This is a genomic window from Pseudoduganella sp. R-32 (genome assembly GCF_049913245.1).
Classification (GTDB): domain Bacteria; phylum Pseudomonadota; class Gammaproteobacteria; order Burkholderiales; family Burkholderiaceae_D; genus Rugamonas.
In genome coordinates, this window is sequence record NZ_CP183987.1 from 6,332,609 (window position 1) to 6,386,939 (window position 54,331).

A 54,331-nucleotide genomic window follows, 5' to 3' on the forward strand; every position below is an offset into this window, starting at 1 on the left:
CCGTCGGCAACGCCATCGCCACCGCCGTCGTGGCGAAGTGGGAAGGCGCGCTCGGCGAAGAAGAACAAGCGGACGAACACAGCTACATTCGCGCCGCATAAGAACAACAACCTCAGGAGAACACCAATGAAATACACTGCCACCACCCTGCTGGCCCTGGCCTGCTGCAGCGCGCACGCGCAACCTTCCGTCCAAGTCTATGGCGTTGCCGATGCCGGCATCGTGCTCGAACGCGGCGGCGCCGCCGGCAACACCTCCAATGTGAGCAGCGGCATCGCCTCCGGCTCGCGCATTGGATTCAAGGGCACCGAAGACCTGGGCAATGGCCTGTCGGCCGGCTTCGTCATCGAGAGCGGCTTCGCCATGGATACCGGCGCTTCCGGCCAGGGCGGCCTGACTTTCGGCCGCCAGTCCTACGTCTCGCTGGCCAGCCCGCTGGGCACCATCAGCGCCGGCCGCCAGTACTCGCCGTACTACAAGGCCTTGCGCGACATCGCCGATCCTTTCGCAGACGGCCTGGCCGGCCAAGCTGCCAACCTGATGGTACCGAACCGCCGCATGGACAACTCGCTGCGCTACGCCTCGCCCAAGCTGGCCGGCTTCTCGACCGAGCTGGCTTACAGCGCGGGCGAAGTGGCCGACGACAATACCCGCAAGCGCGCGCTGAGCGGCGCCCTGAATTACGACGAAGGCCCGCTGGCGCTGTCGCTGTCGCACTTCCGCCGCGAGAGCGCCAGCGCCGGCCTGCATGCCTATAACACCCTGCTGGCGGCGCGCTATAAGGTCGGCAACTACCAGCTGCACGCGGGCTATGCCTTCAACCGGGGCATGGGCACCGTGGGCGGCGGCGGCAGCAGCACGCTGTCGAACGGCACCAGCAGCCCAACGGGCACCGTGACCAGCGCCACCAGCGTCATCACCGCCGGCACCATCGGCGTTCCCGGCGCATCCAGCCGCGACGTGGTGCTGGGCCTGTGCGCCACCTTCGGCCCGCACAGCTTTGCCGGCTCGGTCGTGCAGCACATGGACCGCAGCGCGGCCAACCAGGATGCGCGCCAATACGGCATCGCCTACCTGTACGGCCTGTCCAAGCGTACCGACCTGTACGCCGCCTACGGCCGCATCAATGGCCACAACGGCGCCCCTTTCACCGTCGGCAACGCCACCGACGACGGCAAGGGCCAGCGCGCCTTTAACCTGGGGTTGCGCCATCAACTGTAACTGAGGTTTGCTATAGTTGGCTGTAATGCCAGTCCAGCCCAACATCACCGCAATGCCCCAGGCGCAACCGCGTCCGACGCAACACGTCCGTACTTTGCTGGGCCTGGTGCTGCTGGCAGGCCTGGCCCTGCCCTACCTGGCCTACTGGTGGGCCGACAGCGCAACGACCGAGCGCCTGCGTGAAGCGGGCGCGCAAAGGCTGGAGGTGTATGCCACCAGCCTGGAAAACCTGCTCGACAAGTACGACCTGATCCCGCGCATGCTGGAGCTGGACAAGGACGTGGTCCAGCTGCTGGAACATCCCGGCGACGAGGATGTGCGCAACAGTGTCAACGAATACCTGGAAGGCTTGAACAAGAAGGCCGAGTCCAGCAATATCTACATCGTCAACCTGCAGGGCCGCACCCAGGCCGCCAGCAACTGGCGCCAGAAGGACAGCTTCATCGGCGACGACGTCAATTTCCGGCCCTACATCCGCAATGCCCTGCGCGGCCGCCCTGGCGGCTTCTACGGGGTCGGCACCACCAGCCTGGAGCCGGGCTATTTCTACGCCCACGGCATCTACAAGGACGGCCGCATGCTGGGCGTGGCGGCCATCAAGGTCAGCATCGAGAACCAGCAGCGCAGCTGGACGCAGGGCAGCGACAAGGTGGCCCTGGTGGACCCGAATGGCGTAATCTTCCTCAGCTCGGACCCGGAGTGGAAGTTCAAGGCCCTGCGGCCCCTGTCGGCAAACGTACGCGCCGAACTCGAACAGACGCGCCAGTATTTCGCGCAAGCGCTGCCGCCGCTGACGCTGAAGCATGACGAAGCGCTGGCCAATGGCGACCGCCTGCTCGTGATCCGCAACAGCAATGCACCGGGTGCAGCGTCGACGCCCCTGATGCTGGCGCAGACACGCTCCCTGGCGCCGCGCGACTGGACCTTCATCTACATGTCCGACCTGAACGCGGCGCGCGGCAATGCCAGCCTCGCCTTCCTGTTCGCGCTGCTGGCCTATGGCTTCCTCATCCTGCTGTTCCTGTACTGGCGCCAGCGCCTGCGCGCCAAGGAAGAGCTGGAACGCATGGTGGCCGAGCGTACCGCCAGCCTGGCGCGCATGACGCAGGACTTGAGCAAGGAAGTCGATGTGCGGCGCCAGGCCGAGCAGCAGCTGCAGATCACGCAGAACGAGCTGTTCCAGGCGGGCAAGCTGGCGGTGCTGGGGCAGATGTCGGCCAGCATCACGCACGAGCTGAACCAGCCGCTGACCGCGCTGCGCACTATGTCCGACAACGCCGTGCTGCTGTTTGAGCGCGGCCGCATGGACGATGTGCGCAACAACCTGAAAACCATTTCGCAGGTGGTGGCACGCATGGGCACCATCACCGGCAAGCTGAAGGGCTTCGCCCGCAAGTCGAATGCGGAACTGGGCCCGGTGTCGATCCATACCTCGATTTCGAACGCCCTGGTGCTGGTGGAGCGCCGCATCCAGCTCGACAAGGTCACCTTCCAGCTGCGCATCGACAAGGCCGATATCTATGCGCTGTGCGACAGCAACCGGCTGGAACAGGTGCTGCTCAACCTGATGACCAATGCCCTGGATTCGATGGCCGGCTGCGCGGTGCGCGAGCTGGTGCTGGAGGTGAGCAGCAAGCCAGGCCGGGTCCTGATCCGCGTGGCCGACAGCGGCCCGGGTCTCAGCGACGAAGCGCGCGAGCGGCTGTTCGAGCCGTTCTACACCTCCAAGCCGCAAGGCGAAGGCCTGGGACTGGGGCTGGCAATTTCAGAACAAATCATCCGCGATTTCGGCGGAAGCTTAAGAGCGGAACAGGCCAGTACCGGCGCCTGCTTCGTGATCGAATTAAAAGAAGCGCAGGAGACGTAATGAACAACATACAAGTGCTACTGGTCGAAGATGACCCGACCGTACGCGCTGGCAGTGAACAGGCACTGGAGCTGGCCGATTTCTCGGTGAGCAGCTTCGAAAGCGCCGAACCGGCAGCCCAGCTGCTGCAAGCGAACAGCCCGGTGGTACTGGTGAGCGATGTACGCCTGCCCGGCATGAGCGGGCTGGAATTGCTGGAAGCGGCGCGCGCCATCGACCCCGAACTGCCGGTCATCCTGGTCACCGGCCATGGCGACATTTCGATGGCGGTGCAAGCCATGCACGACGGCGCTTACGACTTCCTGGAAAAGCCCTACTCTTCGGAGCAACTGGCCGACGTGGTACGCCGCGCCGTCGACAAGCGGCGCCTGCAGCTGGAAGTTCGCGCGCTGCGCCAGAAGCTCGAGCATAGCGAAGGCATCGAGGCCTGCTTGCTGGGCAATACGCCCGCCATGCAAGCCTTGCGCCAGGTGATCCTGGACGTCGCCGGACAGCCGGCCGATGTGCTGATCTATGGCGAAACCGGCACCGGCAAGGAACTGGTGGCACGTTGCCTGCACCAGTTCAGCGAGCGCGGCAGGCATCACTACGTGCCGGTCAACTGCGGCGCCATCCCCGAGACGATTTTCGAGAGCGAACTGTTCGGCCACGAGCAAGGCGCCTTCACCGGCGCTGCCAAGCGCCAGGTCGGCAAGATCGAGCACGCCGACCACGGCACGCTGTTCCTGGACGAAATTGAAAGCCTGCCGCTGGCGATGCAGGTCAAGCTGCTGCGCGTGCTGCAGGAGCGCTCGATCCAGCGCCTGGGATCGAACGCCCCGGTAGCGCTGGATATACGTGTCATTGCCGCCTCAAAAGAAGACCTGAAGGAGTTTTCCGACCAGGGCAAGTTCCGCAGCGACCTGTATTACCGCCTGAACCTGATCGTGCTGCACATCCCGCCGCTGCGCGAGCGCCGCGAAGACATTCCGCTGTTGTTCGAGCATTTCATGATGGATGCGGCAGCACGTTACAAGCGTCCCTGCCCGGTCGTACCGCCCGCGCAGATGCAGCAGCTGATGGCGCAGGACTGGCCCGGCAATGTGCGCGAGCTGCGCAATGCGGCCGATCGTTTCGTGCTGGGGTTGTCGGCCTCGACGGAGAGCGCAGCGCCTGCTTCGCTGGCGGACCAGGTCGGCGCTTTCGAGCGCATGCTGATCGAGCAGGCGCTGCGCGCGGCCGGCGGCAACGTCGCCACCGCCTGTACCTCGCTGAGCCTGCCGAAACAGACCATGTACCACAAGATGCAGAAGTACGGCCTGGCGGCCGAGGACTACCGCTGAGTTATTTGACGTCCACCAGCTCGACGTCGAAGATCAGGGCCGAGTTGGCAGGAATGCCCGGCATGGAGCGCGAGCCATAAGCCAGTTCCGCCGGGATGATCAGGGTGCGCTTGCCGCCCACCTTCATGCCGACGATGCCCTGGTCCCAGCCCTTGATCACTTTGCCGGTGCCCAGCTTGAAGTCCAGCGGCTCGCCGCGCGGGATCGAGCTGTCGAACTGGCGGCCGCGCTGGTTCTTGGCCAGCGGACGATACAGCCAGCCGGTGTAGTGCATGAAAACGGTGTTGCCGACATTGGCTTCGGCGCCCTTGCCGATCTTGTGATCGGTGACGATCAGTTGCTCTGCGGCTGGACCCGGCTGGGCCGAACCCGGCACGACCGGTCCTGGCTGGGCCGACGCCGCGGCTTCGGCTTGCGCCGCTGGTGCGGCCGTCGCGGCTGGCTGCGCCGGGGCAGGTTCTTGGGTAGGCTGCTGTGCCTGCGCCAGGCCGGCGGCGCACAGGAATGCGAACAGGATCGAAGTGCGTTTCATGTATATTCGTTAAGTGGTTTTAAAGCGGCTGCCATGATAGCAAAACAAGCTGTGCACAAATTGTTTTTTGCGCTCTGGCCGGACGAGGATGTTCGCCAGGCTTTGCTGCGCCTGCAACAGCCGGTGCACGGGAGGCTGATTCCGCCCGAAAAACTGCACCTGACCATGGCATTTCTTGGCCAGCAGCCGGCGGAAGCCTTGCCTGTCTTGCTCGACATCCTGCATGCAACGCATGTGCCGCCGTTGCAGTTGACCGTTGATTGTTATGGCTACTTCAAGCGGCCGCAAATTGCCTGGGCGGGGATGAGTGCTGTGCCTGCCGGGCTGCTGGCCGCACAGGGGGAACTGATGGCGCGGCTGGAGGCGGCGGGGTTCAGCGCCGCGACGCATGGGGAATTCAAGCCGCATATCACGCTGGCGCGCGAGGCGAAGGAGGCTCCTGCGGATTTCAGCGGGGTGCCGGTGGCGTGGGATGTGCGGGGACTGGCGCTGGTGGAGTCGATGCCGGATGGGCGGTATTTGCCGTTCGCCCAAAACCGGTAAACCGATGTCTGACCCGCAGGGTCAGACACCGGGCTGCTGCGGCCGCGAGTCAGGTGTCTGACCCTGCGGGTCAGACACCGGTTTACCGGTTTCAGCCTGCTCAGCCAACTTGCGCAGCAAATGCCCCGCCGCCACCATCCCAAACGTCGCGGTCACAACCATCGCCGAGCCAAAGCCAGCGCAATTAATGCCCGTCAGTCCCGGCTTCGCCGCCTTCTCATCGCCATCGACAGTGCAAGCCTCCCCCGTCTCAGGAAACTTCAAAGGCTCCATCGAAAACACCGCATCGACCCCCAGCTTGTTCTTGGAATTCGGCGGATAGTTGTACTGGCTGCGCAAACGCCGCCGCACCTTCTTCAGCAAGGGCTCCTGCTCAGTCTTGGACAAATCGCGCACCTCGATCCGGGTCGGATCGGTCTGTCCTCCCGCACTGCCAATCACGATCAGCGGAATCTGCTTGCTGCGGCAATAGTGAATCAGCGCCGTTTTCGATTTGGCCGAATCAATTGCATCCACGACATAGTCGAATTGCTGCGCCCCCACCATCTCATCCAGGTTATCCGGCGTGATGAAATCCTCCACCTGCACCACTTCGCAGAATGGATTGATCTGGGCAATGCGCTCCGCCAGCGCGGTGATCTTGGCCATCCCGATCGTACCGGACAAGGCCTGGATCTGGCGATTGATATTCGACTCGGCCACATTGTCGAGGTCAATCAGGGTCAGCTTGCCAATGGCAGAGCGCGCCAGCGCCTCCACAATCCACGAGCCCACGCCGCCCACGCCAATGACGCAGACATGTGCGCCACGGAAACGTGCGAGCGCTTTTTCGCCATACAAGCGGGCGATGCCGCCAAAACGGCGGTCAAAATCGATATCTTCCAGAACTGGATCAACTATTTGCGGGGAATTCATCCCGTCATTTTACCGGACCCGGGCTACAATGTTTTCTCTTGCCAAGTTCACCAGACCTGCACCATGAGTAACTCCTTGATCGATACCGCCCCCGGCTATGAGCAGCCGATCGCTGTCCTGAAACACTGCCACGACAAGATCCGCAAGCAATTGCAAACCTTGCAAAACCTGCTGAGCCACCTGCCGCAGCACGGCGCCGATGCCGCCGCCCAGCAGGCCGCCCAGGCCGTGCAAAAGTACTTCAACAAGGCTGCCCACCTGCACCACGCCGACGAGGAAAACGACCTCTTTCCCCTGTTGACGGCGGCGGCGCAAGGCGACGATTCGGCCCTGCTGGCCGAGCTGGGCCCGCAGATCCTCGCTCAGCACAAGCAGATGGACCAGGACTGGGCTATACTCGATTCGCAACTTGATAAGATTGCCAACGGTTCCAGCGCAGCCTTGAATGCCGCCGACGTAGAACGCTTCGTGCAAGCCTATACCTCGCATATGGAAACCGAAGAGGCGCACATCGCGCCCATGGCCAAACGGATACTCAGTCCCGCCCAGATGACCATCCTGGGCGAGGCCATGCAGCAGCGCCGCGGCATCCTGCCGGCGGCCATCGCCGGCGGAATCGCCCTGGCGGACCTGCGCATGGATTATGGCCGCGCCAGCCTGTCGGAAGCCGACACCCTGGCCGACCCGATTGCGCAGTTTGCCAAGTGGTTCAATGAAGCCATGAAGGCGCAGGTGAACGAGCCCAACGCCATGAGCGTGGCCACGGTCGGCAAGAATGGCCGCCCGAGTTCGCGCATCGTGCTGATCAAGCAATACGATGAGCGCGGCTTCACCTGGTACACCAATTACCAGAGCCAGAAAGGCCAGCAGCTCGCGGAGAATCCGCACGCGGCAATCCTGTTCTTCTGGCCCGAGCTTGAACGCCAGGTCAGGATCGAAGGCCGGGTCGAGAAAACCTCCGCCGAAGAGAGCGACAAGTACTTTTACAGCCGCCCGGTGAAGAGCCAGCTGGGGGCCATTGCTTCCCAGCAGAGCCGGCCGATCGCCAGCCGCGAAGCAATGGAAGAGAGTTATGCCGCCGTCGAGGCGGCCAGCGGCGGGCAGCCGCATCGGCCCGAGCACTGGGGCGGTTACCGCCTGGTCCCGGACCGCGTCGAGTTCTGGCAAGGGCGCGCCTCGCGCTTCCACGACAGGATAGTCTATGACTTGCAGGACGGTAGCTGGAAAAAGGAACGCATCCAGCCCTGATCCGTCCTTTCACAGGGAAGGGGCAGGCGCATGTTTGTACAAAACCGCATCAACAGCTGGATCAGCAGCATTGCCCCGCAAGTCGCCCTGCCCCTGAGGATCGAGCTGTGGAATGGCCGCAGCTTCGACTTCTCGCAAGAAGCGCCGCGCGTGACGATCCGCGTCCCCAGCCCAGCCGCGGCGCGCTACCTGCTCAAGCCCTCGCTCTCCAGCCTGGGCACCGCCTATGTCGAAGGCGCCATCGAAGTGACCGGACGCGCCGTCGACATGATCAAGGTGGTCAACGCCCTCGCCCGCAGCTCGCTGAATGACAGCAGCAGCCTGGCTCGCATCGCGCGCAGCTTCCACCACAACCGCAAGGGCGATGCGGAAGCGATCCGCTACCACTACGACGTCTCCAACGAGTTCTACCAGCAGTTCCTCGATCCGAACATGGTGTATTCCTGCGCCTACTTCGAAAATGGCGACGAGGACCTGGCTACCGCGCAGATCAAGAAGATCGACCATATCCTGGCCAAGATCCGCCTGCAGCCGGGACAGACGCTGCTCGATATCGGATGCGGCTGGGGCGCACTGGTGATCCGCGCCGCCCAGAAGTACGGCGCGCGCTGCACCGGCATCACGCTGAGCGAAAACCAGCATGCGCTGGCGCAGGAGCGTGTGCGCGCCGCCGGGCTGTCGGACCTGGTCGAGATTCGCTTGCAGGACTATCGCGACGTGCAAGGCAGCTTCGACCGCATCACCAGCGTCGGCATGTTCGAGCACGTGGGCATCAAACACCTTGTGGAGTACTTCGGGATTATCAACAGGCTGCTGGCCGACGATGGGCTGGTAATGAACCACGGGATTACGTCGACCGATCCGGATAACGGCGAGACACCGTATGGCGGAGGCGAGTTCATCGAGAAGTATGTCTTCCCGCACGGCGAGTTGGCCCACATCGGCCAAGTGCTGAAAGCCATGCAGCAAGGCCAGCTCGAGGCCTACGACGTGGAAAACCTGCGTCGCCACTACGCCCGCACCTGCGCCATCTGGACCGAGAACTTTGAAGAACACGAGGAGAAGGTGCGCGAACTGGCGGGCGACAAGCGCTTCCGCATCTGGCACGTCTACCTCGCCGGCTGCGCCTATGCCTTCGACCAGGACTGGATCAGTCTTTACCAGATCGTGTGCGGCAAGGCGGGGCGGCATCCTTCTTCGTTTCCCTGGTCGCGGCGTTACATCTACGACGACCACTGATCCCGGCTGGCCGGTTGCACTCGGTTGGCTGGCCAGGTTCCCCTGTAACTCGTTCAATTCCTGCTCTTTGGCCTTTCCGCGATAAACTACCGCCGTTTGTGCAAACTAATCGCAGCATTTTCACAAGTGTACCGGCACAAGAAGTTGCGTCTTACGCTATTAGACGTCATGATTGTAATTTTGAACATGCCAGTATGACGTCTTATGCACGTTGTTAGGTTTATCTGTACGCGCCCATGGCAAGGCACTGGAAAGAAAAACCAGATCCGAGCAAGCACCGCGACTTTATGCGGGATTCACTTCGACGCCTACGGCGCGCCTGCATTAACGCGTTAAGCCGGCACTAAACTTTATGGACATCCAAGAAGAACTTCGCAAGTCGGTAGCGTTGGCAGTTCGTCGATCAGCCGCGACGCTAAAGACAGATGGCCCGCTATTTGGATTCGCACTTGCGACCGATGACGATGTAAGAACTCTTTACCATGTCGCGTGTACCGTCGACTGGGTTCGGGAAAATGAGCTGTCCTACCCTGACATTGGTTTCATCTTTGTCGAGTGGCCTGATTCCGCGCACGATGATCTTTTCTCTCCCATAAGTTCACGCTTGGCTACCCTATCCAATCAAACATCCATCGAACATGCCGCTTGGTCTTCCGCTAGAGATCAAAGATTCAATGCATTGGTACTGGCCCTGAAGGACTGTCGGGACGCAGGAATATTTGATGAGGAAACACTACTGGTTGTGGGCAGCACCGATCCAAGCGAACACCTTCAGGCTCTTGAGATGCGGGCAGCAAAGTTACTCAATAGATCCAAAATCATTAGCGAGTATGCGAGAGCAATTGGGTCGCCCATGGGGTCAACTTAACAATGCATTCAAGCCGACGCCCTGCCTCCACGCTGCGCGCTTCGGCTGCCAGTTACTAGCGAGATACGCAATCACTTATGGATACTCCTTACATTTGCCCCCGCTGTCGCTCGAACCAGTTTGGAGCATTCGTGCAAGGTGGCAGCTATTTCACTCGTTGTTTGAATTGCGGTGATGGTGGGCCAGTGACTAGTTGGCTCGCGTTGTCCGCTCGGCTTACCAGTGAAATACGCGCCGTAGTGGTGGATGAAAATCTCAACGAAATTGAGGTGTTGGGCCAAGCTGCGGGACCGCAAATCAGTAAGGTAATTTCGGAAGCTGCCTACCAAGGGAAGCTGGTCCGTCTAATGAAACCGATGTGACGCAAGTGCCCGCCCCACCCGGCCCAACTGAAGATCCTTGGCGTCACGCCGCAACCTTCCGATCACAGCCTCAACATTCCATTGCCATGACAGCGTGCTAGAATTTTCCGCCAAATCGCAGCATAAGGCCTTGTTTCGGGAGAGTGATCGTGTTGTTGGAAATTGCCTTTGGTGACGCCTATGGCGCAGGTTTCGAATTCTGCAGCCGCGAGAAGATTGAGCGCCACAATAATCTGGCTTCCTATGTGTCCCACGAGTGCGGGATGGCGCCTGGCCGTTATACCGACGATACGCAAATGAGCATGGCAGTTGCGGAAGTCCTGCTGGCATCCACTGACTGGACCAGCGATGCTTTCGCCGACGCGTTTGTTCGCTGTTATAAGCGCGATCCCAGAATGGGTTACGCCAAAGGCCTGCAAAGCTTGCTGGACGACTGTGGCAGCGGCATCGAATTGCGGAAAAAGATCCATCCAAATAGTGCCCGCAATGGCGCTGCAATGCGTTCGGTCCCATTGGGGCTTATCCCAGACAAGCATCTGCTATTGGCGACAGCTCGCGAACAAGCTGTGGTCACTCACGATACGCCAGACGGTATTCTGTCATCACAAGTTGTGGCATTGATGGCGCATCATCTGGTGCATGGACGCGCCACCCTCGAGGACTTGCCACGCATGATCCGAACCGATACTGGGTTCGAGTTGAGAACAGATTGGGCCGGCAACGTCGAATGCGACGCCATCCAGACAGTGCATGCTATGAGTACCGCATTGCTCAGGAACAGGCGCATGTCCGACTTGATGCGCGACTGCGTGAATTTTGGTGGCGACGTCGATAGCGTGGCAGCCATTGCCATGGGGTTGGCATCGCTGACTGAGGAATATACGCCTGATGTTCCATCGCAATTGCGACTTGGCTTGGAATCCGGGAAGTATGGTTCAAATTTTTTGGCACAGCTGGATACGACTTTGGCTGCCCATTTCTCGCGATGAACTCCACCGCTCACCACATATCGCCACACGTCCAAGCCTTAAGCGCCGAACATGCGGCGCAATATCGCGCGCTTGTGTTGCACGGCTATGAGCAAGAGCCGGATGCTTTCACGGCTACGCCGGAAGAACGCGCTGGCTTGCCCTTGTCCTGGTGGGAGCAGCGCATCGGCGGCCCCGGCCAGGACATCATTGCTTTTGGCGCGTTCAACGATGCACAACTGATCGGCGTGGTGGCTGTGGAATTCTCAGTCCGGCCGAAGACCCGCCACAAGGCTCACTTGATTGGCATGTACGTGGAAAAGGTATGGCGCGGCAAGGGCCTCGGCCGCCAATTGGTGGATATCGCGCTCAACCAGGCCAGGCAGCGGCCTGGCGTGGCAGTCGTGACGCTGACCGCCACCGAGGGCAACGCCCCCGCCATCGCCCTCTATGAGGCAGCAGGCTTCCGCAGCTTCGGGATCGAGCCGATGGCAATACGAACCGCGATGGGATTTCGGGCAAAAGTTCACATGTGGCTCGCGCTATAGCGTTTACACTATCGGTTTCATGTAAACAATCAATTAGATCAATCAATACTCTTGCTTTAGCCTAAGGTTTCCCTGACAACAACAAGGAGAAACCGTGATGAGCAATCGCAAACTCGCCGTGCTGGCCATGCTGGCAGGCCTTCTTCCACTCTTCGAACCGCAGCTCGCCTACGCCGCCGACAAGGTAGCCGGCGGGCAGAACTGGTGGCCCGAGAAACTGGACCTCCAACCGCTACGCCAGCATTCCCCCGAATCCAATCCCTACGGCGCAAACTTCAACTACGCCAAAGAATTCCAGAGCCTCGACCTGAAGGCAGTCAAAAAAGACATCAACGCAGCCCTGACCAATTCCCAGCCCTGGTGGCCGGCAGACTACGGCAACTACGGTCCATTCTTCATCCGCATGGCATGGCACAGCGCCGGCACCTATCGCGTAGGCGATGGCCGCGGCGGTGCGGCCAGCGGCCAGCAGCGCTTCGAACCGCTGAATAGCTGGCCCGACAACGTCAGCCTGGACAAGGCGCGCCGCTTGCTGTGGCCAGTCAAACAGAAATACGGCCGCAAGATTTCCTGGGCCGACCTGATGGTCCTGGCCGGCAATGTGGCGATGGAAAACATGGGCTTCAAGACCATCGGTTTTGCCGGTGGGCGCACCGATGCCTGGGAAGCCGACAAGGTATTCTGGGGCGCCGAAAACAAATGGCTGGGCGCCGACCGCTTCAGCGGCAAGCGTGAGCTGAAAGGCGCGCTGGCCGCCACCCAGATGGGCCTGATCTACGTGAATCCTGAAGGCCCCGAAGGCAAGCCTGATCCGATCGCCGCCGCAGCCGATATTCGCCAGGCTTTCGGCCGCATGGCCATGGACGACGAGGAGATCGTCGCCCTGATCGCCGGCGGCCACACCTTCGGCAAGGCGCATGGCGCGCACAAGCCCGAAGAATGCGTGGGCGCAGATCCTGCTGGCGCCGCGCTGGAGCAGCAAGGGTTAGGCTGGCAGAACAAATGCGGCAAGGGTAATGCCGAGGATTCGGTGACCAGCGGACTGGAAGGCTCCTGGACCTCGAACCCTATTGCATTCACCACGCAATACCTGGACAACCTGTTTGCCTTCGACTGGGTGCAAAGCAAGAGCCCCGCCGGCGCCACGCAGTGGGTGCCAAGCACGCCGGATGCAGCGAACCTGACGCCGGATGCACACATCGCCGGCAAGCGCCACGCCCCGATCATGTTCACCACCGACTTGTCGCTGAAGGAAGACCCCGAGTTCCGCAAGATCGCCAAACGCTTCCAGCAAGATCCGAAGCTGTTTGCCGACGCCTTCGCCCGGGCATGGTTCAAGCTGACCCACCGCGACATGGGCCCAAGCGCCCGCTACATTGGCGCCGACGTACCGAAGCAGGCTTTCCTGTGGCAAGACCCGATTCCCGCGCCAAGCTATGCCGCCATCGGCAGCCAGGATGCGGCACAGCTGAAGGAGAAAATCCTGTCGTCCGGCCTGAGCACGCAGGATCTGGTCAAGACGGCGTGGGCCGCCGCTGCCAGCTACCGCGGCAGCGACAAGCGGGGCGGCATCAACAGCGCCCGCATCCGTCTCGCGCCGCAGAAGGATTGGGCGGTGAACGAACCTGAGCAACTGGCCAAGGTGCTGGCCAAGCTTGAAACCATCCAGGCCGATTTCAACAAGGCCCAGAAAGGCGGCAAGAAAGTCTCGCTGGCCGACCTGATTGTCCTCGGTGGCAATGCGGCAATCGAGAAGGCAGCGAAAGCGGGCGGCCATGCCGTGCAAGTCCCGTTCAAGCCGGGCCGCGCCGACGTGACCCAGGCGCAGACCGATGTCAAATCCTTCGCCGTGCTGGAGCCGAAAGCCGATGGCTTCCGCAACTACTATGACAGCGAGAGCAAGCTGTCGCCCGCAGAAGCACTGGTAGAAAAAGCCAACCTGCTCAACCTGACGGTGCCTGAAATGACGGTGCTGATAGGCGGCCTGCGCGCCCTCGATGCAAACTATGGCCACTCGGCCAATGGAGTGCTGACCAGCAAGCCGGGTACCCTGAACAACGACTTCTTCGTCAACCTGCTGGCCATGGACACCAAATGGAACAAGGCGCCCGGCGTGGACGGCCTGTACGAGGGCCGCGACCGCAGTAGCGGTGAACTGAAATGGAAGGCGACACCGGTGGACCTGGTGTTCGGTTCGAATTCGGAACTGCGCGCTGTGGCCGAAGTCTATGCTGCAAACGATAGTCGTGAAAAATTCGTCAGGGACTTCGTGGCCGCCTGGAACAAGGTCATGAACCTGGACCGCTTCGATTAAAGACCGCAGCCCTGTGGGGAGTGATTGAACAGAGCTCCCCGCAGGCATCCTCCGCCTGCTTACTGGCCTGCCGAACAGCACGCCGGAAACGCCGAGGTGACCAGTGCATAAGCGGCATGCTACCATTTGCAAAAAAGTTAATTTGAGCGTGAATCAATGTTCTGGAACCGCAACAAGAAACCCAAAGCCACTCCCGCCGAACCCAGGGAGCATCACTACGTCTTTGCCCACATCCTGGTGAGAGAAGTTTGCTCACAAGATCCGTTGCGCTTTTTTGCTTTGGTCGCTTCGCCCGAGCAGGAACATTTCGTCGGATGGCTGTGGGAAATGACTGCGAAGCAGGTTGGCAGGCCAATCACCGACTTCGACGCGCGTCAGTTGGCAGTAAGCACCTTCCGGATTCAGGATTCGCCAACCGTTCTGCTGAAGATGCCGGCTCCAATAGCGGCGGCAGAGGCCCACATGGTTGCAGTTGTCCTCACCGACTTCCCCAAAGACGAGGCGTCGGAAAGCAAAGGAGGCTTCCGCTATTTCACCCTTGAGCACGGCGTGAACCTGGACGACTCGACCAGGACCGTCTTCTGCGAATGGGATAATGAAGGCCACAAGAACTTTGGCGATGGACCTTCGCCAACCGTTGAAGCCTTCGCAGCTGCTATTGAAGCGAGACTTTGATCCTTGAGCAAGCGCTGGATAGGCTTCGGCTCTAGCGGAATGTACCGCGCAATTGAACTTCAACACGGGACGGAGCCCTCAGCCAATCTCGATGCCTACTGCGCGCTGAAGCCGTGATGAGCAACGCGTTATCTGAAAGATCAACATGAAGATGTATATTCTTGTTCGAGACGACATTCCGCTTGGCTTTGCCATGGTGGCAGTTGCGCACGCATCACTCGCGGGCTATCTGAAGTTTCAAGACTCTCCCGAAGTGAAGGAGTGGCTTTCTGGTCCGTTCTTCAAGGCCGTCTGCAAAGCCAATCCAAAGGAGTTCGAGAACGCCAAGCTCGTTCCGGACCACGTTGTCCTCACCGAATCTGCCCTTGGCAACCAGGAAGTCGCCATCGTTTTCAAGCCGCGCTCTGAATGGCCAAAGATGTTCAAGTTCCTGCGACTCTACCGTGCTTGACCCCTGCAGACCAAACGACGAGGCACGCACAATCGCCGTGCCACCACTGGAAAGCCCGACTTGAGAGAAGTAAAGCGAGGGCAGTTGTTGCTGCTGACGATATTTCTAATGTTGAACGGCCTCGACATCGTGCTGCTGCTTGGCCAGCTTTTTCACGGCAACGTTCAGCGCGCGTTACCTGTTTCGATCCGCTTAACGCTAACGCTTGTCTTGCTGTCCTATCTTTACAGGGGCTTCGTGAGGGCGCGCGTGGTTACCGGCGTGCTGCTTCTTGTCGCGACAATCTACGGCGCCGTTGCAGCGGCTTCGCTGCAGTCATGGGTCTTGTGGGCACTGCTTGCCTCGCATAGTTTCTCGCTGTATGTTGTATGCCTCTCGCCTTCAGTTCGAAAGTTCTTCGCAGCACAAAAAGCACAACGCACTCACATTCCGCAGGAAGTCCCTGCCAATGGCAATGAACGAAATTTACATCAGTACTGACGTCGAAACCGACGGACCGATTCCTGGCCCCCACTCGATGCTCAGCTTCGGATCCGCTGCATACACTGCGGATAAGAAACTCGTATCGACCTTCTCCGCCAACCTTGAGACATTGGAGGGCGCGGCGCCACACCCAGAAACCGCAAAATGGTGGGCAACGCAGCCGGACGCATGGGCGGCCTGCAGAAAGGACCTGCAGCCTCCAATGACTGCAATGCTCGCCTACGTGGAGTGGATTAAAGGGCTCAAGGGCAAGCCGGTATTCGTGGCATATCCGGCAGGCTTCGATTTTCTCTTTGTCTACTGGTACCTCATGCGTTTCGTCGGCGAAAGTCCTTTCAGCCATTCGGCCCTGGACATGAAGACTTATGCGATGGCGGTCCTCAAGACCGGATATCGCGAGAGCACAAAACGCAACATGCCAAAGGAATGGTTTGACAAGCTGCCGCACACACACGTGGCATTGGACGACGCAATTGAGCAAGGAGCGCTGTTCTGTAATATGTTGAAGTCCAACCTGCGCCAATCACGATAGTGCACGGCGGCTTACAAAAGCTCATGCTTTCCGCTAACTACACATCCGAAAATATCTGCCGCGCGCTTGGGCTGGGCGGCTTTGCGAACGATTGGCAACTTGCTGAATCCGATGAGTGCGTTCGCGTCCTATTAAAGCCATCCTTCCACCGAGAGGTCTGCATTTCTGTGCTGAGCAAGGCAGGAAACGTGTCGGTCTCCGTGGTCGCAGCGCTGTCCCAAATCTGGCTTCAGGATTGGCCCCTGCCACAGTTGACGCAGGTGGAACAGGAGGCCGGGGCCATCACCGAGCAGCAGTTCGTTCGTTTGTTGTCCTTGTTGAAATTGGCCGACAAGCAGGAACGCCCCTCGCGTACCGTCATCATGGATGGAATGCAGGCCCATACAGTCCTGCGCGTAGATCGTGAAGGCAAACTGAACCAGGAGCAAAACGTTAGCGAAGACGAGAGCTACACCTGCTTTGTCACAGAGGTAATCAAACAATCCCATGGCGCGATCAGTGGCGCCACAATTCGCAATGCCCTTGCCGATGCCGCGAGTTATGCGGGCTTACGGATCCCGCTCGAAGCAGTACCTCGACCAAAGGACCTTGTGCGCACACTGGTGCTGGGAAGCCAGGAGGAGTCGGCTCAACTCCTCGAGGCTCTTCGCAAGCAGCATGAAGGCTAAGACGATTTAGCTGGTCCTTTCATACATGACGTCAGACCTCAACACGTATTTGGTGCCCGCGCTGATCTCTGCTCCTTGGTGTGACTGATTGTGCGGGAAGACCAGCAGCATGCCTTCCTGCGGGCGTACGGTCTCCCACCTGAACTGGGTGTCGCCGCCTTCGAAGCCGGCATTCAGGTAGATCAGGAACGTGAGCAGGCTCACCTCGTCCGGCGACTTCTCGAACGAGCCATCCTTGTGCCATTTGAAGTACTCACCGCGTCCGTACCGATAAAAACGAAAACGTTCGTTCAGGCCGCTCAGGCGCCACTCACCCATGGTCGCTGGGAGCAACGGCGCGGCACGCGTGAATAGCAACTCGGCCAGGCATGGATCGTCGAAGATCACCCGGTCGTTGTTGCGAATGTCCGTGCGCCGAACCGATCCCATAGGGAGATTGACTTCAGAGGGCTGGTAGCCCATCTGCTCGCCCATTGCGATGTAGTGCTGACATTCGGCTTCATCGAGGAATTGATTTACCGTGAAGACGCCAAGACCCAGTTGTTCTGCTTTCATGATGTCGCCTTATTTTCTTTGTTAGTGCAAATAATACACTAAGTTATTTTCTTTTGACACTAAGGGGATTAAAATGGCCGCCTATGAGCGAGGACATCAATGAGCAACCGCGAGACTGAGCAGGAATTTCTGCGGAAGTACAATATTCATGACTTCGACGTGCCGCTGACCAGCGTCGACCTGGTCATTCTCACGATTCGAGAAAATGCGCTGCACGTCCTGCTGGTACGCCGAGGCGAACACCCGCACAAGGGACGCTGGGCGCTGCCTGGCGGCTTCATCGACGTTCACCGCGACGCCGACCTTGATGCCACGGCGCTGCGCAAGCTACGCGAGAAGACGGGCGTCGAGGCGCCCTACCTCGAACAACTGCAAGGCTTCGGCAGCGCTACGCGCGATCCGCGCGGCTGGTCCGCGACCTTCGCCTACTTCGCCTTGATCGGATCGGACGGCGTGGAGCTGCACCATGGTTCCGGCAGCGACGCGGCCAGTTGGCATCCGGTGGATGGCTTGACGGCGAAAGATGCGCTGGCGTTCGACCACGCAACGATCCTCGACGTGGCCCTGCAGCGCGTGCGCAACAAGGTCGAGTACACGTCGATCCCCGTGCATTTGCTGGCGCCCGAATTCACCTTGTCGGACCTGCAGCGCGTGTACGAAACCATCCTGGGGCGCGCGGTGGAGAAGAGCGCATTCCGCAAGCGGATCAAGGAGGGCGATTTCCTCGAAGAGATTCCAGGCAAGCAGCGCCACGGCAGCAACCGGCCGGCCCAGTTGTACCGCCTTCGCGCCGGCCATCCAACGGTCTACTTCAATCGCGTAATGAGCGCTGGAGGTTGAGCCTATGTTGAAGCCTCGCGTGGTACGCTATCTGCGCCCACTCTCATATGTCCCGATCTTCCTTGTAATCGCCGCGCTTGTTTGGGACAATTTTCGTCCCAGGGGACAAGCCTGTCCAAGCATGTCTTGCGTCGGACAAGGCCTGGGCGAGGCGATGGCGCTGATGTGCGCACTCGTCGTGGCAGTTATTCTGGGTGCTGTGCTCAACATCGCATCGTTCCGGCGCCAGGAATCGCCCAGGTCGACGCTGCGGAAGCTTGAACTTTGGCTGTTCGTGTCGCCGTTCATTCTGACGTTGGGACTCGTCATCCTTTTCATCCTCAGATAGCAGTAGGAGCCGCAATGTCTACCCTTGAGCGAGCCATCGAAATTGCAGCTGCAGCCCATGCCGGCCAGGCCGACAAGGCCGGCCAGCCCTACATCCTGCATCCACTGCGGGTAATGCTTCGCGTCTCTACCAATGACGAGCGCATGGCAGCGGTGCTGCATGACGTGGTGGAAGACACGCCGGTTACATTGGCGCAGTTGACAGAGGCCGGCCTTCCAGTTGAAGTAGTCGAAGCCATTGAGGCGCTTACCAAGCGCCCCGGCGAAACCAGGATGCAGGCCGCGGCACGCGCAGCATTGAATCCGATTGCACGCGTCGTCAAGCTCGCCGACAATGCGGAAAACATGGACCTGAGCCGCATCGCCAACCCGACCGAGAAAGACTTCGCGCGGGTTGAGGAATACAAACAGGTTCGCGCCCTCTTACTGAATTCGGATTCAAATTGACACGCACGCTGGACATCGCACTTGCCCTTGGCCTCGGAGCAGTACTGCTCACGGCAGTTTTCATCTTCGGTGATCCAGCCTATCTGGGTCCATGGTATTACCTGCTGGCCTGGGGCGGCGTGATCGGCCTGATCCAGATTGGCAAAGCACCTCCTTTGTCTACTTTGGGCGCTACGACTGCCTTGACTGTGACCCTCCTCGGCTACTGGGCATGGCAAGCCTCGCTGCCGCGACCAGAGGGATTGCTTGGACTCGGCCATTTGTTCTCACTGCCCGGCCTTGCGCTGGCGGCAGTCGCTGTTGCAGTGCTCGCGCGGCGCCGTGGCTTGAAGCCTGCCAGCGCTTTTGCCGCGACCTTCGCCGCATGTTCCGCAGGTTTCTGTATCGCGCAGTTCATTGTTTGCAGGACTGCCCTCTATTGCGGGGCGATCTCGGGAATGTGATTTGCTGAAGGAGTTTCCGCCATGAAGACTGCTGTTGGACCATTCAATACCGTCGAAACTTACCTGCACCTTGGCCCTGATGGAACTTCGGTGCCACTTGAAGTCAACGAATCGTTCTGGCAAGACCTGACTTCGGGCGCATTCGCCCACCTCGGGCCGGGGCGGCTGGTATCGACTTATGACTTCAGCGAGGACTGGGCAAGCTGGGAGCAGCACCCGGCCGGCGAAGAAGTTGTCGCCCTGATTTCTGGCGCCATCCAATTCGTGCTGGAAGTGGATGGCGGCGAACGCAAGGTTGAGTTAGACCAGCCCGGTCAATTCCTCATCGTCCCACGCGGCACCTGGCACACGGCGAACATCGCGCGCCAGGCCAAGGTCCTGTTCATTACTCCCGGCGAGGGTACAAGCCACCGTCCAAGGGTTTGATGATGGCCATAGCATAGTTCAGCCCGAGATATGCGCCGAGTGAAATCGCTGCGAGCCTGACGGTGCCGGGCGGACGCCGGCTGGCTACTTGAGCTTCTCGGCGTACATCTTACGGAACTTGGCCACCTTGGGCGCCACCACGAAGGCACAATAGCCTTGCAGCGGATGCTGGGCGAAGTAGTTCTGGTGGTAGTCCTCGGCCTTGTAGAACAGCACGGACGGCGCCAGTTCGGTGACGATCGGCGCGTCCCAGACATGGGCCATCTCGGCGATCACCTGCCGCGCAGTGGCTTCCTGCTCAGGAGTTTCGTAGAAGATCACGGAGCGGTACTGGGTACCAACGTCATTGCCCTGGCGATTCAGGGTAGTCGGGTCGTGAATGGTAAAGAAGATGACCAGCAGGTCGCGGTAGCTGACTTGGGCCGGGTCGAATTCCAGCCGCACCACTTCGGCGTGGCCGGTTTCACCGGTACACACCTGTTCATACGTGGGATTCGGCTGCGCGCCGCCCATGTATCCCGATTCGACCTTGGTGACACCTTTCGCCTCCAGGTACACCGCCTCGGTGCACCAGAAACATCCACCGCCCAGGATTGCTACTTCAGCCATATCGCCCTCCTCACGTACCGGAAGTATTACTGTAGCGCAAATCGGCGCGCACTGCTCAAAAAGTGCCGCCTTAGCTAAAATCCCCGTCGCTTTCGCCAAAGGTTAGACTATCGTTCTTTGGCATAATCTCTTTGAAACAAACAGGTCCCGCATGAATACCAGCTCCCCACGCGCCACCTCGCGCGAATTCGACAGTGTGCATTTTCGCCAGGCACTGTCGCAATTTGCCACGGGTGTGACCGTGATTACCACGCGGCTCGCTGATGGCAGTTTCCGTGGCTTGACGGCCAGCTCCTTCAATTCCGTCTCGCTCGACCCGCCGTTGGTGCTGTGGAGCCTGGGCACCGGCGCCAACAGCCTGCCCATATTCAGCGGTAACTCGCACTATGTGATCAATGTGCTGAGCGCCGACCAGGCCCATTTGGCCAAGCTGTTTTCGACCCGTACGGAAGACCCGTTCGGCACGGTCGAATTCGAGCTGTCGCGCACCGGCCAGCCGGTCCTGAAGGGCGCCACGGCGTGGTTTGAATGCCACAACCGTAGCCGCTACCCGGAGGGCGACCACGTGATTTTCGTGGGCGAGGTTGAGCATTGCGAGTTTGCCGGGAACGCACCGCTGGTTTTCCACGGCGGGAAGTTCCGCGACCTGTTGAAATGATTGATTTTTTTTAAACAAAGAGAGACAGGAAGCATAATGAGCAAAGCCGCATTCCACTGGGACGATCCCCTGCTGCTGAACGACCAGCTGACCGACGACGAGCGCATGGTGCGCGACGCCGCCGCGGCTTACTGCCAGGACAAGCTGGCGCCGCGCATCCTGGAAGCCTTCCGCCACGAGCAGATGGACACTTCCATCTTCCGCGAAATGGGCGAACTGGGCCTGCTGGGCCCGACCATCCCTGAGCAATACGGCGGCCCTGGCCTGAACTACGTGGCTTACGGCCTGATCGCGCGCGAAGTGGAACGTGTCGATTCCGGCTACCGCTCGATGATGTCGGTGCAGTCCTCGCTGGTGATGGTGCCGATCTATGAATTCGGCACCGAAGCCCAGAAACAGAAATACCTGCCAAAGCTGGCCACCGGCGAATGGATCGGCTGCTTCGGCCTGACCGAGCCAAACCACGGTTCCGATCCAGGCTCGATGATCACCCGCGCCAAGAAGGTGCCAGGCGGCTACTCGCTGACCGGCTCCAAGATGTGGATCACCAACTCGCCGGTAGCCGACGTATTCGTGGTGTGGGCGAAGGACGATGAAGGCGCGATCCGCGGCTTCGTGCTGGAAAAAGGCATGAAAGGCCTGTCGGCTCCTGCGATCCACGGCAAGTTCGGCCTGCGCGCTTCGATCACCGGCGAAATCGTGATGGACGAAGTGTTCTGCCCTGAAGAAAACGCCTTCCCGGACGTACGCGGCCTGAAAGGCCCGTTCACCTGCCTGAATTCGGCCCGCTACGGCATCGCCTGGGGCGCGCTGGGCGCGGCGGAAGCCTGCTGGCATACCGCCCGCCAGTACACGCTGGACCGCAAGCAGTTCGGCCGTCCACTGGCGGCGAACCAGCTAGTGCAGAAGAAGCTGGCCGACATGCAGACCGAAATCACCCTCGGCCTGCAAGGCTGCCTGCGCCTGGGCCGCATGAAGGACGAAGGTACTGCCGCCGTCGAAATCACCTCCATCATGAAGCGCAACTCCTGCGGCAAGTCGCTGGACATCGCTCGCGTAGCGCGCGATATGCTGGGCGGTAATGGCATCTCCGATGAATTCGGCATCATCCGCCATATGGTGAACCTGGAAGTGGTCAACACCTACGAAGGCACGCACGACATCCACGCCCTGATCCTCGGCCGCGCGATGACTGGCATCCAGGCCTTCCAATAAAGCAAGAAATGTCCACCCGGGGTCAGGAACCGAGTGGACAAATGTTTCCTGCCAGCCCCGCCGCGAGCGGGGCATTTTATTGATGCTTAGACCGGCTGCGTGAGGAAATTGAGATTGGCCGCTGCGGTGGCTTTTCCTTTCGCAGCACCCTTCTTGCCGTCCGTCGACAGCTTCTGCCAACGATCGACGAAATCTGATAGCGCGTGCATCAGCGCGACTTGTCCCTGCGCCTTGGCGATGATCTCGCCGAGCTCCTTGTGCAGGCGGCTCGATTCATCCACGATCTTCTGCGTCGGCGATTCAGTCGACACCGGGCCAAAGCGATGCATGAACGCTTCATGCGCTTCGCGCAAGCGCGCAATCATATTGGCCATGTCGAGATAGGCTGCCGCGGCTGCGGCACGGGCGCCATCCGTGCTGCCAGGGTCGGAGGCAGCGTCTTCGAATTCATTCTGCTTTGCTTTGAGCCGCCGCAGGGAGTCGAAGTAGTCCAGCATGTATTGTTCGGTGAGTGACGCCATCTTCGCCTCCATTAGTCATTGGCTTTCTTTTCTGCTTCTTCAATTTTCTTTTTGCCGTCTTCAATGCTGTCCTTTACAGCCTTGATGAAAGCCTGCAGTTCGCTGCGCCGGATATCCCAGCCGAGTTCCTCACCCATTTCCGCCAGCCTTGCCTGGGCAGTGCCGGTAGCGCTGCGGCTGTTTGGAATTGGCGTCAACAGGGCCGCAACTGCTGCTTCGTTCCTGGCGTTGGTATCCGAGTATTCGGCCTGGATCAAGGCCAGCCCTTCAGTATTTGCAACCAGGTTGTCGATCAGCGTTGCCGACAGCTTGTCGCCCGCCGCAACACGCGCCTGCAAGTCGCGCTGCTTTTCGCGATCGATGAAGGCGATTGCCTTGCGCTGGGCGAGCAGGGACTCGGCGCGGGCATCCAGGGAATTTTTCTCCACACGCCGGAATTCGCTCAACGAGGATTCAAGTTGGGCAATCAGGCCGACGCCGTGGTGTGCCTGCTCCATCGCCGGCTTTGGCGTTGAACATCCGCACAGCGCCAGCGCTACAGTCATCAAGAGGATACGCATTACTGAACTCCTTTCGCGATGAACAGCAATGCAATCGAGTTCACCAGGCTTGTAATGTCTTCCTTGCGCACACCCGCATCCCCATATTCCGCGAGCTGGTTGACGGTCGACGAAATCAGCACGTTCCACTGAGCGATGTTCCCTTCCGCGTAAGCGATGGCGCGCTCATGGTCGAGCGCATTGCGCTGGATATCGGTCTTGTTCACTTCCGCCGCCAGGCGCCCGTTGGCATCGAGGTAGGAGGCCGCACTCTTCCAGACCTTGGTCTTGTCTTCAAAGGCCTTCCCGGAAGTGGCTTTCGCCGTTTCGACCGGCGCCAACGCAGCCCGAACCTGCATCGCGGCCATCTCTGCGCTCACTGCCTGCAAGGCTTGATGACCGTAGCTCAGAGAGCGAAGCTGCTCGAGTTGCCAGTTCATTTTCGACTCGAGCAACTGCAACTCCATTGCCTGTAGTTGGGCGTCCTTGGCGGCGGCATCGGCTTTGGCCTGCTCGAGGTTGCGCAGCAAGAGCGCAGCAGCCAGGCGCGGCTTTTTCGTATCCGCAAGCGCCACGCGCGACTGGTCGAACCATTCAGCAAGGCTGGCCAAGGCAGCACCGGTCGCACTGCTCTCGCCCTTGCCATCGACGTTTCCCGCCAACGAAGCCAGAGCCGTATCAAGCGCTTTCACCTTTTGCTCCGACACGAACTGGCGCGAGACCGGGTCCGGCAGCTTCTCGATCTTTGCCAGCGCTTCACCAAGCTCCCTGGCGATGGACTTCAATTTGTCCTGTGCGCGCGAAGGATCGGCAGCGAGCTTTTCCAGCTCACCGCTATATTCCTTTGATAGCCGGGAAACCTGGTTACGCGCCTCGAGGCTCGCTGCCTTTGCACCGCCGATTGCAGCGCGGGCATCGGCAATCGACTTCTGCGTCATCGCCAATGCACCAGCCCTGAACTCGAAACTGGAGCCGGCAGTCATCCCGATACCGGAGCATTCATCAACGGCACTCATCCAGGCTGCGCGCAAGTATGCCGGCGCGCCAGCATGGGACTGCGCCCAATCGTCAAACGACTGCTTCGTCAGAACACCGCAAGCAGGCATCTCGACACCTGCACGCGTGAATTCGATTTCAGCGTCATGCAGGTTGCTCTTGGCCCTCGCCTCCTTCTTCAGGGCGGCGGTCCAGGCGACAGCAACTTGCGGCGAACCGGCCAGCGCCACCAACTGCTTCTCGATCGGGTCCTTCAATTGCGCTGCCACAGTGCCTTCAAAAACCATGGAGCGAATCAGGGCATCGCGCCTCGCTTTCTGCAGCGCCTCTTCTGTCCTGAGCTGTTCGGCCAACAGCGCTGCCTCCCCCTTACGCGCGGCGCCAAGCTGGCCGCCGATGTCGACCGACTTCCAGGCTTCCTTGACGGCCTCGCCCTGCTTGTGCCGAGTTTCGCTATACACTGCACAACCGGTGAGGCTGAAAAATGCCGGCAGCAATGCGGCAAAACATATCGTTCGAAATTGCAAGCTACTCTCCTCCTCTAAAGGACCGACACCATGCCCCAGGATCATGTTCCAACTTTGTACGATTGGGTTGGCGGCACCGAAGCGCTGAACCGCTTGACCACTCGTTTCTACCAGCACGTCAAGGCCGATGCACTACTCGGCCCAGTCTTTACCCATATGGGCGACCATCATCCCGCACACGTCGCGGCCTTCCTCGGCGAAGTGATGGGCGGCCCCACAGCATATTCCGAAGCACATGGCGGCCACGCACACATGATCCGGCAACACCTCAACCGCCACTTATCGCAGGAACAGCGCCGCCGCTGGGTGGCGCTGCTGCTGGAGACCGCCGATGAACTGTCGATGCCGGATGATCCTGAATTCCGCTCGGCCCTGGTGGGCTACCTGGAATGGGGATCGCGGCTGGCCGTCATCAACTCCCAGCCCGGTGCGACGGTCGATGCCGACCAGCCGATGCCGAAGTGGGGCTGGGGCGAAGTCAAGGGACCGTATAACCCTTAGTACTGCGCTTGCCCTCCTTCAGCGCCAGCGGGCGCACGTAAGTGAGCAGGCTGGCCAGCGTCTTGCCCGGTTCTTCCCACGGCATCATGTGGGCTGAATGTTCGAACCAGACGCTTTGCTTGTACGGCGCCTTGAGCTGCGCCATCCATTTCACCACCGGCTCGGTCGGCGTGGTGTAGTCATGCCGGCCGAGGAACATCACCACCGGAATCGGGAACTTCCTGATGGTGGAAAAATCCACCTCCGTCCACTCTTTCAGCACGGTGCCGAGCGTCATCTGGCTGCCTTCGCCGATCGCCTCCCAATCGGCCTGGTCGTACTCGGGCGACAGCATCGGCGCACGGAAGTAATACACCGAATCGCTCTTGTATGCGCTCAAGCCACCGTAATACTGCGGCCACTTGCGGGCAATGATGATGCGCTCGCGCGTAATCGGCTCGTTGCCGGGATACGGCGCGATGGATTCCATTTCCTTCAGCGCTTCGGCGTTGTTGTGCTTTCTGGCCTGCTCGATACCGAAGTCATAGCTGATCCGTTCGTTCTCGCGCATGTTGGCGATCTGGCCGATGCCGACGTAGGCATGGAACAGGTCCGGCCGCTTCAGCACGGCGCGCGTGGAAACCACGGTGCCCCAGCTATGGCCGACGATGATCAGCTTGTCCTTCTTGTACTTGGCGCGCAGGTGCTCCGCCACTTCGATCGCATCGTCGACGAAGCGGTCGATGCGCAAGGTGCCGGCCACCGCATCCTTGTCGTTGGCACGCAGGGTCTTGCCGACGGCACGCTGGTCGTAGTGCGCGACGGTGAAATACTCCTCGATGGGGCGCTGCCATTGCCAGGTCGTCGGCATGGCGGGAGACGCCGGACCACCGTGCACGAACAGGATCATCGGGTTGGCTTTGTCCTGGCCGCGCACATTGATCCACTGGTCGATGCCGCCGATTTGGGTCTTGTAGGTTTCCTGCACGCCTTCCGGCGCGACAATGCGGGTCAGGTCTTCCACGGCGGCGCGGGCGCGCAAGCAGGGCGGCGATTCGGCGCAACTCTGCGCCACGGCGGCTGTACTGAGACACAGGGCAGCAAAGCCCAGCCAGACTGTTTTCATGCGGGTTCCTTTCGACAAATGGATTTGCGAAATGCGCGATGATAATAGTGCAATTTTTGCGTCCCCGCTTGCCGCAGGGACGAAAAAAAAGCCGCCTTGCGGCGGCTTGGGGGGATGCCGGGCTTAGAAGCGGTAGCCAACCGACAGGCTGACTGCCAGCGGGTCCAGCTTGATGTCCAGCGTTTGCCCGGTGGAGAAGTGGGCGGTGGTCTTGAGCTTGGTCTTGACCACGTTCACGTCGGCGTAATAACGCTCGCCCAGCTTGGCGGTGGCGCCGAGCACCAGGCTGCCCGCGTGTTTTGCATCCAGCGAGTAGGTGGCAGGCTCGCCACCGGTGTTCAGCACGGCGGTCAGCTGGGCGGAGCCAGTCTCCTTGCGGAAGTAGGCGTAGGTGTAGCCAAGGCCAACGTAAGGACGCACCGTCGCATTCGGCTCGAACATGCGGTACTGCAGGAAGATGGTCGGCGGCAGCGCTTCGGCGGTACCAAGCTTGCCGGTGCCTTCGATCGAGCCGGCGCCGTACAGGGTGTGCTTGTACGGCACGCCCAGCATCAGCTCAGTGCTCACGTTATCGGTGATCATGTAGCCGACGCTGAAGATCGGCTTGGTGTCGGAACCCACCTCGGCCTTGATGCCTGGCTTGGAAGGTGCGGTGACGTCGCCGGAAGTGACGTCCGGCGAAATGCGGTTGACGCCGACCTTTGCCAGCCATTCACCCTTGGATTGCGCCGATGCGCCCGATGCTGCGCCCAGCGCGGCCATCACGGCCAGCAGCTTTACAGCGGTGTTGATGCGTTGTGTCATTGTGTCTCCATTATCCTTTGATTACAGCCAGCCCTTGGCTACCATTTTTTCCGAAACATAGCGTGCCAGCAGCAGGTGCAGGAACGGGGTCGGGTGCACGGTGTCGGCGTAGGAATAGTGGCTGACGTCGCCGGCCTTCAGGTTGCTGGCGTTGCAGCCCAGCGAATTGCCCAGCGGGTTCTTGGCAGGCGTCAGGTCGCAGGCGGTGTCGGTGACGTTGGTCAGGCCATACGGCGCCGGATTGGTTGCCTGGTCGTGGCTGACGCTGAACGTATCCACCAGCAGGATCTTGGCGTCGCCCGACAGGCCGGCCGACAAGGTGTCGTTGAAGGCCTTGACCATGCTGTCGATCAGGGCACGGGTGCTGGCCGATTGCGCCAGGCCGGACGGGGTGTTGGCGATGTCCGGCATATTGTTCACCACCACGAAGTTGGCGCCGTTGGCCACGATCTGGGTCTTGACCAGTGCCACCAGTTCAGCGCCCGCCTTGGCGATGTTCTGCACCAGGATCGGCGCTTGCGCGGCGGCGTAGTCGGCACCGGCCTTGGCGCCTGCGGCAGTCGCATCAGCCTGTGCCTTGACGACCATTGGGCCGTAAACGCTTGCCGAGACGGCGGCAGTATTGCCAGCCGAGTAGGCGGCAGTTACAGCGGCCTGCACGATGCTGGCGCTGGTGCTGCCGGCGCGTGCGGCTTCGGTGGCGATGGCCAGCGAGATGGATTGCACTGCAGTGGCTGGATCGGTGGCGCCGGCTGCCAGCTGGGTGGCCAGGCTGGTCGCAAAGACGGTGTTGCCTGCTGCAGTACCGGCGGCGGTAGCGCCAGCCGACAGTTGTTCAAGGCCGATCAGCACGTCGTTGTTGCCGCCCATGACGTAGACGATTTCATCGCCCTTGAATTTGCCGCCCACGGCAGCCAGGTGGTTCTTGACCTGGGTGACGATCGGCACGGTCAGCGCACCGAGCGGGCTGCCGGTCAGTTTGTTGCCGGGGCCGACAGGATTGGTCACACGAGCGCCGCCCTGCGCATAGCCATAGCAGCCTGCCTTGGCTTGCACTGGTACGCTGAAGCCCTTGGCCGCATCGCCATCGAGGCCGGTCACGGCCGGGCACGGTGCAGGCAGGCCGACTTGCGCGGCCATCAGCTCGGTCCAGTTCTTGCCGGTCAGCGCCGGATTGGATTTGGTGTTGTCACCGTTGATGGTGAAGGTGCCGCCGCCGATGGCTTGCACGGTGCCGACCTTATAGGTGCCCACGTCCGACAGGCTGTCGCCGAAAGAAACCTGGGCAGAATATTTGAGTTTAGGGCTTTGGTCGCCTGGGCGTGGGTCGCTGCCGCCGCAACCGGCAATAACTGCCGCTGCCATGACCGTCATGGCAAGTTTGAAATGACGCATTGTGTCTCCAGAGGGGATGATTTTTTTATGTGCTTTGCGAACGCGCGTGCTATTCGCTGCCGAACTAATATGCCAGCTTGGACTTGCTTGTTACAAGTAGAAATTTGTAAAAACAACAGCCGTGCACAACCAAGGGGCGCGACTGTAGCAGCCACGCATCAGCATTGCAAGTCACTGTTCTTCCAGCCAGGCAGGACGGGCGAATTGCTGCTTCAGGAAATCAACGAAAAGGCGCGTGCGCTGGGGGCGCTGGCGGACGCTGGCCGGCAGCAGGGCGACAATGTCGGCCTCCGGCAATGCATGGTCGGGCAATACGCGGCACAGGGCGCCGCTGCGCAGCTCACCCGCAACGTCCCATTCCGAGCGCAGCATGATGCCGTGGCCGTCGAGCGCCCATTGCTTGACGACGCGGCCGTCGTTGCAAGCTAGCGTGGGTTCGATGCGCAAGGTACGGAACTGGCTGGCGCCGGGCGGCATCAGCTTCCAGCGCGTGGCGTCTTCCTCATTCTCGCGCAAGGCCAGGCAGGCATGGCCGGCCAGTTGTTCCAGGCTGCGCGGGCTGCCGTGCCGGGCGAGGTAGGACGGCGCCGCGCACAGGTAGCGCCGGTTGCGCGCCAGCACTTGCTGGCGCAGGCTGGAGTCGCGCATCGCGCCGATGTGGATCACCACGTCCCAGCCCTCGTGCAGGCGCAGGTTCGGCCGGTCCGACAATTCCAGCTCGAAGGCCAGCGCCGGATGCTGCGCCCGGAAGCGTGCCGCCAGCGGGGCGATGTGCGCGCTGCCGAAGCCCATCGGCGCCAGCACGCGCAGACGCCCCGCCAGCTCATTGCGCTGTTCGTGCAGAGCGCGCTGCAAGGAGTCCATCTCGGCCAGGATCGTTTGCGCCCGTTCGGCCAGCAGCTGCCCCTGCTCGGTCAGCGCAATCCCCCGCCCCTGCCGGTCGGCCAGCTTGAGCCGCAGTTTGTCTTCGATAGCTTGCAGACGCTGGGTGACGGAAGACGGCGTCACATCCAGCAGGCGCGCCGTGGCCGACAGCGAAGGCTGGCTGGCCACGGCGCAGAAAAAACTCAGGTCGTCAGTGGAGAGCATTAAGGCTGACCTTAATCATGTAATCAAGAAATCTTAAGCACAGACTTTATTCCATTCATTAGAATTTCGGCAATGAAAATTCCTGCCCTCCTCCTTGCCCTCGGCGCGCTGTGCTGCGCCCCACTGCACGCCGACCCGGCGCGCTTCACGCCTGCGCAGTTGCAGCAGGACCTGCAATTCGTGCGCGAAGCCATCGAGAGCACGCACCCCGAGCCCGCACTGCGCTCCGGGCAGCAAGCCTATGAGCAAGCCTTCGAGGTGGCGCGCAGCAGGCTGGGCCAGCCCCTGTCGCGCGACGAGGCGTGGCGCGTGCTGGCAGCCATGAACCCGGTCTTCAACGATGCACATCTCGGCGTGGTGTTCCCCGACTGGCGCTCGGAAACGCGGGCCCACCTGCAGGCAGGCGGCAGGCTGTTCCCGTTCGAGGTCATGATCGATGGCCAGCAGCGCTTGCGCATCGTCGCTGCACTGGGCGGCGGCAGCTCCGCGCTGGCAGGCCGCGAGATCGGCAATATCAACGGCATGCCGGCGGCGCGCATCCTGCGCGAGCTGGGGTCGCTGGTGCACGGCGATACGCCGGCCTTTCGCAATAAACTGCTGGAGCGGCGCTTCTGGCTGTACTACTGGAAGAACTATGGCGCAGCGGAGCGCTTTACCCTGCAGGCCGGCGGGCAGGTACTGGAAGTGCCTGCAGCCCCGGTACTGCCGGCTGCGGTGGCAGGCGAAAAATCGTTCGAGCAGACTTTCCAGTTCCGCATCCTGCCAAGCGGAGTCGGACTGCTGACCGTCAACCAGTTCGCCTGGCCGGACAAGCAGCGCTTCTACGATTTCACGGAACGCGCCTTTACCAGCTTGCGCGATGCCGGCGCGCAGACGCTGTTGATCGACGTGCGTGAAAACGGCGGCGGCGACGACGATATGTGGAAGACCGGCATCCTGCGCTATATCGCGAACAAGCCCTACCGCAACGGCTCCAGCTACGTGAAGAAAGTGCTGGAAGGCCGCGCCGGCCCCGGCGAAAAAGTGGGCGACATCGTCAGCGGCAACGTCGATAGCTGGGTGCAGCCGGAGCCTGCGCATCCGCTGCATTTCAGCGGCAAGGTATTCGTGCTGGTGGGCGACCTGACTTATTCGTCCGCCATCCTGTTCAGCAATACGGTGCAGGACCACGGCTTCGCCAGGCTGGTCGGCGCCGCAGGCTATGCCTATGTGCGCCAGACCGGCGGCACGCAGAAACAGCACGTGCTGCCCAACACCGGGCTGGAAGTCGTGGTGCCGCGCTTCGTGCTCGACCGCCCGTCAGGCAAGCGCGAACCGGCGCTGCTGCAGCCTGACATCGTGCTGGCCGACGATCCTTTCGATCGCAACGCGCTGGTCAAGGCGCTGCTGGCGCATCCTGCCGCATCAACGAATTGAAGTAGCTGCGGGCGGCCAGCAGGCAGGGCGCGCCAGCCAGACGGGCGTGATACGCGTCCATCAGCAGTTCGTTGGCGCTGCGACCGCTTTTCGGCGCGTCTTCCTGCGCCCTCTTCATGGCCTCCTCGCTAATCAGCACGAAGCTGCGGCGGGCATCCCTGAATTCGTCCTGTGCGCCCAGCTCTTCCAGATCGACCACGGTCGGCGGCGCGCCATGTTCGCTGAAATATTCCGCCGCAGCGGTGGCATTGAAAAATGGTACTGAAGGGTCCCTGCTGCCGCCGCACAGCAACAGCGGGCTTTGCGGCGTGTAGTTGCGCAAGTCGTTTTTCAGCATCCATTTGCGCAGGTTGTTGGCGGGCGTGCAGTCGCCATCGTCGCAGGGATGCTGGGCCAGGTCTTGCAGGTAGGCGTCGCGGTAGCTGGTGCGTACCAGGTGGGGATTGCTGAAGTAGACGGATGCCCCCCTGCCCTGCGGCAGCGAGTCGCGCGCGAAGAGGGCGGCCTTGGGCAGCTTGCCCTGCTTGAGCAGTTCCTTGCGCGTCATCGTGGTAGGGAACAGCGTTTCGATGCCGCTGGCGTATTGCAGCTCATACAGCTCCTCCGGCTTGCTGTAGATGGCCGCGCCGGCGCGCTGGGCGGAAGTGGCAATCAGCGGCAAATAGATGGTGATGCCGGCATTCGGCTGGCCGCTGAATACCGTGTCGGAAAAGCGCGCCATGGCATACGGTCCGGACAATCCTGCGGCGGCAGTGACCTTGAATTCACTGCCTTGCTGCATGGCGCGCTGCGTGGCGAGCGTGACGTGGCCGCCCTGCGAGTAACCGGCCAGGAACAGCTGCGGCGCTGCCTGGACCTTGAGCTGCGCCATCGCACTGCGGGCAGCGCGCATGGCGTCAATCATGTCGGCCGATTGCTGCTCGGCGTTCAGGTAGGGGTGGTAAGGCAGTGAAGACCCGTCATAGCCGGCGTAATTGGGCGCTACGACGATATAGCCTTGTGCGGTGAACAAGGCCGCCACCAGCTTGGCCTCGCCGCGCAGGCGCGCCATATTGTGGTCCTTGGCGGTCGAGGTGCCGTGGGCGTACAACAGCACCGGCCGCGGCCCCTGGCAGGCGGGATCTTCGCCGGACGGCAGGATCAGCGCGGTGCTGGCGTCCGTCGGCTCGCCGCTGCCGCCGATGGTGCTGTAACGCAGGCTGTAGGTGGTGATAGTGCAGCGCGGCGTACCGGCAAATTGGGCCACGGTACTGCCGGCCTTCTCCAGCACTTCGGCCAGCATGGCCGGCTCGATGCGCTTGGAAGTGCTGAACACGCCGGTTTCGATGCGGGACAGGGTGGGGCCGGAAATCAGGGTGCCGCGTTCAGGGACGGCCAGCAGGGTACGCGAGACGGTGGAGGATTCTGCTGCGGCGCAAAAAGGTGGAGGAAAGGCTGCAACCAGAGTGGAAAGGTATGTCGCAATTTTCCGAATAGGGCGCATATTGGCCTCCGTGCATGTGCAGGAGAATGCCGCCCAACCTGAAAGCGCGGCACGTATGTATGTATGATGTAAGCATACTCCTCCAGCTACCCGGACAGCGTGCCGATTGGATGTGCTCCCCTCTCAAGCATCCACCGACAAGCATCACGCCTATGCAGGCGAATATCCGCAAGTGGTATTTCTGTCGTTGGCTCACAACATAGCTGACCAAGCACGTTCGCCTTATTGCGCATCAAGATCCGTGCAAGCCAATGTGCCACCATGGCTTTTCTGATCGCTTGACAAGGACTCAAGCATGGCCACCCAGCTATCCGTTGACATGAGTTCAGGAGGCAGAAAAGCGCAGGGATTCTGCACCCCGAAGGATGACAAGACGCCGCAGGTCATGGACGTTCTGCCGAAGCGCGTTGTTCCAATTCTCTTCTTGCCGGGAATTATGGGTTCGAACTTGCGCATTAACACGGAGCGTCAACAGCGCTTGAACAAATCCAATAACGTCGCCTGGCGCCCGGACAAGCTGAATGAGGTGACAGAGTTCCTCGAAGCCTCGCCAGTTCGGCGCCAACTGCAATTGGATCCCCAAACAACCGAGGTGGATTGCTACGATGGCGGAATGGCGCCAACCGGAAATACCCATGAAAATGCCGGTCAACGCCAGGATCACAGCAAGGTTAGAGTCGCACTGCGCTTCGAAATCGACTCTCCGTTGCTTTCGGACGATCCGCCTTCCGTCACTCCGCGCCGGACCAAAGAAGAAAAGGCAAGGGAGCGAGGATGGGGAGAAGTACTTTTCAACAGTTACAGACGTATCCTTGAGCAATGCGAACAGCATCTGAACCGCCATGGCCCCGATAGCTATTGAAAAAAAATCATTGGTCGCAATCCTGCTGAGTGGGGAGCTGTAGCGAATCCTGCGATCACGCCGTTGACTGAAGAAGAATTCAAGGCTGCCACAAAGGATTGCTTGTTCCCCGTCCACGCCATGGGGTACAACTGGCTGCAATCCAACGAAGACTCGGCACGCATCGTTTCGAGAAGAATCAAGAACCTCATACTTGACTACCAAAGAAGCGGCTTTGCTTGTGAGAAGGTCATCATCAGCAGCCACTCCATGGGCGGTTTACTAGCCCGTGCATTGATTCATCCGGAGATGGGCAACATCAATGACAAAATACTCGGGATCGTACATGGCGTTATGCCTGCACTCGGGGCACCGGCGGCATACAGGCGCATGCGCTGTGGCTTCGAAGAAGGCAAGATGGGGATGAACCCAGCGCCAAAGTTTCTCGGAAATTTCGGCAGTGAAGTCACTGCAGTTCTCGGTAATGCCCCCGGAGGCCTTCAACTGCTGCCCAACTGCGCCTATGGGAATGGCTGGCTCGAAATTCGGCGCAATGGCCTTCTTGTCGATCAATTTCCAAAAAACGGTGATCCCTATGAAGAGATCTCTTGCCTGCGTAATCGATGGTTCGGCTTACTGCGAGAAGAATGGCTGAATCCAGCGGGAAGTCAAAGTGCCGGGATCGCGAGAACTATGAAATTACTCCGTGAAGCCAGGAAGTTCCATCTCGACTTAGCTGACACCTTCCACGAGCAAAGCTATGCGCATTATGGTGCTGACGCAGCACGCCCATCCTGGGACAGGATCGTATGGAACCTGAATGATACGAACGTTGATGCTGCATGGACAGACTATCGCATCACCAACGACAGCAGGCAGGGAAAGTTGGTGTTGGCCGGGAAAACATCCAAGGGTGTACCAGTTGATGGCATCAGCGCAGAACTGGGGCCTTCACAAGGAGCCGGCGATCAAACAGTCCCGCTCCGTTCATCGGATCGTCAACTCTTAAGCAATCGGTTCAAGGCGATCTTCCGCCAGACCGGTTATGAGCATCAGGCCAGCTTTAGCAATGACGATGCCTTGCATTCGACGATGTTCAGCATCATAAAAATTGCCGCCACAATGAAGTGGGGAAGCCTTGCGTAGCTTCATCACGTCCATGGCAATGCTACTAGCAATAGTTCTGTTTCTCCTGCCAGTCCACTCCACGTGGGCCGAATATCCACATACGGGGAACAAAAAAATGAACTCAACCTCGAACAGACTTGTCGAGACTAACGCAGAGACAAACACCATCTGCGCCGGACGATTCCTGATAGATGTGCCCAAAGGTGCTGCAGTTGTTTACGGTCCGGCGCGCGTCCCGTTTCATTTATCGAGGCTTGAAGGTGAAGGGGCAGGCCTGGACAGCGAAGTCAAGCGGGCGCTTGCAAAAATTGAGGAGAACCGAGAGTTCGCGCGAGGCCCATTGAAGAAAAAAGAGTCAATGCTGGGCAAGGTACTGCCTGGCATAGGAGGGCAACACAAGATGGTTATTGGCATAGGGCGCGGCAGCTTCGCCGATTACAACGTCCAGTCATTCCTCCGGCTTGGAAATGACCTGTTCTTGCAGGAGTATGAAGTTGACGGTGAAGGTGATGCGTACCTTGAAGCGGTAGCTTTACTGATGGAGGTCGCACGCTCTTTGCGCTTTCGTCCTTCCGACGAAATTCCAAACGAACCAGGACTTTGCCTGGACGGAGCTTTCCTCCGCGAGCCTGCTCGCTATATGCTGGAAGAAGTCACGCTAGGCATTCGACTGAAGCAATTCGAAGACGTCCACATGTCAATCGAAATGACGAAGAAGGAAATCTTTATTGAGTCGGATGCGTTGGAACCCAGGATGAACCGTGCCAAACAAGCGGCCTTCGCGTCCGGCATGGGAAAGTGGTACTCACGAATCAAATTCCTTCGACGCGGTTACCGTCACATAGGGGGATGGGAAGGGTTCGAAGTGCTTGCCCATAAACCCGCGCAAGAATTTGAAGGCGAAAGCCATGAATTCGCCTTCCAAAGCCACGGTGAGCCCAAGAACCCTTTGCTGCCAGTGCTTCAGATTGAATTGCACACCGGCGTCAAGGGAAACACCACAGGAGGTACCAAACCCTCCATCAGTGACGAAGAAGCAGTCTTCCTGTGGGACTCGATCATTGGCTCGATCAGGCCGAGGCCAGTTAGTGGGCAGCGCTAAGCGTTTTACGACTTCAGGAAACGCTCAATAATGCCGGTCGAACCGAAAGCGGCGCGGCGCAGGCGATCGTTGACGCCCAGCCAGGCATCGCCTGTCGGCGGTGCTTCCACGAGGATCAGCTCAACCTGTTGCTGGTCCATCGCGCGCAACGCGGCATACACGCCATAAGCATACCCCTTTGGCTCGGCAGGGAGCGTCACATTTGGTTGAGACAACACAAACGGCGAGTAGTGGATCAGCGCGGCACACCGCCCTCGCAGCTTGAGTTCCGCAAGGGTTTTTTCGATGTCGCCAGTGGGCAACAGTGCCACCGGCGCTTTCGGCGCGTAATGCGACTCCAGGGTGCCGGAAGCACGCGGCGCGGCCTGGTCGGGCTGGCGCGGCATGGTGCCGATCACGTCGGCAATCTGCTGCGCGGTGATGTGGCCGGGTCGCAGCAGCACCGGGCCATGGCTGGCCAGGCGCGACATGTCGAGGATAGTGGACTCGATGCCAACCTGGCTCGATCCGCCATCAAGGATGGCCGCCAGGCGCGGGTCGTCGCCGAATTCGTCATGCACGTGCTGGGCGGTAGTCGGGCTGACATTGCCGAACTTGTTGGCCGATGGCGCGGCCACTCCGCCCTTGCCTTCCTTGAATGCTTGCAGCAGTTGCATCGCCACCGGGTGCGACGGGCAGCGGATGCCGACCGTATCCTGGCCGCCGGAAACGGCGTCGGGAATATGCGCGTTGCGCTTGAGGATCAGGGTCAGCGGGCCGGGCCAGAAGGCGCGCACCAGGGCGCGTGCTTCGTCGGGCACTTCGGTGGTCCAGTAATCGATGTCGGCGCCGGGGGCGACGTGCACGATCACCGGATGGTCCTGCGGGCGGCCTTTGGCAGCGTAGATCTTTGCGACAGCGGCCGGGTTCTCCGCATCCGCACCGAGGCCGTACACGGTCTCGGTAGGGAATGCGACCAGGTCGCCATTCGCCAGCGCAGCTGCTGCGCCGGCGATGTCGCGGGATGCGGCGTCGGTCATGCTTCGATCCCGAGGATGGCGCAGGCGGCGTTGAGGTGCTGCTGCGCTTCGGCCAGGGTCGGCGCGACGAACGTCAGGTGGCCCATCTTGCGGGCACGGCGCGGTTCTTCCTTGCCGTACAGGTGCAGATTGGCGCCTGGCAGCGCCAGCACCTTGTCCCACGCCGGCTCGCGCACCGTGCCAAGCGGGTTGAAGCGCGCTTCAGCGCCGGGCAATGGCAGCCCGGTATTCTCCACCGGATCGGCGACAACTTCGGCTTCGTACCAGATATCGCCCAGCAGGTTCAGCATGACCGCCGGCGAATGCTGGCGCACATCGCCCAGCGGCAGGCCGGCCATGGCACGCACCTGTTGGGCGAACTGGCTGGTGACGCAGGCATCGATGGTGTAGTGGCCGCTGTTGTGCGGGCGCGGCGCCATTTCATTGACCACCAGCGAGCCGTCGGCCAGCACGAAGAACTCGATGCACAGCACGCCCACGTAGCCCAGTTCGGCCACGATGGCTGTCGCCGCCGCCTGTGCCTTGGCGGCGCAGTCGGCGGTGATGTTCGGCCCCGGCACGGTCGTGGTGAACAGGATGCCGTCGCGGTGCACGTTTTCGGCGATCGGGTAGACCACGGAGGCGCCGTCGGCGCCGCGCGCCGTCAGCACGGAAACCTCATACGCCAGCGGCAGCATCTTCTCCAGCAGGCAGGTGACCTGGCCCATGCCTTCGAAGGCGGCGCGCACGTCGTCGCGTGACTTCACGCGCACCTGGCCCTTGCCGTCGTAGCCCATGCGAACGGTCTTCAGGATGCCCGGCAGCAGGTCATCGGGAATCGCATCGATGTCGGCATCGGTGGCGATGACCTTGTGCGGAGCCGGCATCACGCCCGACTTGGCCGCGCTGGCGACGAAGAAAGCCTTTTCCGCAATGCGGTCCTGCGCCACGGACACGCCATGCGCATTCGGCGCCACGAACACCGATTGCGCCAGGCGCGACAGGCTGTCGGCCGGCACGTTTTCGAACTCGGTAGTCACGGCAACGCATTGCGCAGCCAGTGCATCGAGGCCGGCGGCATCGCTGTAGCCGGCATTGATCAGGCGGTTCGCCGCCTGCCCCGCAGGGCAGTCGGCGGACGGTTCCAGCACGGCCACGTTGTAGCCCATGCTCTGCGCGGCGTGCGCGAACATGCGGCCAAGCTGGCCGCCGCCCATGACACCCAGCCACGCTGGAGGATTTTTTACATCGGTACTCATACGCTTACAACGGCAAAGTCATGGCCTTGGCGGCCTCGGTTTGCGATGCGCGGAACTCTTCCAGCCTGGCAGCCAGCGCGTCGTCGGTGGTGGCGATGATCGCCACTGCGGTCAGGCCCGCGTTGGCAGCGCCGGCCTCGCCGATCGCAAAGGTCGACACCGGCACGCCCTTCGGCATCTGCACGATGGCCAACAGCGAGTCTTCGCCGCGCAGGTACTTGGACGGCACGGGCACGCCCAGCACCGGCACGATGGTCATGGCAGCGACCATGCCCGGCAGGTGGGCCGCACCGCCGGCGCCGGCGATGATGGCGCGCAGGCCGCGCGCACGGGCGCTCTTGGCGTAGGCGTACATCTCGTCCGGCATGCGGTGGGCGGAGATCACCTGCGCTTCATACGGCACGCCGAACTGCTTCAGCATGTCGACGGCATTCTTCATCACGTCCCAGTCCGAGGACGAGCCCATGATGATGCCGACCAGCGGTTTGCTCATTGGCTGATTCTCTGACATGGCTTATACCTTCAGCTTTTCGCCGGTCAGGCGTTCGATGGCTTCGAAGTACTTGGCCTGGGTCTTTTCGATCACTTCCGCCGGCAGGGCTGGCGCCGGCGGGGTCTTTTGCCAGTCCTTCAGGGTTTCCAGGTAGTCGCGCACGAACTGCTTGTCGTAGGACGGTGGGGAAATGCCTGGACGGTAGGAGTCGGCTGGCCAGAAGCGCGAGGAGTCGGCGGTCAGCACTTCATCCATCAGGTGCAGCACACCGTTGTCGTCCAGCCCGAACTCGAACTTGGTGTCGGCGATGATGATGCCCTTGGTTGCTGCGTAGTCGGCGGCGGTGGTGTACAGCTTGATCGCCACTTCGCGGATCTTGGCGGCCAGTTCGGCGCCGATTTTCTTTTCCATCTCTTCGAAGGAGATGTTTTCATCGTGTTCGCCCAGGTCTGCCTTGGCAGCCGGGGTGAAGATTGGTTCTGGCAGCTTGTCGGCTTGCTGCAGGCCTTCCGGCAGCTTGATGCCGCAGATGCTGCCGGTCGCCTGGTAGTCTTTCCAGCCGGAGCCGATGATGTAACCGCGTACCACCGCTTCCACCAGGATAGGCTGCAGGCGCTTCGCTACGACTGCGCGGCCTTTGACCTGCTCTACTTCGTCCTGTGCCACGACCGATTCCGGGGTGACGCCGGTCAGGTGGTTGGGGACGATGTGGCCCAGTTTCTCGAACCAGAAATCGGACATCTGGTTCAGGACCATGCCTTTGCCGGGGATCGGTTCGTTCATCACGACGTCGAACGCGGACAGGCGGTCGGTGGTGACGATCAGGATCTTGTCGGTGCCGACGGCGTAGTTGTCGCGCACTTTACCGTGGCCCAGCAGGGGGAGGGATTTGATGGAGGATTTGTACAGGCTGTTCATGGCGGGGACTATCTGAGATTTTTAGAACCGGTAAACCAGTGTCCGACCCGCAGGGTCAGACACTGTCTGTGCCGCGGCCGGCGGCTCCGGCAGACCTGGTGTCTGACCCTGCGGGTCAGACACCGCTTTACCGGTTTTATTACTTGACGATCTGGGCCAGCTCGCCGGCCTTGTAACGCTCAGCCATCTTCTCCAGCGAAATCGGCTTGATCAGCGACGCGCGGCCTTCGCAGCCGAACGACAGGAAGCGTGCCTTCACCACTTCTTCAGCAGCAGCACGGGCTGGCTTCAGGAAGTCGCGCGGGTCGAACTTCGATGGGTTCTCGAACATGTACTTGCGCACGGCAGCGGTCATGGCCAGGCGGATATCGGTGTCGATATTGATCTTGCGCACGCCGTGACGGATGCCTTCCTGGATTTCTTCCACTGGCACGCCGTAGGTTTCCTTCATGTCGCCGCCGAATTCGCGGATGATGGCCAGCAGTTCCTGCGGCACCGAGGACGAACCGTGCATCACCAGGTGGGTGTTAGGGATGCGGGCGTGGATTTCCTTGATGCGGTCGATCGCCAGGATGTCGCCGGTTGGCTTGCGGGTGAACTTGTAGGCGCCGTGCGAGGTGCCGATCGCGATTGCCAGCGCGTCGCACTGGGTCTTCTGCACGAAGTCGGCAGCTTGCGCCACGTCGGTCAGCAGCTGTTCGCGGGTCATGGTGCCTTCCGCGCCGTGGCCGTCTTCCTTGTCGCCCTTCATGGTTTCCAGGGAGCCCAGCACGCCCAGTTCCGCTTCCACGGTCACGCCGATGGAGTGGGAGAACTTCACCACTTCCTTCGACACTTCCACGTTGTATTCGTAGGAAGCCACGGACTTGCCGTCAGCCATCAGGGAACCATCCATCATCACGGACGAGAAACCGGATTTGATCGCAGCCATGCAGACTGCCGGCGACTGGCCGTGGTCCTGGTGCATGACGACAGGGATGTGCGGGTAAGCTTCGATTGCCGCGTCGATCAGGTGACGCAGGAAGGCTTCGCCAGCGTATTTACGGGCGCCAGCCGAAGCTTGCATGATCACCGGCGCGTTGACGGCGTCGGCGGCAGCCATGATGGCCTGCACTTGTTCCAGGTTGTTGACGTTGAAAGCCGGGATGCCGTAGCCGTTTTCAGCAGCGTGGTCCAGCAGTTGACGCATGGATACGAGGGACATGGTAATACTCCAATAACAATAAAGAAATCGTTAGCGTTCGTTATCGAGCCGATCAGCGGGCAGATTCGGCGCGGTGAGTAAACTCACCTACTTTCACGATACGCAGCGCGTTCGTGCCGCCCACCTTGCCCATCGGCGCACCCCAGGTAACCACAATCATATCGCCCTTCTGGGCAATACCCTGTTTTACCAGGAGGTCTTCCGCAGCGCGCAACACGACGTCGGTCGGCGCATCCTGCATCAGTTGGTGGGTGCAAACGTTACGGTACAAGGCCAGCTTGCGCTGGGTGGTGGTGCTCGGCGTGAGCGCAATAATCGGGGTGTCGATGTTGTGGCGGCTCATCCACAGCGCGGTGGAGCCGGATTCGGTCAGGGCCACAATCGCTTTCACGCGCAGGTGGTGCGCGGTGAACAGGGCGCCATAGGCGATCGACTGGTCGATGCGGGTGAAGCGCGCGTTCAGGAAGTCCGCATCGAGTTTGTTGTATTCGGATTGCTCGGCTTCGGTGCAGATGGCCGCCATCATTTCCACAGTTTCCACCGGGTATTTACCGGAGGCAGTCTCAGCCGAAGTCATCACGGCATCGGTACCGTCCAGCACGGCATTCGCCACGTCGGACACTTCGGCGCGGGTCGGCACCGCGTTGAAGATCATCGACTCCATCATCTGGGTCGCAGTGATGGCGATCTTGTTCGATTCGCGCGCCATGCGGATCATGCGCTTCTGCAGCGCAGGCACAGCCGCATTGCCTACCTCGACAGCCAGGTCGCCGCGGGCCACCATGATGCCGTCGGAGGCGTTCAGGATTTCCTGCAGCGCCGGGATAGCTTCAGCACGCTCGATCTTGGCGATCATCATCGGCTTGAAGCCGAACGGCTCGCCGGCGATATTGGCCAGCTGGCGCGCCATTTCCATATCGGTGGCGTTTTTCGGGAAGGAAATCGCCAGGTAATCGGCCTGGAACGACATCGCAGTCTTGATGTCTTCCATGTCCTTGGCGGTCAGGGCCGGCGCGGTCAGGCCGCCGCCCTGGCGGTTGATGCCCTTGTTGTTGGACAGCTCGCCGCCGATCTTCACGGTGGTGTAGATTTCGCTGCCGACAATCTTGTCCACGGTCAGCACGATCAGGCCATCGTTCAGCAGCAGCACGTCGGCAGGCTTCACGTCGGTTGGCAGGCTCTTGTAGTCCAGGCCCACGCGCTCCTGGTTGCCCAGTTCACCGTTCTCGCCCCACTTGGCATCGAGGATGAACTTGTCGCCCTTGGCCAGCTCGATCTTGTTGTTCTCAAACTTGCCGATACGGATCTTCGGCCCCTGCATGTCGGCCATGATCGCCACTTCCTTGCCGCATTCCGCAGCCGCCTGACGCACCAGGTTGGCGCGATCGATATGATCCTGCGCCTTGCCGTGGGAGAAATTCAGGCGGACCACGTCAACCCCTGCCTTGATCATCTGGATCAGGATGTTCAGGTCGGTCGAAGCTGGGCCGATAGTTGCGACGATCTTGGTACCACGTGCCATGAAGGTTTCCTTCGTGTGAGCTTGAAAAAGTTCAAAAGGCGCCTTGCGGGCGCCTTTTACCGTGTTACTGGGCGCGTTGCGCCAGGATTTCCACTGCCGGCAGGGTCTTCCCTTCCAGGAATTCCAGGAAGGCGCCGCCGCCGGTGGAGATATAGCCGATCTTGTCGGTGATCTGGTACTTGGCGATGGCCGCCAGGGTGTCGCCGCCGCCGGCGATCGAGAAGCCCCTGGAGTTGGCGATCGCCATGGCCAGGGTCTTGGTGCCTTCGCCGAACTGGTCGAACTCGAACACGCCGACCGGGCCGTTCCAGACGATGGTGCCGGCTTCGCCGATCTGGGCAGCCAGCTTGGCGGCGGTCTTGGGACCGATGTCCAGGATCATGTCGTCGTCGGCCACATCAGCCACGGCCTTCACGGTCGCCGCTGCGGTTGGCGAGAATTCCTTCGCGCACACCACGTCTTCAGGGATAGGCACCTGGGCGCCGCGAGCAGCCATGATGTCGATGATGGCCTTGGCTTCAGCAACCAGGTCGGCTTCCGCCAGCGACTTGCCGATCTTCAGGCCGGCAGCCAGCATGAAGGTGTTGGCGATGCCGCCGCCAACGATCAGGTTGTCCACTTTGTCGGCCAGCGATTTCAGGATCGACAGTTTGGTCGACACTTTGGAACCGGCCACGATGGCCAGCAGCGGACGGGCCGGCGCGCCCAAGGCCTTGCCCAGCGCATCCAGCTCGGCAGCCAGCAGCGGGCCGGCGCAAGCGATCGGCGCGAACTTGGCGATGCCGTGGGTGGTCGCCTCAGCGCGGTGCGCAGTACCGAAAGCATCGTTCACGTACACGTCGCACAGCTTGGCCATTTTCTGGGCCAGCTCATCGGAATTCTTCTTTTCGCCCTTGTTGACGCGGCAGTTTTCCAGCAGCACAACCTGGCCGGCAGCCACTTCCACGCCATCGACCCAGTCCTGCTTCAGCTCGACCGGCTGGCCCAGCAGTTCGGACATGCGCTTGGCGATTGGCGCCAGGCTGTCTTCCGGCTTGAATTCGCCTTCGGTTGGACGGCCCAGGTGGGAGGTAACCATGACCTTGGCGCCAGCGCCCAGGGCCGCCTTAATCGCCGGAATCGAAGCACGAATGCGTGTATCTTCGGTGATATTGCCCGCATCATCCTGCGGCACGTTCAGATCTGCACGGATAAAGACGCGCTTGCCCTGCAGCGCGTTCTGCGCTACGAGGTCTTCCAGGCGGTTGAATTTCAGCATGGTTACTCAGGGGTCACAGTTGGAAAGAGCGCTATTTTACCTTAAGCCGGGGCCCCTTAGCCGCTTGTTAAGCTCGGGCAAGGCCGATATTTAGTTGCCAACAAGAAAACAAAATTCGGGGTCAGGTCTGTCATTTGGACACCAAAGCCACACTTTTGATCTTCCTCAAGCCATCGGCGCGCAATCGTGCAGGTGTCAGGCCCAGGACCTGGCGAACGCTGCGGACCATATGGCTGGGGTGCGCGAAACCCGCTTCCAGTGCGATCTCGGTATTTGTCTTTTTGCCTTCCTGCAGGAGCTGGCGGGCGCGCTCGGCGCGGCGGACCAGGACGTAACGATGCACGGGCATGCCGGCTGCCTGGCGGAACAGTTCCTTGAAGTGAGAAACACTGAAGCCGGCCACGACAGCCAGCTCGGCCAGTCTCAGGTCGTGGTCAAGGTTGGCTTCGATATAGTCCTGGATGGCGCGCAACTGCCAGGCAGGCAAGGCTCGGGGCGGCGCTGCGGATGGGCGGCGGGAGGCCAGCGTCTGCAGCGCCAGCAGCCGTGCCGCCAGCGCACTGGCCAGGCTGTCAGCGAAGATACGGCCGCAGGGATGTCCCTTTTGCTCTTCCGTTTGCATCATCCAGCCAATGCGTTCGATTTGCGGGTCGCGGATGTGGATGGCTGGCGCCAGCCCGGCATTCAGGCGCATATGTTCCGCCGTGTCCTGCAGCAGGGATGGATTCAGGCGCAACAACAATGATGTGGCGGGTGCAGTCAGCGTCCAGCGTGTGCTGGAGCCGGCGGGCACCACGCAGAACTGGCCGTGCAGCCGAGTCCCCAGCCGCTCGTACCGGCCAGCGCGGTAGCTGACCGGCACCGGAGCGCCAAGGTGCAGGCACAACACATGACGGCCATCGACCGGCGAGTCGAAGCGGCCATGCGGAACTGGCGAAGTCAACACATCCAGTAGCGGTACCTCGTCCCGCACTGGGTAACACGAAGGCCTGGTCGTCATTGCTTCCTCTCACGCAGGAAATGGGAGAGTGCGCCATTTCCAGCGATGAAGCAATAAAAAATCAGCCGACTGTGCTCGCCAGCGGCTGTTTATGCGCGCAGCCTCCCAGGCTTGCCGATAGCATCGATTTCACCACTCAGCTACCGCATGGAGACCGCAAGTGAAACGCCGTGACTTTTTATCCCTGACCGCCACCGCCCTCGCCGCCAGCGCGGCGCCACAACTATCCATTGCCGCCGCCACCACCGAGGTCGCCAAATTCCGTGCTGCGCGCCGTTTCGCAAAACTGCCCTTCGGCCGTATCGCCTACGCGGAGCGCGGAACCGGCCCGGCAGCAGCGCTGTTCCTGCACGGCGCCCCGCTGAACAGCTTCCAGTGGCGTGGCGCACTGGAGCGCCTGTCGGCATACCGACGCTGCATAGCGCCCGACTTCATGGGCCTCGGGTATTCGGAGATCCCCTCTGGCCAGTCGCTGGCCGCATCCGCCCAGGCCGAGATGCTCGCGGCCCTGCTCGACCAGCTAGACACCCGCACCGTGGATATCGTCGCCAGCGACAGCGGCGGCGCCGTAGCGCAACTGTTCCTGCTGCGCTACCCGCAGCGCGTGCGCAGCCTGATGCTGACCAATTGCGACATCGAGCCGCATAGTCCGCCCGCCGAGATCGCGCCCGTGCTGGAAATGGCCCGCCAGGGCACGCTGGCCGACGAAACCGCCAAGTGGCTGACCGACCAGTCCATGGCCCGCGCCACGTTTGGCGCCGCCGTCTTCCACAACCCCGCGCAGCTGACGGATGAAATCATCGAGTACTATGCAGCGCCACTGGTGAGTTCACCACTGCGGCGCGCGCAATACCACGAGTTCCACAACGCCCTGTCGCCCAACCCGCTCGCCGGCATCGAGGCCCAACTGCGGCGCAGCACTGTGCCGGTGCGCATGGTGTGGGGCGCCAGCGATACCATTTTCACGATGGCCGATGCGCACTACCTCGACCAGCTCTTCCCGCATTCGCAAGGCATCCGCGCCATCCCGGAAGGAAAGCTGTTCTTCCAGGAAGAATTCCCTGACATCATTGCGGAAGAAGCACGCAAGCTGTGGAAGGCCTAGCAGCGAATTTCCAGGTTGTGCCCGTCTGGATCCTCGAAATAGCAAGCCAGCGCCAGCCCGCGTGCGCCGTATTGTGGCTGGGGCTGGCTGCAGTTGCGGTCCATATGATTGCCGCCGAATGGGATGCGGCGTTCACGCAATTGCGCCATCACTCGTTCGAAATGTTCGGGATCGACGCGGAAGGCCAGGTGCAGATGCATGGTGGGCGGCTCCGCCAGCAGATCCAGCGTGAAGCCCTCATTGACGCGCACCACTTCGAACGGCCCTACCCTGCCTTCGTGTTTGAGTCCAAGCACATCCGCATAAAAGCGGATTGACTGCATTGAATTGCTGACGCGCAAGATCATGTGGTCTATTTCTGCCATGTGCCCTCCCATAAAATGGACAGGTTATCTTTGAGATTGATCAATGGTGCGTAGCGGATGTCCAAATGACAGACCTGACCCCGAATTTAAGGCAACAGCAGGCGCAATGCGGTAAAGCACGCCATGCCAAACACAATGGTCTCCAGCATGTTGCGGCGAGCGAAGTAGTAGGCGATGGCGGCTGCACCGGCCAGCAGCTTGCAGTTATGGATGCTGAACTCGACCGTGCCCTGCGAGCCGAGCAGCAGGTCGGGGCCGATGATGGCGGCCAGCGCGCAGGACGGCGCATAGCGCAGCATCTCCTGCACGCGGGTGGGGATTGAGACGTGCTCGCCAATCACCCAGAACGAGGAACGGGTGATCGCGGTGGCGCAGGCAAGCGCGGCAATCGTCAGCCAGATTTCAATATCAGTCATCGGCGGCCTTTCGTCGTTCGATCATTCCTTCCACCACCATTGCAGTTACCATGCCGACCAGCACGGCTGCCAGCAAACCCAGCTTGTAGGGGAAGCCATGCGCCAGCACCGCGGTCACGCCAGCGGCCAGCGCGCCGCACAGTGCGGGCCGGGTCGCTACCATCGGCACGGTTATGCAGACAATCGCCAGCGTGCCAGCAAAGCCCAGCCCCCATTCGGCCGGCACGGCGCTGCCAAGGAAAATGCCGGCGATGGAGCCGGCCTGCCATGCGACAAAGTTTGGGTATAGCAGGCCGCGCAGGTATGACACTTTGCCCATTGCGGGCTTTTCAGTCGGATAGCGCTGCAGGAACATGGCGGTGGTCATGTCGCCGGCGCCGTAGCCAAGCAGGAAGCGGCGCCACAGCGGCAGCCTGGCGAAGTGCGGCGCGAGCAGGGCGGCGAAGATCACGAAGCGCAGGTTGACCACCAGCGCGGTCAGGAAGATCACCCAGATCGGTGCGGCGGCTGCAATCAGGGGCAGCGAGGCGAGTTGCGCGGAACCGGCAAACACCACCAGGGTCATGCCCAGCGCCTGCGCCACGGTCAGCCCGGACTTGACCATGGCCACGCCTACCACGAGGCCCCAGGCGGCGATGCCGAACAATGTCGGGGTCCCGTCTTTCAGCCCCGCGCGCCAGGAGGGCTCGTGGTGGGCCGCGACGTCGGGCAGGCTATCTGGAGAACTCATTGGCAAGCGCAGGGGAAAGCCGACATTCTACCGATGAATGCTTCTCGCTGCCGGGATGCATTAAAATCGTGGTTTTTGATCTCGCGGAGTGTTATAAAATGAGCAACGCCACCCAGCCAGTAGAACTCGATGGCAAAGACTTGCCGGCCTACTGCCCGAATCCAGCCATGCCGCTGTGGTCTTCACACCCGCGCGTGTTCCTGGACTTCAAACATGGCGAAGCAAAATGCCCGTACTGCGGCACCCAGTACAAGCTGAAACCAGGCGCCGACGCCGGCCACCATTAATCACCCTTCCCCGGAGCCCGGATGGCAGCGCGTAAACACCAGAATGGCAGTGCGGCAGAAGTCGAAGCGGCCTTTTACGATGCCTTGAACCGGGCCGACCTGGAAGCCTTGATGGCGCTGTGGGCGGACGATGAGGAAATCGTCTGCATCCATCCCGGCGGCCCGCGCCTGATCGGGCACCGCGCCATCCGCGATTCCTGGAGTGCACTGTTGGAACATGGCGGGTTGCAAATTCGCCCATCCCAGCTGCATGAGACACACAACCTGATGAGTTCGGTGCATACTGTGGTTGAGGGCGTCACAGCGGCAAGCGGCGAGCCGGCGCACCTGATTGCGACCAATGTGTACGTTAAGACACCGAAGGGTTGGCGCATTGTGTTGCATCATGTGTCTGTAGCGCCGGGACCTGTTCCCGTCGATCCGCGCGCTCAAATACTGCACTAAAAAAAGGGGGACCGGGCCCGCTGGGCCGGTCCCAGCCGCGCCATGAACTACATCGCCCCATTCTGGCTGCCGAGCGGCCACTTGCAGACCATTTATCCGGCTACCTGCATAGCCAAGCCCGACGTCCGTTTCCGCCGCGAACGGTGGCATACGCCGGATGCGGATTTCATCGATGTCGATTTCGTCGACGGCCAGCCGGGCAAGCCATTCGTGGTGCTGTTCCATGGGCTGGAAGGATCTTCCGACAGCCATTACTCGCGCGCCCTGATGGCGGAGATCACGCGCCGCGGCTGGTCGGGCGCCGTACCGCATTTTCGCGGGTGCTCCGGCGAGCCGAACCTGGCGCCGCGCTTCTACCATTCCGGCGATTCCGGCGAACTGGACTGGATCATTCGCCGCCTGCACCCGCACGCGAGCGGCAAATTCTACGCATGCGGCGTGTCGCTGGGCGGCAATGTGCTGCTGCGCTGGCTGGGCGAATCGCAGCACCAGGCCGAGTTTGTCGACGCGGCCTGCGCAGTGTCGGCGCCGCTCGACCTGGCGCAGGGCGGCAATGCCCTGTCGCGCGGCCTGAGCCGCCTGTACACGCGCATGTTCCTGCAAACGCTGAAACCGAAATGCGTGGCCAAGCTGCAGCAGTTCCCCGGCCTGTTCGACCTTGATGCACTGATGGCGGCGCAGGACTTGCACGCCTTCGACAACGTGGTCACGGCACCGCTGCATGGCTACCGCGATGCGGACGACTACTGGGACCGCGCCAGCGCCAAGCATGTGCTGACCGATATCACGGTGCCGACCCTGGTGCTGAATGCGAAGAATGATCCCTTCATGCCGGGCGAATACCTGCCGCGCAAGGCTTCGCACCAGGTGGTGCTGGATTATCCGGATGAAGGCGGCCATGTGGGCTTTGCCACCGGGCGCTTGCCGGGCAGCCTGGACTGGCTGCCGCTACGCATGCTGAAATTCCTGACCGCCATCGAGGCCACTGAAATGGCCGAGGCTTGAACCATGGATGAAATAGTCAAACAGGCGATGGCCAAGTGGCCCAATGTGCCGCACTGCTACGGCTGGCTGGCGCTCGATGCGCGCGGCAACTGGCGCATGCGCGACGAGCGCGCGCAGCATTTCAACGAGGCCGGCGACAAGCTGACCAACCCGGCACTGGTGGGCTTCATCACACGCAATTACCAGTGCGATGAACTGGGCCGCTGGTACTTCCAGAACGGGCCGCAGCGCGTGTACCTGAACCTGGAAGCCACGCCTTTCATCGCGCGCACCGATCCGCTCCACGGCTTCGCGCTGCATACCGGCGCGCCGCTGGGTGAAGTCGATGCGGCCTGGCTGACCGAAGCCGGCGAACTGCTGCTGCGCAGCGGCGATGTGCTGGCCCAGCTCGACGACCGCGATTTCGCGCAAGTGCTGCCGCAACTGGAGTTGAATGGCCGTCCAGTGGGTGACAACGCCCTGCTGGCCTGGCTGGATGCCGCAGCCAGCGATCCTGCCAGCCTGTCGCCACTCACCTTGCGCGTCGGCGGGCGCGCCGTGCCGCTGGCGGCCATCGCGCGCGACAGTGTGCCGGCCGCCTTCCACTTCCAGCGCCTGCCGCAAGCTTGACGATGCCAGGTACGAAACGTTTAAGGGCTTGCGCGACCGCAGTCACCCTGGCATTTTCAAGCGCCCAGGCTTTGGCCGAACCGGTCTCGAACTGGATCGGCGGGTCATATGTCAATGTGCGCGAGGCCGCCAACAGGAATGCGCCCGTACTCGACCATCTGGTGATCAACACGCCGGTGGCCTTGCTCGCGCAGCTGGACGAATTTTGCGAGATCTCCTGGGGCGCGCAGAAAAAGGGATACGTGGCCTGCAAGCTGCTGCGAGCGAAACCCACCTCGCTGGCGGAGGTCGTTGGCCAATCAGCTGCACGTACATTCTGGATCGAGCCTACCTTTGAGCACCTGGTTGGCGCGGCGGCGAATTTTGAGGCGGAAATGCTGCCTGAGAAGCAAAAGGCGCGGGAAGAGCAATTCCTCGCCAGCGGCAGTTGGGAAAATCCACCGGCGCTGTCGCGCTACGCGATACCGGAGCTGGAAGCGATGAAGTCCATGCTCGCACAGGGCGTCATCGCGCCACGCGGACTATGGAGGCCTGCGCCAGCCTGGGAGAATTATCCTGGCCTGGCTGGCCTGGATCCGCTGAACCAATGGCTTTACCGGCAGATCAAGCTGGTAGCGGTAAAGCCTTCCTACTTCAAGTCCCTGAACGATGCTGCCAGTCCAAAGGCGACGCCGGAAACGCTTAGCGCCCAGTTCTCCATTCGTTGGAAACTGAAGGTGGAGAGTGCGTCGGATTGGGTCGGCGACAGCAACAGCGGCCCAATGCGTAACGGCGTGTGGGATATCGGCAAGGTGACGCAGCGCCTGGAAAAGCCCGTGTACGCTTTGGTGATCAGCGACAAGGGCGACGCCGCCAGCCTGCCAAGCGACGCAGCATTCGAGGACATTGCGAACGGAGACCAGGCGGTTTGCGCAGGAACACACCACATTCTGCCGCTGGATTCCGGGCAGCTTCCCGTATTGCGCACATTGCTGCCGCTGGACATCAGGAAAGCCCGCATCACCGCCAAGGCGCAGCTGCTATCCCCGCCGAAAACCGGGGATGGGGAGCCAATTTACCGCCGGGCGACCGCTACCTACATCGACCTGGATCGCGACGGCGTCAATGACATCGCCGTCTGGGATGCAATCAATACGCAGTTTGGCGCAGGCGATGGCCCCGAGGGCAGCGAATACCACGCGAAATTCATCTTCATCAACGTGGGCGGCGCCTGGCACCTGCTGGAAATCGACCAGGACGACCCGCCGTGCGGGTGCTAAGCGCTCAGTCCTTGTCTTTCTTCTTATCGCCCAGCATTTCCTTGCGCTTGGCTTGCAGCTCGCGTTCGCGGGCGTCGATCACCGACTGGTCGTAGTAGGTCGCGTCGGGCGCCTTGCGGGCCAGCGCCAGCTGGTCCAGCGCCGCCAGCACGCCGCCCAGCAGCACGTACGATTCCGCCAGCGAGATATGCTGCAGGGCGATCTTGCCCTGCTTGGCATAGGCCTGCGCCATGTAGTCGTGCAGTTCCGGCTCGCGGCGATACATCTGCAGCTGGTCGCGCAGGAAGCGCGTGGCCTCGTCGTATTTGCCGCCCTTGATCAGGGCGTCGGCATACTGCCATACCAGGCCGCGCGACAGCGGGTAGCGGCCCTGCGCCTGCTTCGCCTCCTCGATGGCCGCTGCAATCACTTCCGGCTTGTTCTCCTGCGCCAGCTTGATCTCCAGCGACAAATAGGCCAGCGCCGAATCGGTGGTGCCGCGCGGGATCGGCGTGCTGAACGCGCCGGCAACCGGCGGCTTGTCGATGGTGGCGCGCGCCTTGTCGAGCCATTCCTGCGCGGCAGCGAATTCGGAGCGCTTGAGCGATACCATGGCCATGCCGTATTGGCCGGCGGCCACGTTCTGCCGGCCCGGCAGCTGGATCTGGTTCTTGAATACCGCTTCCGTGTCGGACAGGCCCTTGCTGCTTTCGTCCTGCAGCACCCGGGCACGGGCGCGGATCAGGTGGAAGTCCATGCCGTCCACGCGCTGGCTGAATTTCTGCTCGCGGATGCGGGCCTGGATATCGGCGATCCGTTCGGTGGTCAGCGGGTGGGTCAACAGCCAGGGCGGCATCAGGTCGCTATACATGCGCGTGCTGTTTTGCATGCGCTGGAAGAAGGACACCATGCCGCTGGCGTCATAACCTGCCGCATTCATGATCTGGAAGCCGACGCGGTCCGCCTCGCGCTCCGCATCTCGGCCGAAGTTCAGCTGGCGCTGGATCGCCAGGCCCTGCCCGCCCATGAAGACGCCGATTGCCGCATCGGAACTGGACTTGGCGGCCAGCGCAGCCAGCAGCATCGCCGCCAGGGGAATCAGGGCGTCGTTCTTCTGCGCCCCAAGCTGGCGCGCGATATGGCGCTGCGCCACGTGGCCGATTTCGTGCGACAGTACCGAGGCCAGCTCGGATTCGTTTTGCGCCGCCAGCAACAGCGCCGAGTGCACGCCGATATAACCGCCCGGCATGGCGAAGGCGTTCAGGTTTTTGTCGCGGATCGCGAAGAAATAGTACTCGAGGTTGGCGTCGCCGCGCGCTCCCGGGCGTGCATCCACCAGCCTGGTGCCGAAATTATTCAGGTACTCGATGATGGGCGGGTCATCCAGGTAGTCGCGCTCGAAGCGCAGGCTTTGCATGATCTCCTCGCCCAGGCGCTTCTCCATCACCGGCGACATGTCCTCGCGCGACGCATCGCCCAGCGTGGGCAATTCCGCCTGCTGCGCCTGCCCCGCCGGAGCGGCGATCAGCAGGCCGGAAACCAGTGCCGCCAGCAAGGGACGGCGAAAATGTAGTGCATTCACAGTGCTATCATACCCGTTCAACAAGAGAGCTACGCGATGACCGAACACCTTACTCATTTTGACGCTGCCGGCCGGGCCCATATGGTCGATGTCGGCGCCAAGGCCGAAACCCACCGCATTGCCGTCGCCACCGGCAGTATCCGCATGAAGCCGGAAACGCTGGCGCTCATTCTATCGGGAACCGCCAAGAAAGGGGACGTACTCGGTATTGCCCGCATTGCCGCTATCATGGCGTCCAAGCGCACGGCCGACCTGGTCCCCCTGTGCCATCCCCTGGCCCTGACCCGCGTTGCAGTGGACTTTACCACTGATGAACCCAGCAACACCGTCCATTGCCGCGCCCAGGTCGAAACCTACGGCAAGACCGGGGTGGAAATGGAAGCGCTGACTGCGGTGCAGGTCGGCCTGCTCACCGTCTACGACATGTGCAAGGCCGTCGACCGCGGCATGGTGATGACCGATATCCGCGTCACCGAGAAAGCGGGCGGCAAGTCCGGCGACTGGAAAGCCTGATGCTGCGCCGCGCGGCCGTCGCATCATTTCTTGCCCTGCTCGCAGCATGCGAAAGCAATGAAGCCGGGCATGGCAGCCGCGCTGCGATGGCCGAGGTGGCGAACGCTGAGTGGCACCGCAAGGACCTCAACGCCCACCTGTCACGCTGGCTGGCAGTGGCGCCCACGCCTTCCGGCCTGCTGCAAGGGCAGTTCGATCGCAACTGGCAGCCGCCGAGCAAGATCAGCGGCGACCTGACCCTGCACAGCCGGCTGGTGTACACCATGCTGGTCGGCTATGAATCTACCGGCGATGCGCGCTACCTGGAAGTGGCGCGGCGCGGCACCGACTTCCTGCTGTCGTCTTTCCACGACCCGCTGCACGGAGGCTTTTTCCAGGTGCTCGATGCCGGGGGCAAGCCGGCCAGCATGAGCAAGAACACCTACGGCCACGCGTTTGCCCTGCTGGCGCTGGCACACGCTGCGAGGGTGACGGGCGAGCCGAAATACAAGGCGGCGGCGCTGGCCGCGTGGCAGGACATCCGCCGCAACTTGCGTGAACCAGGCGGTGGCTTGCGCGGTTCCGCGCCGCGCGATTTTGCGCCGAAGCAGGAAGGCAGGCACTCGCAGAATCCCCTGATGCATATGTTCGAAGCCCTGCTGGCCCTGATCGATGCGACCGGCGACCAGCAGGTGGTGGCCGATGCGCGCGAGCTGGGCGACTTCGTGCTGAACCAGCTCATGGTTGGCTTGCCCGACGGCGGCGCCTATATCCCCGAGTGGTATGACGAACAGTGGAAACCGCTCACCGACGGCGACGGCTTTACCGACCTTGGCCACCAGTTCGAATGGAGCCACCTGCTGCGCAGCGCCGAGGCGCGCGGCCTGCCGCCTATCTATTCGGGCGTGGCAGACCGCCTGCTGAAGTTCGCCGTGGCGAAAGGCTATGACGAACAGGATGGCGGCGTCTTCAACCGCATGTCGCCCAGCGGGCAGGTGGACCGCAGCAAGTACTGGTGGCAGCAGGCGGAAGGCATGAAGGCTTTCCTGGCCGTGGCGCAGCGGCCGGACATGGCGCGGCGCTACCATGAAACGCTGGAACTGGTGGACAAGGAAATCCTCGACCGCGAAAACGGCGGCTGGCGCTTCGGCGCGAAGGAGACTTGCAGCGGCGGTTGCAACAAGATGCAGCCCGACCCGTATCACCTGGTCGGCCTGGACTGGACTGTCCTATCGACAAAGCAATAGTTGATGCGCGGCCCTATTGTACAATGGGCAATTGCTCATAAATAGACAATAACGAAGATGGCGGGCGAAAACAAATTGCAGGAATATGCGTTTGAACAGATGAACCTGCAGGTTGGCGGGCGCATCCAGTTGATCACCCATCGCACGCTGCGGCCCATGCAGCATTTCTCGACCGTCATTGGCTGGGTGCGTGACGAGTACATGATCGTCAAGATCCCGATGGAGAACAACGGGCCGATCGCCGTTACCGAGGGCGACAAGCTGACGGTGCGGGTGTTCTCGGGTGTGAATGTCTGCTCCTTCTCGACTGTCGTGCAGCGCGTCTTCCTGCGGCCGCTGATGTATGCGCACGTGGCCTTCCCCAGCGAAATCCAGGGCACCAGCCTGCGCGCGGCAATGCGGGTGAAGGTCGAAATCCCGGCCAAGATGTCGCGCG

General features: G+C 61.3%; 61 protein-coding genes (2 of these 61 cut by a window edge). 37 read left to right on the forward strand and 24 right to left on the reverse strand.

Features of this window, described 5'->3' with window-relative positions:
- The 4 genes in view from ACN9MU_RS29040 to ACN9MU_RS29055 are tightly spaced (at most 25 nt apart) and all read left to right on the forward strand, a layout consistent with a single transcriptional unit that may run on beyond the window.
- Positions 1-101: the 3' portion of a dicarboxylate/amino acid:cation symporter gene (locus tag ACN9MU_RS29040; protein WP_426343820.1), read on the forward strand. The gene continues 1,171 nt to the left of window position 1, outside the view; only the last 101 of its 1,272 coding nucleotides appear in the window; its start codon lies off the left edge, out of view; its stop codon occupies positions 99-101.
- 25 nt (positions 102-126) lie between these two features.
- The gene (locus ACN9MU_RS29045; RefSeq protein WP_426343821.1) at positions 127-1,221 is read left to right on the forward strand and encodes a porin; all 1,095 of its coding nucleotides are present in this window, start codon (positions 127-129) and stop codon (positions 1,219-1,221) included.
- A gap of 25 nt (positions 1,222-1,246) precedes the next feature.
- Positions 1,247-3,088: a sensor histidine kinase gene (locus ACN9MU_RS29050; protein WP_426319385.1), complete on the forward strand. Its 1,842-nt coding sequence runs from the start codon at positions 1,247-1,249 to the stop codon at positions 3,086-3,088.
- On the forward strand, positions 3,088-4,410 hold the full coding sequence (locus ACN9MU_RS29055; RefSeq protein ID WP_426343822.1) for a sigma-54-dependent transcriptional regulator: 1,323 nt from the start codon (positions 3,088-3,090) through the stop codon (positions 4,408-4,410). Before ACN9MU_RS29050 ends, ACN9MU_RS29055 begins: the two co-directional genes overlap by 1 nt.
- A 1-nt stretch (position 4,411) precedes the next feature.
- Here ACN9MU_RS29055 and ACN9MU_RS29060 read toward each other — a convergent pair whose 3' ends face one another.
- Positions 4,412-4,942: an FKBP-type peptidyl-prolyl cis-trans isomerase gene (locus ACN9MU_RS29060; protein ID WP_426339893.1), complete on the reverse strand. Its 531-nt coding sequence runs from the start codon at positions 4,940-4,942 to the stop codon at positions 4,412-4,414.
- 51 nt (positions 4,943-4,993) lie between these two features.
- Between ACN9MU_RS29060 and thpR the strand changes: the two genes are divergently transcribed.
- Positions 4,994-5,485 carry an RNA 2',3'-cyclic phosphodiesterase gene (thpR, locus tag ACN9MU_RS29065; RefSeq protein WP_426343823.1) on the forward strand — a complete coding sequence of 164 codons (492 nt, stop codon included), beginning with the start codon at positions 4,994-4,996 and terminating at the stop codon, positions 5,483-5,485.
- Positions 5,486-5,506: 21 nt separating this feature from the next.
- On the opposite strand, the gene tcdA is transcribed toward thpR, so the two are convergent.
- Positions 5,507-6,400, reverse strand: a complete 894-nt coding sequence (gene tcdA / locus ACN9MU_RS29070; RefSeq protein WP_426165285.1) for a tRNA cyclic N6-threonylcarbamoyladenosine(37) synthase TcdA — start codon at positions 6,398-6,400, stop codon at positions 5,507-5,509.
- Positions 6,401-6,463: 63 nt separating this feature from the next.
- Between tcdA and pdxH the strand changes: the two genes are divergently transcribed.
- From pdxH to ACN9MU_RS29125, 11 genes are all read left to right on the forward strand, one after another.
- The gene (gene pdxH, locus ACN9MU_RS29075; protein WP_426319390.1) at positions 6,464-7,648 is read left to right on the forward strand and encodes a pyridoxamine 5'-phosphate oxidase; all 1,185 of its coding nucleotides are present in this window, start codon (positions 6,464-6,466) and stop codon (positions 7,646-7,648) included.
- A 30-nt stretch (positions 7,649-7,678) separates the two neighbouring features.
- Complete coding sequence (locus ACN9MU_RS29080; protein ID WP_426343824.1) at positions 7,679-8,887, forward strand: class I SAM-dependent methyltransferase; 1,209 nt, start codon at positions 7,679-7,681, stop codon at positions 8,885-8,887.
- A gap of 352 nt (positions 8,888-9,239) precedes the next feature.
- Complete coding sequence (locus tag ACN9MU_RS29085) at positions 9,240-9,755, forward strand: DUF4303 domain-containing protein (protein WP_426319392.1); 516 nt, start codon at positions 9,240-9,242, stop codon at positions 9,753-9,755.
- Positions 9,756-10,266: 511 nt separating this feature from the next.
- Positions 10,267-11,106 (forward strand): ADP-ribosylglycohydrolase family protein, encoded by an 840-nt coding sequence (locus ACN9MU_RS29090; protein WP_426165293.1) that lies wholly within the window; start codon positions 10,267-10,269, stop codon positions 11,104-11,106.
- Entirely contained in the window at positions 11,103-11,633 is a 531-nt protein-coding gene (locus ACN9MU_RS29095) for a GNAT family N-acetyltransferase (protein WP_426165295.1), read from the forward strand. Before ACN9MU_RS29090 ends, ACN9MU_RS29095 begins: the two co-directional genes overlap by 4 nt.
- Before the next feature lie 97 nt (positions 11,634-11,730).
- Positions 11,731-13,947, forward strand: a complete 2,217-nt coding sequence (gene katG / locus ACN9MU_RS29100) for a catalase/peroxidase HPI (RefSeq protein ID WP_426343825.1) — start codon at positions 11,731-11,733, stop codon at positions 13,945-13,947.
- A 156-nt stretch (positions 13,948-14,103) separates the two neighbouring features.
- Positions 14,104-14,622, forward strand: coding sequence for a hypothetical protein (locus ACN9MU_RS29105; RefSeq protein WP_426343826.1), 519 nt, complete (start codon positions 14,104-14,106; stop codon positions 14,620-14,622).
- A gap of 145 nt (positions 14,623-14,767) precedes the next feature.
- Positions 14,768-15,073: a hypothetical protein gene (locus ACN9MU_RS29110; RefSeq protein ID WP_426319397.1), complete on the forward strand. Its 306-nt coding sequence runs from the start codon at positions 14,768-14,770 to the stop codon at positions 15,071-15,073.
- Between the two features lie 108 nt (positions 15,074-15,181).
- Entirely contained in the window at positions 15,182-15,553 is a 372-nt protein-coding gene (locus ACN9MU_RS29115) for a hypothetical protein (RefSeq protein ID WP_426343827.1), read from the forward strand.
- Positions 15,528-16,088, forward strand: a complete 561-nt coding sequence (locus ACN9MU_RS29120) for an exonuclease (RefSeq protein ID WP_426172326.1) — start codon at positions 15,528-15,530, stop codon at positions 16,086-16,088. Before ACN9MU_RS29115 ends, ACN9MU_RS29120 begins: the two co-directional genes overlap by 26 nt.
- 23 nt (positions 16,089-16,111) lie before the next feature.
- Complete coding sequence (locus tag ACN9MU_RS29125; RefSeq protein ID WP_426343828.1) at positions 16,112-16,756, forward strand: hypothetical protein; 645 nt, start codon at positions 16,112-16,114, stop codon at positions 16,754-16,756.
- A gap of 6 nt (positions 16,757-16,762) precedes the next feature.
- Here ACN9MU_RS29125 and ACN9MU_RS29130 read toward each other — a convergent pair whose 3' ends face one another.
- On the reverse strand, positions 16,763-17,311 hold the full coding sequence (locus ACN9MU_RS29130) for a prolyl hydroxylase family protein (protein ID WP_426165307.1): 549 nt from the start codon (positions 17,309-17,311) through the stop codon (positions 16,763-16,765).
- Positions 17,312-17,410: 99 nt separating this feature from the next.
- On the opposite strand from ACN9MU_RS29130, the gene ACN9MU_RS29135 reads away from it, so the two are divergent.
- Genes ACN9MU_RS29135 through ACN9MU_RS29155 form a run of 5 tightly spaced genes read left to right on the forward strand, consistent with a single transcriptional unit; the run spans position 17,411 to position 19,794 of the window.
- The gene (locus ACN9MU_RS29135; RefSeq protein ID WP_426319400.1) at positions 17,411-18,151 is read left to right on the forward strand and encodes an NUDIX hydrolase; all 741 of its coding nucleotides are present in this window, start codon (positions 17,411-17,413) and stop codon (positions 18,149-18,151) included.
- A 4-nt stretch (positions 18,152-18,155) separates the two neighbouring features.
- On the forward strand, positions 18,156-18,479 hold the full coding sequence (locus tag ACN9MU_RS29140; protein ID WP_426319401.1) for a hypothetical protein: 324 nt from the start codon (positions 18,156-18,158) through the stop codon (positions 18,477-18,479).
- A gap of 14 nt (positions 18,480-18,493) precedes the next feature.
- Positions 18,494-18,925: an HD domain-containing protein gene (locus tag ACN9MU_RS29145; protein WP_426319402.1), complete on the forward strand. Its 432-nt coding sequence runs from the start codon at positions 18,494-18,496 to the stop codon at positions 18,923-18,925.
- Positions 18,922-19,368, forward strand: a complete 447-nt coding sequence (locus tag ACN9MU_RS29150) for a hypothetical protein (RefSeq protein WP_426165314.1) — start codon at positions 18,922-18,924, stop codon at positions 19,366-19,368. Before ACN9MU_RS29145 ends, ACN9MU_RS29150 begins: the two co-directional genes overlap by 4 nt.
- A gap of 21 nt (positions 19,369-19,389) precedes the next feature.
- Positions 19,390-19,794: a cupin domain-containing protein gene (locus tag ACN9MU_RS29155; protein ID WP_426165316.1), complete on the forward strand. Its 405-nt coding sequence runs from the start codon at positions 19,390-19,392 to the stop codon at positions 19,792-19,794.
- An 84-nt stretch (positions 19,795-19,878) separates the two neighbouring features.
- Here ACN9MU_RS29155 and msrA read toward each other — a convergent pair whose 3' ends face one another.
- Complete coding sequence (gene msrA / locus ACN9MU_RS29160; protein WP_426343829.1) at positions 19,879-20,403, reverse strand: peptide-methionine (S)-S-oxide reductase MsrA; 525 nt, start codon at positions 20,401-20,403, stop codon at positions 19,879-19,881.
- A 151-nt stretch (positions 20,404-20,554) separates the two neighbouring features.
- Here msrA and ACN9MU_RS29165 point away from each other — a divergent pair, with 151 nt between their 5' ends.
- Positions 20,555-21,061, forward strand: coding sequence for a flavin reductase family protein (locus ACN9MU_RS29165; protein WP_426343830.1), 507 nt, complete (start codon positions 20,555-20,557; stop codon positions 21,059-21,061).
- Between the two features lie 36 nt (positions 21,062-21,097).
- Complete coding sequence (locus tag ACN9MU_RS29170) at positions 21,098-22,276, forward strand: acyl-CoA dehydrogenase (RefSeq protein ID WP_426165322.1); 1,179 nt, start codon at positions 21,098-21,100, stop codon at positions 22,274-22,276.
- A gap of 86 nt (positions 22,277-22,362) precedes the next feature.
- On the opposite strand, the gene ACN9MU_RS29175 is transcribed toward ACN9MU_RS29170, so the two are convergent.
- From ACN9MU_RS29175 to ACN9MU_RS29185, 3 genes are read right to left on the reverse strand one after another with little or no spacing between them, the layout of a single operon-like run.
- Entirely contained in the window at positions 22,363-22,797 is a 435-nt protein-coding gene (locus ACN9MU_RS29175; RefSeq protein WP_426165324.1) for a hypothetical protein, read from the reverse strand.
- An 11-nt stretch (positions 22,798-22,808) separates the two neighbouring features.
- On the reverse strand, positions 22,809-23,357 hold the full coding sequence (locus ACN9MU_RS29180) for a hypothetical protein (RefSeq protein ID WP_426165326.1): 549 nt from the start codon (positions 23,355-23,357) through the stop codon (positions 22,809-22,811).
- Positions 23,357-24,793: a hypothetical protein gene (locus ACN9MU_RS29185; protein WP_426165328.1), complete on the reverse strand. Its 1,437-nt coding sequence runs from the start codon at positions 24,791-24,793 to the stop codon at positions 23,357-23,359. Before ACN9MU_RS29185 ends, ACN9MU_RS29180 begins: the two co-directional genes overlap by 1 nt.
- Positions 24,794-24,889: 96 nt before the next feature.
- Here ACN9MU_RS29185 and ACN9MU_RS29190 point away from each other — a divergent pair, with 96 nt between their 5' ends.
- The gene (locus tag ACN9MU_RS29190; RefSeq protein WP_426165330.1) at positions 24,890-25,360 is read left to right on the forward strand and encodes a group II truncated hemoglobin; all 471 of its coding nucleotides are present in this window, start codon (positions 24,890-24,892) and stop codon (positions 25,358-25,360) included.
- On the opposite strand, the gene ACN9MU_RS29195 is transcribed toward ACN9MU_RS29190, so the two are convergent.
- The 4 genes from ACN9MU_RS29195 to ACN9MU_RS29210 all read right to left on the reverse strand — a co-directional run bounded on the left by ACN9MU_RS29195 (position 25,338) and on the right by ACN9MU_RS29210 (position 29,753).
- Positions 25,338-26,465, reverse strand: coding sequence for an alpha/beta fold hydrolase (locus tag ACN9MU_RS29195; protein ID WP_426165332.1), 1,128 nt, complete (start codon positions 26,463-26,465; stop codon positions 25,338-25,340). The genes ACN9MU_RS29190 and ACN9MU_RS29195 overlap by 23 nt on opposite strands.
- A 123-nt stretch (positions 26,466-26,588) precedes the next feature.
- A complete protein-coding gene (locus ACN9MU_RS29200) occupies positions 26,589-27,269 on the reverse strand; it encodes an OmpW/AlkL family protein (protein ID WP_426165334.1) in 681 nt (226 codons plus the stop codon).
- A 21-nt stretch (positions 27,270-27,290) separates the two neighbouring features.
- A complete protein-coding gene (locus ACN9MU_RS29205; RefSeq protein ID WP_426165336.1) occupies positions 27,291-28,664 on the reverse strand; it encodes an SGNH/GDSL hydrolase family protein in 1,374 nt (457 codons plus the stop codon).
- A 171-nt stretch (positions 28,665-28,835) separates the two neighbouring features.
- The gene (locus tag ACN9MU_RS29210) at positions 28,836-29,753 is read right to left on the reverse strand and encodes a LysR substrate-binding domain-containing protein (RefSeq protein WP_426343831.1); all 918 of its coding nucleotides are present in this window, start codon (positions 29,751-29,753) and stop codon (positions 28,836-28,838) included.
- A 72-nt stretch (positions 29,754-29,825) separates the two neighbouring features.
- Between ACN9MU_RS29210 and ACN9MU_RS29215 the strand changes: the two genes are divergently transcribed.
- Positions 29,826-31,169, forward strand: coding sequence for a S41 family peptidase (locus ACN9MU_RS29215; protein ID WP_426319413.1), 1,344 nt, complete (start codon positions 29,826-29,828; stop codon positions 31,167-31,169).
- Here the strand turns inward: ACN9MU_RS29215 and ACN9MU_RS29220 are convergent.
- Complete coding sequence (locus tag ACN9MU_RS29220; RefSeq protein WP_426319414.1) at positions 31,129-32,652, reverse strand: alpha/beta hydrolase family protein; 1,524 nt, start codon at positions 32,650-32,652, stop codon at positions 31,129-31,131. The genes ACN9MU_RS29215 and ACN9MU_RS29220 overlap by 41 nt on opposite strands.
- Positions 32,653-32,947: 295 nt before the next feature.
- On the opposite strand from ACN9MU_RS29220, the gene ACN9MU_RS29225 reads away from it, so the two are divergent.
- The 3 genes from ACN9MU_RS29225 (at position 32,948) to ACN9MU_RS29235 (ending at position 35,723) form a co-directional block, all read left to right on the forward strand.
- The gene (locus ACN9MU_RS29225) at positions 32,948-33,514 is read left to right on the forward strand and encodes a hypothetical protein (RefSeq protein ID WP_426343832.1); all 567 of its coding nucleotides are present in this window, start codon (positions 32,948-32,950) and stop codon (positions 33,512-33,514) included.
- 63 nt (positions 33,515-33,577) lie between these two features.
- Positions 33,578-34,639, forward strand: coding sequence for an esterase/lipase family protein (locus ACN9MU_RS29230; RefSeq protein ID WP_426343833.1), 1,062 nt, complete (start codon positions 33,578-33,580; stop codon positions 34,637-34,639).
- 97 nt (positions 34,640-34,736) lie between these two features.
- Positions 34,737-35,723 carry a T6SS immunity protein Tli4 family protein gene (locus tag ACN9MU_RS29235; RefSeq protein ID WP_426343834.1) on the forward strand — a complete coding sequence of 329 codons (987 nt, stop codon included), beginning with the start codon at positions 34,737-34,739 and terminating at the stop codon, positions 35,721-35,723.
- A 5-nt stretch (positions 35,724-35,728) separates the two neighbouring features.
- Here ACN9MU_RS29235 and ACN9MU_RS29240 read toward each other — a convergent pair whose 3' ends face one another.
- The 8 genes from ACN9MU_RS29240 to ACN9MU_RS29275 all read right to left on the reverse strand — a co-directional run bounded on the left by ACN9MU_RS29240 (position 35,729) and on the right by ACN9MU_RS29275 (position 44,318).
- Positions 35,729-36,742, reverse strand: a complete 1,014-nt coding sequence (locus ACN9MU_RS29240; RefSeq protein WP_426165350.1) for an L-threonylcarbamoyladenylate synthase — start codon at positions 36,740-36,742, stop codon at positions 35,729-35,731.
- On the reverse strand, positions 36,739-37,980 hold the full coding sequence (locus tag ACN9MU_RS29245) for a 5-(carboxyamino)imidazole ribonucleotide synthase (protein ID WP_426165352.1): 1,242 nt from the start codon (positions 37,978-37,980) through the stop codon (positions 36,739-36,741). The genes ACN9MU_RS29240 and ACN9MU_RS29245 overlap by 4 nt, the downstream gene beginning before the upstream one ends.
- Positions 37,981-37,984: 4 nt before the next feature.
- Positions 37,985-38,473, reverse strand: a complete 489-nt coding sequence (gene purE / locus ACN9MU_RS29250; RefSeq protein ID WP_426343835.1) for a 5-(carboxyamino)imidazole ribonucleotide mutase — start codon at positions 38,471-38,473, stop codon at positions 37,985-37,987.
- Between the two features lie 21 nt (positions 38,474-38,494).
- Entirely contained in the window at positions 38,495-39,391 is an 897-nt protein-coding gene (locus tag ACN9MU_RS29255) for a phosphoribosylaminoimidazolesuccinocarboxamide synthase (protein ID WP_426165356.1), read from the reverse strand.
- Positions 39,392-39,530: 139 nt separating this feature from the next.
- On the reverse strand, positions 39,531-40,595 hold the full coding sequence (gene fba / locus ACN9MU_RS29260) for a class II fructose-bisphosphate aldolase (protein WP_426343836.1): 1,065 nt from the start codon (positions 40,593-40,595) through the stop codon (positions 39,531-39,533).
- Positions 40,596-40,647: 52 nt separating this feature from the next.
- Positions 40,648-42,117: a pyruvate kinase gene (gene pyk / locus ACN9MU_RS29265; RefSeq protein ID WP_426165360.1), complete on the reverse strand. Its 1,470-nt coding sequence runs from the start codon at positions 42,115-42,117 to the stop codon at positions 40,648-40,650.
- 64 nt (positions 42,118-42,181) lie between these two features.
- The gene (locus ACN9MU_RS29270) at positions 42,182-43,375 is read right to left on the reverse strand and encodes a phosphoglycerate kinase (RefSeq protein ID WP_426343837.1); all 1,194 of its coding nucleotides are present in this window, start codon (positions 43,373-43,375) and stop codon (positions 42,182-42,184) included.
- A gap of 130 nt (positions 43,376-43,505) precedes the next feature.
- Entirely contained in the window at positions 43,506-44,318 is an 813-nt protein-coding gene (locus tag ACN9MU_RS29275; RefSeq protein WP_426343838.1) for a helix-turn-helix domain-containing protein, read from the reverse strand.
- A gap of 217 nt (positions 44,319-44,535) precedes the next feature.
- Between ACN9MU_RS29275 and ACN9MU_RS29280 the strand changes: the two genes are divergently transcribed.
- Positions 44,536-45,480, forward strand: coding sequence for an alpha/beta fold hydrolase (locus ACN9MU_RS29280; protein ID WP_426343839.1), 945 nt, complete (start codon positions 44,536-44,538; stop codon positions 45,478-45,480).
- Here the strand turns inward: ACN9MU_RS29280 and ACN9MU_RS29285 are convergent.
- The 3 genes from ACN9MU_RS29285 to ACN9MU_RS29295 form a co-directional block, all read right to left on the reverse strand.
- A complete protein-coding gene (locus ACN9MU_RS29285; RefSeq protein WP_426343840.1) occupies positions 45,477-45,827 on the reverse strand; it encodes a VOC family protein in 351 nt (116 codons plus the stop codon). The two genes, ACN9MU_RS29280 and ACN9MU_RS29285, sit on opposite strands and share 4 nt — an antisense overlap.
- A 104-nt stretch (positions 45,828-45,931) precedes the next feature.
- Entirely contained in the window at positions 45,932-46,261 is a 330-nt protein-coding gene (locus tag ACN9MU_RS29290; RefSeq protein WP_426343841.1) for an AzlD domain-containing protein, read from the reverse strand.
- On the reverse strand, positions 46,254-46,991 hold the full coding sequence (locus ACN9MU_RS29295; protein ID WP_426165373.1) for an AzlC family ABC transporter permease: 738 nt from the start codon (positions 46,989-46,991) through the stop codon (positions 46,254-46,256). Before ACN9MU_RS29295 ends, ACN9MU_RS29290 begins: the two co-directional genes overlap by 8 nt.
- Positions 46,992-47,089: 98 nt before the next feature.
- Here ACN9MU_RS29295 and ACN9MU_RS29300 point away from each other — a divergent pair, with 98 nt between their 5' ends.
- From ACN9MU_RS29300 to ACN9MU_RS29320, 5 genes are read left to right on the forward strand one after another with little or no spacing between them, the layout of a single operon-like run.
- Positions 47,090-47,278: a zinc-finger domain-containing protein gene (locus ACN9MU_RS29300; RefSeq protein WP_057263119.1), complete on the forward strand. Its 189-nt coding sequence runs from the start codon at positions 47,090-47,092 to the stop codon at positions 47,276-47,278.
- 21 nt (positions 47,279-47,299) lie between these two features.
- Positions 47,300-47,722, forward strand: coding sequence for a YybH family protein (locus ACN9MU_RS29305; protein ID WP_426165375.1), 423 nt, complete (start codon positions 47,300-47,302; stop codon positions 47,720-47,722).
- 42 nt (positions 47,723-47,764) lie between these two features.
- The gene (locus tag ACN9MU_RS29310; RefSeq protein ID WP_426319422.1) at positions 47,765-48,727 is read left to right on the forward strand and encodes a YheT family hydrolase; all 963 of its coding nucleotides are present in this window, start codon (positions 47,765-47,767) and stop codon (positions 48,725-48,727) included.
- 3 nt (positions 48,728-48,730) lie between these two features.
- The gene (locus ACN9MU_RS29315) at positions 48,731-49,336 is read left to right on the forward strand and encodes a DUF2946 family protein (protein WP_426343842.1); all 606 of its coding nucleotides are present in this window, start codon (positions 48,731-48,733) and stop codon (positions 49,334-49,336) included.
- 2 nt (positions 49,337-49,338) lie between these two features.
- Positions 49,339-50,595: a hypothetical protein gene (locus ACN9MU_RS29320; protein WP_426343843.1), complete on the forward strand. Its 1,257-nt coding sequence runs from the start codon at positions 49,339-49,341 to the stop codon at positions 50,593-50,595.
- A gap of 4 nt (positions 50,596-50,599) precedes the next feature.
- Here ACN9MU_RS29320 and ACN9MU_RS29325 read toward each other — a convergent pair whose 3' ends face one another.
- Positions 50,600-52,213, reverse strand: a complete 1,614-nt coding sequence (locus ACN9MU_RS29325) for a M48 family metalloprotease (protein WP_426319425.1) — start codon at positions 52,211-52,213, stop codon at positions 50,600-50,602.
- On the opposite strand from ACN9MU_RS29325, the gene moaC reads away from it, so the two are divergent.
- The 3 genes in view from moaC to ACN9MU_RS29340 are tightly spaced (at most 57 nt apart) and all read left to right on the forward strand, a layout consistent with a single transcriptional unit that may run on beyond the window.
- A complete protein-coding gene (gene moaC, locus ACN9MU_RS29330) occupies positions 52,193-52,669 on the forward strand; it encodes a cyclic pyranopterin monophosphate synthase MoaC (RefSeq protein ID WP_426165385.1) in 477 nt (158 codons plus the stop codon). The genes ACN9MU_RS29325 and moaC overlap by 21 nt on opposite strands.
- Complete coding sequence (locus tag ACN9MU_RS29335) at positions 52,669-53,895, forward strand: AGE family epimerase/isomerase (protein WP_426319426.1); 1,227 nt, start codon at positions 52,669-52,671, stop codon at positions 53,893-53,895. The genes moaC and ACN9MU_RS29335 overlap by 1 nt, the downstream gene beginning before the upstream one ends.
- A 57-nt stretch (positions 53,896-53,952) precedes the next feature.
- Positions 53,953-54,331: the 5' portion of a flagellar brake protein gene (locus ACN9MU_RS29340; protein WP_426165389.1), read on the forward strand. Its footprint extends 320 nt past the window's final position; 379 of the gene's 699 nt are visible here — the first part of the coding sequence; it begins with the start codon at positions 53,953-53,955; its stop codon lies beyond the right edge, outside the window.

Bases quoted from the DNA above. Each gene is read 5' to 3' on its own strand.
- ACN9MU_RS29045 (WP_426343821.1), top strand. From the start codon at position 127: ATGAAATACACTGCCACCACCCTGCTGGCCCTGGCCTGCTGCAGCGCG.
- ACN9MU_RS29050 (WP_426319385.1), top strand. From the start codon at position 1,247: ATGCCAGTCCAGCCCAACATCACCGCAATGCCCCAGGCGCAACCGCGT.
- ACN9MU_RS29055 (WP_426343822.1), top strand. From the start codon at position 3,088: ATGAACAACATACAAGTGCTACTGGTCGAAGATGACCCGACCGTACGC.
- ACN9MU_RS29060 (WP_426339893.1), bottom strand. From the start codon at position 4,942: ATGAAACGCACTTCGATCCTGTTCGCATTCCTGTGCGCCGCCGGCCTG.
- tcdA (WP_426165285.1), bottom strand. From the start codon at position 6,400: ATGAATTCCCCGCAAATAGTTGATCCAGTTCTGGAAGATATCGATTTT.
- pdxH (WP_426319390.1), top strand. From the start codon at position 6,464: ATGAGTAACTCCTTGATCGATACCGCCCCCGGCTATGAGCAGCCGATC.
- ACN9MU_RS29080 (WP_426343824.1), top strand. From the start codon at position 7,679: ATGTTTGTACAAAACCGCATCAACAGCTGGATCAGCAGCATTGCCCCG.
- ACN9MU_RS29085 (WP_426319392.1), top strand. From the start codon at position 9,240: ATGGACATCCAAGAAGAACTTCGCAAGTCGGTAGCGTTGGCAGTTCGT.
- ACN9MU_RS29095 (WP_426165295.1), top strand. From the start codon at position 11,103: ATGAACTCCACCGCTCACCACATATCGCCACACGTCCAAGCCTTAAGC.
- katG (WP_426343825.1), top strand. From the start codon at position 11,731: ATGAGCAATCGCAAACTCGCCGTGCTGGCCATGCTGGCAGGCCTTCTT.
- ACN9MU_RS29105 (WP_426343826.1), top strand. From the start codon at position 14,104: ATGTTCTGGAACCGCAACAAGAAACCCAAAGCCACTCCCGCCGAACCC.
- ACN9MU_RS29110 (WP_426319397.1), top strand. From the start codon at position 14,768: ATGAAGATGTATATTCTTGTTCGAGACGACATTCCGCTTGGCTTTGCC.
- ACN9MU_RS29115 (WP_426343827.1), top strand. From the start codon at position 15,182: ATGTTGAACGGCCTCGACATCGTGCTGCTGCTTGGCCAGCTTTTTCAC.
- ACN9MU_RS29120 (WP_426172326.1), top strand. From the start codon at position 15,528: ATGAACGAAATTTACATCAGTACTGACGTCGAAACCGACGGACCGATT.
- ACN9MU_RS29125 (WP_426343828.1), top strand. From the start codon at position 16,112: ATGCTTTCCGCTAACTACACATCCGAAAATATCTGCCGCGCGCTTGGG.
- ACN9MU_RS29130 (WP_426165307.1), bottom strand. From the start codon at position 17,311: ATGAAAGCAGAACAACTGGGTCTTGGCGTCTTCACGGTAAATCAATTC.
- ACN9MU_RS29135 (WP_426319400.1), top strand. From the start codon at position 17,411: ATGAGCAACCGCGAGACTGAGCAGGAATTTCTGCGGAAGTACAATATT.
- ACN9MU_RS29140 (WP_426319401.1), top strand. From the start codon at position 18,156: ATGTTGAAGCCTCGCGTGGTACGCTATCTGCGCCCACTCTCATATGTC.
- ACN9MU_RS29145 (WP_426319402.1), top strand. From the start codon at position 18,494: ATGTCTACCCTTGAGCGAGCCATCGAAATTGCAGCTGCAGCCCATGCC.
- ACN9MU_RS29155 (WP_426165316.1), top strand. From the start codon at position 19,390: ATGAAGACTGCTGTTGGACCATTCAATACCGTCGAAACTTACCTGCAC.
- msrA (WP_426343829.1), bottom strand. From the start codon at position 20,403: ATGGCTGAAGTAGCAATCCTGGGCGGTGGATGTTTCTGGTGCACCGAG.
- ACN9MU_RS29165 (WP_426343830.1), top strand. From the start codon at position 20,555: ATGAATACCAGCTCCCCACGCGCCACCTCGCGCGAATTCGACAGTGTG.
- ACN9MU_RS29170 (WP_426165322.1), top strand. From the start codon at position 21,098: ATGAGCAAAGCCGCATTCCACTGGGACGATCCCCTGCTGCTGAACGAC.
- ACN9MU_RS29175 (WP_426165324.1), bottom strand. From the start codon at position 22,797: ATGGCGTCACTCACCGAACAATACATGCTGGACTACTTCGACTCCCTG.
- ACN9MU_RS29180 (WP_426165326.1), bottom strand. From the start codon at position 23,357: ATGCGTATCCTCTTGATGACTGTAGCGCTGGCGCTGTGCGGATGTTCA.
- ACN9MU_RS29190 (WP_426165330.1), top strand. From the start codon at position 24,890: ATGCCCCAGGATCATGTTCCAACTTTGTACGATTGGGTTGGCGGCACC.
- ACN9MU_RS29195 (WP_426165332.1), bottom strand. From the start codon at position 26,465: ATGAAAACAGTCTGGCTGGGCTTTGCTGCCCTGTGTCTCAGTACAGCC.
- ACN9MU_RS29200 (WP_426165334.1), bottom strand. From the start codon at position 27,269: ATGACACAACGCATCAACACCGCTGTAAAGCTGCTGGCCGTGATGGCC.
- ACN9MU_RS29205 (WP_426165336.1), bottom strand. From the start codon at position 28,664: ATGCGTCATTTCAAACTTGCCATGACGGTCATGGCAGCGGCAGTTATT.
- ACN9MU_RS29210 (WP_426343831.1), bottom strand. From the start codon at position 29,753: ATGCTCTCCACTGACGACCTGAGTTTTTTCTGCGCCGTGGCCAGCCAG.
- ACN9MU_RS29215 (WP_426319413.1), top strand. From the start codon at position 29,826: ATGAAAATTCCTGCCCTCCTCCTTGCCCTCGGCGCGCTGTGCTGCGCC.
- ACN9MU_RS29220 (WP_426319414.1), bottom strand. From the start codon at position 32,652: ATGCGCCCTATTCGGAAAATTGCGACATACCTTTCCACTCTGGTTGCA.
- ACN9MU_RS29225 (WP_426343832.1), top strand. From the start codon at position 32,948: ATGGCCACCCAGCTATCCGTTGACATGAGTTCAGGAGGCAGAAAAGCG.
- ACN9MU_RS29235 (WP_426343834.1), top strand. From the start codon at position 34,737: ATGAACTCAACCTCGAACAGACTTGTCGAGACTAACGCAGAGACAAAC.
- ACN9MU_RS29240 (WP_426165350.1), bottom strand. From the start codon at position 36,742: ATGACCGACGCCGCATCCCGCGACATCGCCGGCGCAGCAGCTGCGCTG.
- ACN9MU_RS29245 (WP_426165352.1), bottom strand. From the start codon at position 37,980: ATGAGTACCGATGTAAAAAATCCTCCAGCGTGGCTGGGTGTCATGGGC.
- purE (WP_426343835.1), bottom strand. From the start codon at position 38,473: ATGAGCAAACCGCTGGTCGGCATCATCATGGGCTCGTCCTCGGACTGG.
- ACN9MU_RS29255 (WP_426165356.1), bottom strand. From the start codon at position 39,391: ATGAACAGCCTGTACAAATCCTCCATCAAATCCCTCCCCCTGCTGGGC.
- fba (WP_426343836.1), bottom strand. From the start codon at position 40,595: ATGTCCCTCGTATCCATGCGTCAACTGCTGGACCACGCTGCTGAAAAC.
- pyk (WP_426165360.1), bottom strand. From the start codon at position 42,117: ATGGCACGTGGTACCAAGATCGTCGCAACTATCGGCCCAGCTTCGACC.
- ACN9MU_RS29270 (WP_426343837.1), bottom strand. From the start codon at position 43,375: ATGCTGAAATTCAACCGCCTGGAAGACCTCGTAGCGCAGAACGCGCTG.
- ACN9MU_RS29285 (WP_426343840.1), bottom strand. From the start codon at position 45,827: ATGATCTTGCGCGTCAGCAATTCAATGCAGTCAATCCGCTTTTATGCG.
- ACN9MU_RS29290 (WP_426343841.1), bottom strand. From the start codon at position 46,261: ATGACTGATATTGAAATCTGGCTGACGATTGCCGCGCTTGCCTGCGCC.
- ACN9MU_RS29295 (WP_426165373.1), bottom strand. From the start codon at position 46,991: ATGAGTTCTCCAGATAGCCTGCCCGACGTCGCGGCCCACCACGAGCCC.
- ACN9MU_RS29300 (WP_057263119.1), top strand. From the start codon at position 47,090: ATGAGCAACGCCACCCAGCCAGTAGAACTCGATGGCAAAGACTTGCCG.
- ACN9MU_RS29305 (WP_426165375.1), top strand. From the start codon at position 47,300: ATGGCAGCGCGTAAACACCAGAATGGCAGTGCGGCAGAAGTCGAAGCG.
- ACN9MU_RS29310 (WP_426319422.1), top strand. From the start codon at position 47,765: ATGAACTACATCGCCCCATTCTGGCTGCCGAGCGGCCACTTGCAGACC.
- ACN9MU_RS29315 (WP_426343842.1), top strand. From the start codon at position 48,731: ATGGATGAAATAGTCAAACAGGCGATGGCCAAGTGGCCCAATGTGCCG.
- ACN9MU_RS29320 (WP_426343843.1), top strand. From the start codon at position 49,339: ATGCCAGGTACGAAACGTTTAAGGGCTTGCGCGACCGCAGTCACCCTG.
- moaC (WP_426165385.1), top strand. From the start codon at position 52,193: ATGACCGAACACCTTACTCATTTTGACGCTGCCGGCCGGGCCCATATG.
- ACN9MU_RS29325 (WP_426319425.1), bottom strand. From the start codon at position 52,213: ATGAGTAAGGTGTTCGGTCATCGCGTAGCTCTCTTGTTGAACGGGTAT.
- ACN9MU_RS29335 (WP_426319426.1), top strand. From the start codon at position 52,669: ATGCTGCGCCGCGCGGCCGTCGCATCATTTCTTGCCCTGCTCGCAGCA.